This window comes from Amycolatopsis thailandensis, assembly GCF_002234405.1.
In the GTDB taxonomy this organism is placed as follows: domain Bacteria; phylum Actinomycetota; class Actinomycetes; order Mycobacteriales; family Pseudonocardiaceae; genus Amycolatopsis; species Amycolatopsis thailandensis.
Genome location: NZ_NMQT01000102.1, coordinates 1 through 56,320 on the forward strand (window position 1 = coordinate 1; position 56,320 = coordinate 56,320).

Genomic DNA, 56,320 nt, shown 5'->3' on the forward strand with positions numbered 1-56,320 from the left:
TGCGTCTAGCGCAAGCAAGGGGGCCTTCATGTACCTCACAAGGCGCGAAGGTCGAGTTCACTCGGCTCAGCCGAGGGAAGGGGGCCTTCACGCGCAGCTGCCGTAACTACTGATGCGTGCGGTGCGAACGTGGCGATCACCGATTCCGTGAAGGCCTCCTTGAGGGACTCTGAGTCCCTCAAGGAGGCCTTCACGGACCAGACCAGCGACCGACCGCGGCCAGAACCCAGGAAGCCCTCAGAAAAGAAACCACCCGAACCCGCGTTCCCAGTTCATGGGCACGGTTGCGCATCCGTGCATCCCAACGGTCCACTCGTCGTTACGCCAACCGGAAGGAAGACCATGTCGGTCACCGACGAACTCCTGGCCAACAACGCCGACTACGCCGCGCGCTTTTCCGGACCACTCCCCTTGCCGCCCGCCAAACACGTCGCCGTGCTCGCCTGTATGGACGCCCGTATCAACGTCTACGGCGTCCTCGGCCTGCAAGAAGGCGAAGCGCACGTCATCCGCAACGCGGGCGGCGTCGTCACCGAAGACGAGATCCGTTCCCTCGCGATCAGCCAGCGACTGCTCGGCACGCGGGAAATCATCCTCATCCACCACACCGACTGCGGAATGCTGACCTTCACCGACGACGGCTTCAAGGAATCCATCCGGCAGGACGTCGGCGTCAAGCCGCCCTGGGCCGCCGAAGCGTTCAGCGATCTCGACGAGGACGTCCGTCAGTCGATCGAACGCATCAGGAACAGCCCGTTCATCCCCGAGAAGGATTCCGTCCGCGGCTTCGTCTTCGACGTGGCCACCGGGAAACTGAACGAGGTCACTCCCCGATGACCTGCTCCACCTTGCGCTGCAGTTTGTTCATCCCGCCGAGCCAGCGGTCGGTCTGCGTGGCCCGCGCGGCGTAATAGTCCGCCACCTCGGGATGCGGCAGCACCAGGAAGCGTCCGGCGGCGATGGCCTCGAACAACGCGTCGGCGACCTGCTCCGGCTGGATCGCCGACGCGCCCATCAGCAGTTCGCCCGCGGGACCGGTGTTCTCCAGCATCGCCGTCCGCACGCCTTGCGGGCAGATCGCCTGCACGGTGATCCCGCGGTGCCGGTACGTCGCCGACAGCCATTCGGCGAAGGCGAGCGCACCGTGTTTGGTCACCGAGTACGACGCCGAGCCGAGACTGGTCAGCAAGCCCGCCGCCGACACCGTCGAAATGAAGTGCCCGCGACCGCGTTCGAGCCACGCCGGCAGCAACAGCCTCGACGCCCGCACGTGCGCCATCACGTTGACGTCCCAGATCCGCGCCCAGTCCTCCTCCGGCGCGTCCACGCCGCCCATCGGCGCGATCCCGGCGTTGGCGCAGAAGACGTCGATCTCGCCGAGGGTTTCGCGAGCGGCCGCGATCAGCGACGCGACACCCGCTTCGCTCGCGGCGTCACCGGCCACGGCGGTCCCGCCGATCTCCTTCGCGACTTCGGCCGCGGCGTCCCCGTTCAGGTCGCCGACGACCACCCGGGCGCCCTCGGCGGCGAACCGGCGGGCGAGGACGGCACCGATGCCGCCCCCGCCGCCGGTGACGACGACACCGGCCCCGGAGAACGACGCGGTCACAGGCCACCCGCCAGCGTCACGCCGCCGTCGAGGACGACCGTCTGCCCGGTGATCCAGCCCGACTCCTCCGAAAGCAGGAACGACACCGCGCCCGCGATGTCCGCCGGGACGCCGAGCCGCTTCATCGGGTACGACTCCGACACCTCTTCTTCGCGGCCTTCGTACAGCGCGGTCGCGAACTTGGTCTTGACCACGGCCGGCGCGACGGCGTTCACCCGGATCTTCGGGCCCAGCTCGAAGCCGAGTTCCTTGGTGAGCCGGATCAGCGCGGCCTTGCTGACGCCGTACATACCGATCCCGGGCGACGCGCCGAGCCCGGCGATGGACGCGACGTTCACCACCGCGCCGCCGTGCTCCCCCATCCACGCGTCCCGCGCCCGGCGAGTCCACGAAAGCGGCGCGAGCACGTTGACGGCGAAGATCTTCGCGGCGGCACCGGGGTCGATGTCCAGGGTCGGCCCGAACACCGGGTTGATGCCGGTGTTGTTGACCAGCATGTCGAGGCGGCCGAAGGTCTCGATCGTCTTGGCGACGGCCTCGTCCTGGTGCTCGACGTCGTCGGCCTTGCCGGGGACGGCGATCGCGACCGCCTCGCCACCCAGTTCGGCCACGGCCTCGGCCAGCGGCTCCGGCTTGCGCGCGGTGATGCACACCTTCGCCCCGCGCTCGACCAGGTCCTTGGCGATCCAGAGGCCGATACCCCGGCTCGCGCCGGTGACGATCGCGACGCGATCCTTGAACGAGTTCACTCTTCGATCTCCTCTGTGTTCACCAACGAGTGTTCACCCACGAGCGCAGTCACTAAGCGAGCGCTCACTTACAATGGGAAGGTCCGAAGGTGGTGTCAAGCCCACCATCGGCGTACGAGCGTCTGGGAGGATCTGCGGATGACCATGTCGCTGTCGGCCGAACTGTGGCCCGACGTCCAGCCGGAGACGGCACGCCGACTGATGCTGGCCGGGGTCGAGTCGTTCGCTCGGCGCGGCTATCACGCGACCACGACCCGGGACATCGCCTCGGCGGCCGGCATGAGCCCCGCGGCGCTGTACGTGCACTTCCCGTCCAAGGCCGCGCTGCTGTTCGCGATCTCGAAGTACGGCCACGAGCAGACACTCTCCCTGGTCGAGAGCGTCGTGGCACGCGAGACCGACCCGGTCGAGCGGATCCGGCTGCTGGTCGAGGACTTCGTGGCCTGGCACGCGCGGCGGCACACCGTGGCCCGCGTGGTGCAGTACGAACTGCACGCGCTGCCGGACGAGGAGTTCGAGATCGTCGCGAAACTGCGCCGCCGCATCGAGCAGGTCGTGCGCGAGGTCATCACCGAAGGCTCGCGAGTGGGCGTCTTCACCGTCGGCGACCCGCACACCGCCGCCCGCGCCGTACTCTCGCTCGGCGTCGACGTCTCCCGCTGGTACAGCGACCGCGCCCGCCAGACCCCGAAGAAGCTGGGCCAGGAGTACAGCGAGCTGGTGCTGCGCATGCTCGGCACGAAACTCTCCTGACCAGTACTGATCGACCTCCGTCGGCGCTACCGCCACCAGAGTGACATACCAACTGGTCGGTATCGAGAATTACCCGTTGAGACGTTGACCACATACTAAGCGGTTGTTAACTTGCCCGGACCGCACCGCCGCAGCAGCGCCGAGCGAAGGGCACACCGATGGCCGAGAGCGCACCGAACGTCCCCGGAACAGCATCTGAACCGACGATCACCGTGACCCAGCGCCGCAGGGCCGCCACCGCCGCGGCACTCGCGTCATCGGTCGAGTGGTACGACTACTAAATCGGCAAGGCTGTGACCAGGGGCTTTACACACCCGCACCTATTCTGACCTGCTCAAACACGCTCATGGGTACTCAATGAGACTCACTCTGATTCGACCTGCGACGGCCTGGCGACGGCCTGGGCGCCACCGCCTCACGGGATCACCAAGCCGTCCAAGGCTGCAGATTACGCAACCGAATCATGACCTACAGGAACGACCTCACCGTCGACCGCATCCGTCAGGGTCGTGACAGACAGTGTCAGAAGGCTGCACGGGCAGGGCTGTGGCGGTTCGGGGTTCCTGATTCCCGGCGGGCGCAGCTTGAGGTCGATCCGGTCCAGCACCGGCAGCGTCAAACTGACGGTGGCGTCCACAATTTTTGGGAGAGCAGTTCGGTTCGCTCGATCGGCACCAGACCGTCGTCGAGTCCACGCAACCGCCTGTACAGATCGCGCATTTCACCACGATCTGCGATCAGGTTCTGACGAACCGCCAGCTCCAGAACCGTGGTGGTATTCATCAAGATGAGTGAGCCCACCTCGTCGCCGCGATCGCGCATGCGCTGGAGACGGGCTCGTTCGAACTCGGCCGTCTTTGCACCGTTGCCGTCGTCGATGAGGACGCGAACGTCGTCGCCGGATTCAGCTTCCACAACTGCGTGAGCGACCACCATCAGCTCACCCAGGTCTTTACGCTGTCGAAGACGCTGGCTCATCGGCAAACTCGTGATCCGCTGAACTACCTGCTCCAACTGCGGTGTCGGATTATCGGGCAGAACCTCGATCAACTTCTGCGGAAGCTTCCTCCACACAGTCGCAGCCGGGGCAAAACGTTGGTCGCGCGATGCCTTACCCAACACTTCGTCCTGGACGCTCTCCGGCGCAGCGAGCGGACCCACGACCTGAAACAGCAATCGTTCACGACGAACGGAGAAGAAGTTCAGGCTCGGGCCAGCATCAATGATCGGCCGATGGCTCATTCGGCCCCGCGGTTGTCCGACTCATCCAACGCACCGAGGATGGCGTCCAGTTCGGCGTGGTCGACCTCCACGATGGGTAGATCAGCAGGATCAGCCCACGTCACAGGTCTATTTGCAGAAACGACACCAGCGGCCTGCAAATCGTCCTCGACTTCGGCCAGCGGAGCGCCGCGCAACGTGGCGATCGCCTGCGCCGACACCACGGACTCGGCGTAGCCCCTGATTGCGCGAGCAAGTAGGCGCTGCGGCGCCCGTCGATGATTAGCTTCGTCTTGCAAAGCCCGGTACTGATCACTCCACCCGAACCGAGTGGCCAGCTCAGGCGTGGTCACATGTATCCACTCCCGCTTGGTCGCAATATCGATGTGCCCGCCCTCGCACAGCTGGATGGCCGCCAACGCCGGTGAGACGAGGAAGCGCTGTACCACGGCCGACAACGTCGCGTGTGAGATCGGGCCGTGTTCGGCCAGGAAGTCAGCCAAACCTGCAAGCGGGACCAGTAGATGTCGAGCGAACACGTCGGCCCGCCGCTCCACGTCATCTCGAACTCCCCATTTGACGTCTCGGGGTTCCACCCAGTCGCCGAAGATCACATGGCCTAGCTCGTGACCGAGGTTGCTGCGCTGGCGCATCGGACGTTGGCTGCGCGCAACACCGATGAACACGACACCACGCTGCGGGTCGCGCATCGTCAGGCCGTGTTCGTCGGGTCCCGCATCCAACACTGCGACATCGAAGCCTGTCGTCTGCTCTATTAGCGCTACCAGGTCACCTAACGGCTGGACGCCCAGGCGATACGTGGCACGGAACTCCTCGGCCGCGACGCGGCCTTCAGCTTCGGCATCCATCTCGTGTCAGCCAGTCACACGGTCGCCGGAACAGCCTGGTCATCCAGGTAGGCGTCCAGTTCCAGGAAGTGCAGCAGTGCTGTGCGCATCTCCTGCATGTCCGATTCGTTCGTCGATCGTGGGGCGCACTGCACCCGATCAGCCAAGGTCCCCGTGCCGGTCAGCTCAGCGATGGTATGGCCAGTGGCCTGAGCGATCGCTGCTATCTCTGGCAGTTTCGCGTCCCTGTCGCCGGCGACAATCCGCGACAACGTCGGCTGCGAGATACCCGTCGACGCCGCGACGGCGCGCTGGGAGAGATCTGCTTGCTTGAGGGCGCGTTCGATCAGCATGCCGACGTTGGCCATCGCAGCACTCCAATCTGTGAATCAGGACCCGGTTCCGTGATTCAGCATAGTCGTCAACGGCCCTTGAGGCCACCTGAACTGTGGTGGAAGGCACCACAGTTCAGTTACAAACCATGCTCATCTTCACCCCCTGCAACTTCGGCCCAGGAGGGACAGTGACAGTTGTTATACACGCCACACAAAGACCGCATCCGTCGTTGTCGTGCGGTCCGAGCGGGTGGTATCGGTCGCAGAACGCACCCTTTCCAGGGGCCGGCAGGCTGACCTTGTTGGCGGCGAAGCCGCACTGGGGCAGTTGAGCCGCAACAGCTCGCTGCACGACGCCCTCGCTGAGAAATCCGGAGGGAGGCGGGCAGCTCCGGGCCCGGCACGAGGGTGATGTCGACGGTTCTAGTAGCGATCCCAGCGGATGGGCTTGCGCTTCGCTGCGATCAGAGTGGCGCGGTCGAGCATGATTCCGTCACCAGTGGCGTGTTTGGTCAGGCTGCTGATGGCTGTTCCCAGCTCGTGTCGTTTGCCGGGCGCGGTGATGTCCTCGAGGAGTGTTTCGATCGTGGCGGCAAGGGCTCCGGGGCCGGTGCCGCCGTATCCCCAGGCGTGGCCGCTGACGTGTTCAGGGACGGGCATGAGGTAGAGCGTGCCGCTTGTCGTCCGGACCCAGGCGGTTCCTTCGAGGATGACGACGGCGAGGTCGTCGGTGGTGGGCAGACGTTCGGGGATCAGAGTGACCACCCTGGTGACGCCGAGTCCGTAGGCGCTGGTCTGCTCGACTACTGGCGCACCAGTCGCCGGGTCTTCAAGATACCGAAATCGGTCGGTGCTACGCCGATCCTCAATCCGCTGATGTCCCGCTGTGCGGAGACTCGGTTGCAACGTGGCCAGCCACTCGTGGACGACCGAGTGGCCTAGGTCGTCGCGGAAGCGTTGCAGCTCGTCATTGTGAAAACTGGCGATGTGGGTGTAGGGAAAACACCGGCAGCTGTCGAGGACGTAGCCGATGTCGACACATTCCGCTGCGAGTTCGTCGGTGCGGTGAAACAGATCCATCCAAGCCGCTCGGCGATCTTGCTCAGGGACACGACGATCGTCATAGCCGCGGTCGATGACGGTGGCGGGCCGCGCGGCGATGGTGAGACAGTAGTCGACGTCAAGCTTCTCGATCTCGGCGACGGCCGCTTCAGTGTGGCGGATCGAAGCGCCGAGCCGGGCATGACCGAGGTCGATCAAGGTCCGGGCGACCACACTGTTCGGGTCGTTCTCCATGGCCGCGGTAGTGTAAAGCGCGGCGACGTCATGGTCGGGGACCACAGGCAGCGCGACCGCAGAAACCGCACCCGGACGCCATTGCTCGAGTAGATCCCGGCGGCGCAGCAGCGGCGGAAAGAACGGGATGGGCTGACCCAGGAACGATGCCAGCTGACGCCATGTGGTCATCGTGTCGCGGTCCAGCTGCACCGGCGGCATGTCCGGATAGTGCACCTCCAGCGTCGGCAGCTCCTCCTCGACCTGCATATTGACCCATGTCGTGACCTTGACGAGCACATACGGATACGGGAACGGCAGCTCGTCGTCGGTACACACGATGCCCGCGTTGAAATTCTGCCCGGTCCCATACGCGATGACCACGACGCCCGCGCAGGACGACCACGCCAGGTAAGTGAGCGCGCCGTCGCCATGCCGGGCACCGAGATACCGGGCAGCGCTACGAGCCGGCCGCTGATGCTCCAACGGGACCCGGCTGGCGAAGCGGCGACTGCGGGTACCAGCTGCCCACCGGATCACCTCACTGCTCGTCCAGAGTCCGTCGACGGGTTCCGGAAACCCCGGTCTCGCGACAAGTCGGGTTGTCTCACCTGCGGACAGGTCGAACCACGCGGCGACGTCAGCACTGTCCACCCACCTCGTGGTCGCTGTGGCAGTAGCATCAGGCAGGTCGACGTCCGAAATTTGGCCCGTCATGTCGGTTTCGGTACGTGCGGCTGGGCAGGCATCGGCCGATAGTTGCCTGGGCCGATTACCTGGAAAAGGTCGTCACCCACCGGTATGGAATCGGCCGTGACGCGGTCCCTGAAGCCTGGAGGCCACTGGGTAGTCGAGGACCACACAAGCCCTATGAGCGGCGCACTGTCCAAGTCCACGTTCCGCAGGTCCGCGCCGACCACGTTATGAAGCAGCGTGCGTACCGTGTCCAGTCTGGCACTCAGGTAGCCAAGCTCGGTCAGGGTCACCGGCTCGGCGTACACGGGCCGGAGAATATGCAGCAGCGCATCGCTGAGATGGTCAGCGAACTGGCTAACAGGAGCGTTGTCGATCACCGAGACGTCGACGACCATAGGGATAAGACGGGACGCGGCGAACGGGCGGGCGTCGGTCTTCATACGAAGGTGCCTGCTCAACTCGAGCAAATCTCCGATGTCGACGAGATCGGCACGGATCTCCAAGCCACGCCGGATCGCGTGTAACGGCTCAAGGTCGATGTCCGCGGGAAACCCCAGCGTTCGCGCACGAGTGCGTTCGGCCTCCGTCGTTGCAACCAGGTACCGGACTACGATTCGTGCTTCCCTGTCCACGTCACGCGCCAGATCGCGCAAAGACTGGACGACGTCCTCCGCTAGCTCAGAATTCTGGCTCGTCGCCACCTGCTCCAGGCCCATTCCCAGCTTGACTACCGCCATGTAAAGGTTCGCTGCTGCGGCGAGCGTGTCGAGAAGGTCCGCAGGTAGAAAGCGACGGGTCTCCACCCGCTGCCGGGCTGGGAGCCGACGAAGCATCTCAGCCAGTTCGACCAGCGCGTCGGAGACGGCGCCCATCATCGCATCGCCGACGGTGAACGCCTCTACAACCACCTGAGACGTGGGTGACAGCACCTGGTGTTCCTCGTCTGAGCCGGTCTCAGCGGCGGAGCGCGCGACCCGCTCACGACCAGGTCCCCTCATCGACGACCCGCCATCATCCCGGTGCAGCGCGAGTGTGAGCCTCCGGCCGAAAGTGTGAGGTTCCCCAGGGCCGGGCTGGAACGCCGGAGTCCGCCTTGAGATCACCGCGATCACCTGGGCCATCAACGAACCGGGACGCATCAGGACGCCTCCCTGGGCTCCGGAGTGGACGTCACCTCACCAGGAAACGAGCCAAGATCGGATGCCTCCTCGCCGGTCTGGCCAACGGGGGCGGCCCCACCTGCGCCTGCGCCGGTGTTCACAGCCTGAGAGGTGTCCGGCTGATGCGGCAGCGGAACGAAAGCGAACAGATTTCCAGCGACAGCAGGTGCGGCAGCGCCGATGGCCAGAGCAGGCAGCGAATCCGTGATCTGGCCTGAAAGCGCGGCGCCAAGCACGCCACCGACGGCGAGTCGGACTACCTCACCGATGAAATAACCCAGTGGGCCCGCGGCCGTCGTTCCGATGTCGGTTTCGGGTCGCGGGTCAACTTGCCACGGCCACAGGCGATGCCGTCGTAGCACGGCCGCGAACTCCAGCCCCTCTACTACGAACCCGCCCGCCAGCGCCCACAGCGCCGCCTGCCACCACAACACCGCGCCCAAGATAGAGGCGAACACATCAGACGCAAAGACTGCTCATCCAAATGGCCCCTTCCGGAGACTCTCATCAGGAGTAGCTGGTCCATCCACGCCGCCGGCGCTTCCCTAGATCAGGTCATTTCAACCACCGGCCGACGGCTTGATCTGGGATAAATGCTGGCCACATCCAGCAACGTCCGCGCGATCCCCTCCAGTTCGGGGCGATCGGCCTGCTTCACCGACAACGACCACGTCGTGGCCACCGTGGGCCGGTGCTCGTCGGACAACCCGTCGTGCTCGGGCAACTCTGACACCAAGCTCCGCCGGCGATTCGCCCAACGGGCGCGCGGTAATCGGCGCAGGACAACCACGGTCCACCATGTACGCGCCCACGTTGTGCCGACGCCAACGGCACGCACCCCAGCTCCGCCACCAACTCAGCGGCGCCCTCTGTCAAACGCTGCTGTTCGCTCAACGCGGCACAAAGCTACGCCTCGGCCTCTTCCAGAGTGAACACATCCACCTCAATCAGGCAGCTGGCAAGCTCTCGCAACGCGGCGTCACAACGCCGCGTGGTCACCACCCGCCCACTGGCGGTGGACGGCGGCCGCATCAGCAGCCCACTGCTGCTCGGCGTAGTCCAGTGCGACCTGCGGCTTACCCACCCCACCCAAACCCGACGCCACACCGGTATCGATACGCGACGGCCCTGCCGGCACCGAAGCGTCCCCACGCTCCAGGACTTGCCCCATTGCAGTGTCGCCCCTGGCCGGCGCTGAAAGGCCGCCGCCAGCAGCGGCGGGACACCTGAACGGAGCGGCGAAGTCACGACTGGGCGACCCTGGAGGTGGAAGCGGACGCTAGCCTCGCCCGCGATTCCTCGTGGACCCAGTATCCCGGGACCGTCATCACCGGAAGCAATAGTCGACCCAATACTTAGAACAGTGGCTCTATAAGGCACCGAGTACTGGGTGGCGGTGCTGTCGTCAGCACCGCCACCCAGCCGGGTACCCACCCAGCCCAAGGAAGTCTCGGGCGCGGGGATCATCGCATCCAGCACCGACAATCCTGGCAGGTTCGCCGCCACCCCACGCCGGCAGAATCCACGCACCGTGCGTCCGCCACGGACATGGTGTCCGCCAAATTCTTTGTTCATTGCTGGTCAGGTGATGTTCGATGTGGACAGTCAAGAGGCGGGACTGCGCCATTCGGGGGACGATGACGATGGTGATGAAAAGTCACCCGCCAGCTGATCGAGGGGAGGTGCGGGGATGGCGTGTAAGCCACGTCGCGAGAACTCCCTGGCACCTGGTTGGGTAGAGCCGATGCTGGCCAAGCCCGACGGCGGGCGTCTTCGGGAGGGCCCGGATTGGGTGTATGAGTACAAGCTCGACGGCTACCGCACCGCGATGCGGATCGCCCCGGACGGCACGACCCGGCTGACCAGCCGCAATGGCATCGACTTCACCAGCGAGTTCGCCGACCTCACCGGTGTTCTGGCCCCTGCCCTCGAGGGCCGGGCCGCGGTACTGGATGGGGAGATCGTCGTCTACAACCACGCTGGCCAGCCCGACTTCGGGCTCCTGCAGGAGCGCCGCGGCCGGTACCAGACCCATCGCAGCTCGGTTCGCCGTGACGAGCCCTTCGAGGATCTGTCGGTCCGCTTTCTGGCGTTCGACCTGCTGCAGCTCGGCGACGAGTCCCTGTTGCGGGCGCCGTACGACGACCGCCGCCGGCAGCTGGACGGGTTGCCGATGCCGGACCCGTACCGCGTCGCGGTGGTGCGCGCGTTCACGTTCACGGAGCTGGACGCCGATCGCCGGACCGTCGACGATCTGCTGGCCCATGTCGCCGCATCGGGGCACGAGGGCCTGGTCGCGAAGAACCGCCGCGCGCCCTATACCCCCGGCAAACGCACCGACGTCTGGCTCAAACATCCTCTAGTCCAGACGGCCGAAGTGATCATCTGCGGCTATCGGCCCGGCCAGGGACGTCTACGCGGAAGGATGGGCGGGCTGCTGCTCGGCGCCCACGACCCCGACACCGGTGATCTCGTGTACATCGGCGACGTCGGGACTGGGTTCACCGAAGCCGAACGAGCCCGCCTGCAAACCCGGCTCGACTCCCTCGAACGGAAACAGCACCCGTTCGCCGTCGAGCCGCCACGCGCGGACACCGTGCGGGCGCGCTGGGTGGAACCGGTCCTGGTGGGCGAGGTGGTGTTCCGGCAGTTCACCCGCGGCGCCGGCCGTCTACGGCACACCGCCTGGCGCGGACTGCGGGAAGACAAACGACCCAGCGACGTCTCGGCCCCGCGACGACGAGACTCTGCCGCCGCCGAGCCCCGCACCAGGACAGCCTCCCGTGTCCCAGTGCGTACAGGCGACCAAGACCAAGGAACGGCACAGCCCGTAGCAGAAGAACGGACCTCGGCGAGGCCTGTCGGCGGGGCGAAGATCACTGTTCAAGCCGGTGCCCGACGACTCACACTGTCCAATCTGGACAAGCCCTTGTACCCAGATGGGTTCACCAAGGGCGAGGTCATCAACTACTACTCCCGCATCGCACCGGTCTTGCTGCCGCACCTGGCCGGGCGCCCGGTAACGTTCATCCGATACCCCGACGGCGTCGGCGGTGAGCAGTTCTTCGAGAAGAACGTCCCCCGCGGCGCCCCAGAATGGCTGTCGACCGTCCGGATCGCGCGCAGCGGAACACGCGGCTCGACCGAGCCGATCACCTATCCGTTGATCGACGAACTCGCCGCCGTGGTGTGGGCGGCGAACATGGCCGCCCTCGAACTCCACGTTCCACAATGGACCATCGACACAGCTGGAGTCCGGCGGCCACCGGACCGGCTGGTCTTCGACCTCGACCCCGGGCCCGACACATCGATCGTGCACTGCTGCCGCGTCGCCGAACGACTCCACGACGCACTCGCCGACGACGGCTTAACAACGTTGGCGAAGACGTCAGGGGCGAAAGGCATGCAGCTCTACTGCGCCATCACCACCGACGACCCCGCAGCCCCGTCCGCCTACGCCAAGAAACTCGCCCAGCGCCTGGCCCGGGAAACACCAGACCAAGTGACCGCAGTGATGGCCAAAGCCCAGCGGACCGGACGAGTGTTCATCGACTGGTCCCAGAACAACCCCGCCAAAACCACCATCGCCCCCTACTCACTACGCGGCCGCGACCACCCCACCGTCTCCACCCCGATCACCTGGGACGAAGTCCGCACCTGCCGCCGACCAGCACAACTGTCATTCACCGCCGACGACGTCCTCGACCGCGTCAACGACAACGGCGACCTGCTCGCCAACCTGCACACCGCACGAGCGGCTCTCCCCTAGACCAGGCACAAACCTAGCGACCGCACTGATCACCGTCTGGACACCTGCTCACTCGACGACAACCCTGCCGCGGACGGCCACACGGCCCGGAAATTCCCATGCTTGATCATGGCTCTCCCCACCCTGATCAAGCAGCGTGAAACGGATCTTCGTAAGGAGCTGATTGAAGGCCTCGCCTCGCCGCCCCGGCTGGGGACCGTCGTCGAGGTTGCGCGGTCCACACACTCGCGTATGCCGTGCTCGACCGCGACGATACTGAGATCGCGGCGGTTACCGGCAAGCCGACGAGTATCACGGTCACTCGGGCGCGGTCCGGCAGCCTCGTCACGACGACGCCGGCCCTCCGGGGTGCAGCAGGCGTTCAGCGATGTCTTGGACACGGGCCAGGGTGATACCGGCTCGTTGCTCGACGGCCAACGGATGCCCCGTGGGCTCCAGTTCGACGGTGGGACGGGTGCCGATGGCCTGGCTGTGCACCATCGTCTTCAAGTTCAGCGTCGTCGGTTCGTAGAGGGGCAACTCGGTGGACAACCAGCCGAAGTACGACGGCTCGTCCACCCGTCCCGGTTCAGTCCACCATGTGGTCATCCGGTCGAAGCTGGGCTCGCTGAGCGACACCCACACACTCCACTCGAACTCCTCCTCGGCGTCCACTACCGGCAGGAGTAGACGTGCGCGGACGAAGAAGTGTTCCCCGCCGATCACACAGTGCTCGTCACCGAGAACGCTGCCAGGACTGCCCTCGAAGCTCTCCTGCCAGTAGCTCGGCGCCAGCGAGCCATAGGAGAAGGGCAGGCCAGCGTGTCGCTGCCCGCAGCACGAGCACCGAAACCCCAGCTCGACTGACATGGCTGACAGCGTATCCGCACGTGCCTGTCGCTCATCGAGCGAGCCGGGCCGACACTGAGCCACGGCCCCGCACGCGCCGCCACCCGCACAACGGCCTGCATACGACGATGTCAGCTAGGTAGACCAGGACGACGACACGCACCGGGCCACGCCTGTAATCGTGACTACAGTAACCTGTAGTCACGATTACAGTTTTCTGTCGTTGCGAGCGCCAAAGCTGGTGGTGAGGGTGGTGTTGTCGGTGGCTGCGTGGCAGGCCCCGTTGCGTCGCGCTCTAGACGAGATCGAGCACGAGCGGGCCGAGACGTTGCCCCTGCGGCGTGCCGAGGCTGTGGAGCGGGCGGTCGCGATGGCGGGGCGAGGTGGGCGGACGGCGGTCGCGGAGTTCCTCGGCCTCGGCGTCAACACGATCGATAAAATGTTGCACCTGGCCCGCAGTGGCCCTGCGGTCATGGTGCGCTCCCTGCCGCCGGGCACGTTCCGCCGCCTGCTCGCAGCCGAGGTGTCAGAGGTCGCACCCCTGGCGCGATCGCAGTGGGGGGCGCTGGCGTGGCTGATACGTGGGATCGCGTTCGACGAGATGTGGATCGATGCCCCGGGCGTGCTGCTGGCTGAGGAGGTCGAGGACGCGGACCTGGATGCCGGGTTCGCCCCGGCGCGCATCGCGGCGGCCTGCCGGAGCTGGAGCCGGGTACAGGCCCTCGCCGTGATCGACTGCTGCCTGCGGTCCGACCTCGACCCGCTCCCCACCTCGACCGAACCCGGAGCGGCCGGCGCCAACGACTGATCACCTCGGCGAGCGTCGAGACACTTTTCGGCTCCACCACAACGATCCCGCGTCTCGGCGGCCCGCCGCAACGCACGTCGGTCCCACATTCCAAGGAAGGGCATGACCGTACAGTTCTCGCCGTTCAGGCCACCGATCGACCTGTCCGACCTGCCGAACTTCACGCAATCGCGTCAGCGCCCCCGGCGTGCGGTGTTCGTCGGCCGTGTGTCCACTAAGGACAATCAGAACCCGGCGACGTCCATCCCTCGGCAGGTGCTGTATGCCTCCGCGCGGTTGGAGGAGGGCGAGGAGTTCGCCGCCTACTTCTGGGACGTGGAGTCCGGAATGCTCCCTCCACAGTTGCGTGGCTTGGGTTCCCAGGACATGTACGACGCGCTGGATGTGCCCGTCCGCCGCGACGGGGGCCTGCAGGATCTGGTCGAGCGGGCCGAGCCGATGGGGGTGACCCACGTGCTGGCGGAGCGTTCCGACCGGCTCGCCCGTGCCATGCTGACCAGCCTGGTTGTGGAGCACGAGCTCGAGCAACTCGGCGTCGAGGTGGTGTATGCCAACGAGCCGTCGGGAGGGACCGAGTCGGGCAGGCTCCGCACACGCCGATACGGGCAGGTTGAGGCCGAGATCTACCGGACCACCATGCTGGAGATGTCGATGGGCGGTCAGGTCCAGCACGCGGTCAACGGCTGGAATCACGGCTACCCGCCCTACCCCTACATCGCGGTCATCGACGAGACCTCCCCGCGGCAACAGGCCGGCCGGTTCGGCGAGGCACGCCCGAAGAAGAAGCTCGCTCCGCACCCTGACTCTCGCCGGTTCGACGCCGCCCGGGAACTGCATCGCCTGCGACGCGAGGAGCACCTCAAAGCGGCGGACATCATCAAGGTCCTGGCGGCGGACCCCGGCCGCTACCCGATCCCCCGCCGGTGGACGCACAACCTGGTGGAAGGGCTGATCGCGAACCCGAAACTGACCGGCTACCAGGTCTACAACCGCAAAGCCACCCGAACCGGCCGCCCCGGGATGTCCCGGCGCAATCCGCTCTCGGACTGGGTCTGGTCGCCTCGAGTCACCCACGAGCCTGTTATCAGCCTCGATGAGTGGAAAGCCGCCCAGGAAGTCACCGCCAGGCTGAAAGCCGGAGCGGCGGAGTACCTCTCGCTCCAGCACCTGCGGGCCGCGGTCAGCACACTCGGACTCACCGTCACGGTCGTCCGCGCCAGCGGCACGCACACGCTCTACCAGATCGGCGGCCGCCAGCTCGTCCTGCCGAGCCCCATCCCGGAACCGATCATCCAGCAAGTTGCCGACGACCTACGGGCCGCGCCATGAGCACGACCATCGAATGCCATGCCCGCCGACACGACGACATGTGGACAGCCAGCGTTCCCCAGCACAGCGTGTACGGATCGGGACGGACCCTGAAGGCGTTGCACGACGACCTCGTCCACGGGCTGGTGCTCCTGGGAGTGACGGTCCACGTCACGATCACCCCGGTCAGCCCCGAGCTCGACCGCCTGCGGCGCGCCGAGACCGCCTACGACACGGCACTGGCAGAGGCCGTGGCAGCGTTGGCCACCAAGGGCAGCACAGTCCGCGATACCGCCGAGGCGACCGGGGTGCCGATCGCCCGGGTGACAGCCCTCCAGGCCAGGCGGTCGGCTCCATTCACCCGCACCGGCAGGAAGCACACACCGTGAGACGGACAGGCAACTGCATCATCCTTGCGACCAAACGGCCCGTTTCGCTCGGTGGGCCCAAACCAGCCTGTGCACGTCGCGACGGCCACGGTGCGCGGTCTGCGGAATGGCGGCGGCAGTACCCTTGTCCGCATGGTGGCAGCTGACCAGCCGGACGATCCCGCGGGCGAACTCAAGCACCTGTTGGCGGTCCACACTGAACGCTTCGCCACCGAGCAGGCGGTAAAACACCTGCGCGAGGTGATCAAACTCGGCCGCACCGCCGACATCGCCGCCGGCGTGAACACCGCGATCGACGCGGTACAGCACCTCGCCACCCTAACTACCTCCTCCCCCGACGACACCACGTCCGCACGGCTGCAGGCCGTCCTGAACGAGCGCCAGGGCGCCTTCCAACGAGCTCATCAGCAAGGCGACGTCGACGGTGTCATCGGCCGCGGCGAGCTGGTCGGCGACGCGGTCATGAACTACGCGACCTTCCTGATCAACCTCTAGCCAGGCCCCGCAGACCCAGACCCGCACACGCATTACCCGCCACCGCATTCCCTGCCCTGCAGCACAATTCGACCGCGGCCACGAAACCCGCATCGCCATCACTGTGCAGCCAGCACACTGGGCAGTTCACCGCCTGCCAGGAGAGAGCACCCAATGCCAAACGAACAAGGTCCCCTCAACGACCCCGCGGAGTCACCGGACGAGCAGGACACCGACCTCGGCATTCCCGTCATCCTCGACGTCGTCTCCCTGGCCACCCACTTCATCGATCGCGGCGCCGTGTTGACCGGCGATCAACTCGCCATCGCCCTGTACCGGGTCCCTGGCGATGACATGCCGGTCCTGCTCGACGCCCTGCACCGGCACCGGCTCATCAACGACCACAACCTGAGCGGCGTCGTCGGGCTCGCCTGGTCCAACGCCGAACGCCCCGATCTCGCCCTCAGCCGGGACAGCTGGCGAACCCTGTTCACCGCCGCCGGCTACACCGACGACGGACGCCGCGTCCCGCGCCCCACCCAGCCGCTGCGCCTGTACCGGGGATCGGTCGCCGACCGACGCACCGACTGGTCCTGGACCGGCTCCCGCGACATCGCCCGCACCTACGCAGCCGGCGGGTTCGGCGGCCGCCTCCCCGGCGCGATCTGGACAGCCCTCGTTGAACCCGAACGCCTGCTCGCCCGCAACAACGACCGCGACGAAGCCGAATACGTCATCGATACCAGGAGCCTCACAATAGACCCGGTTTCCGGTGATGCCTTACTCGTGGACCACGCCCCCTGAGCCCGTGCCCACGTGCCGATCCAGTAGCGCGGGACCAACTCCATTGCGCGCAGCCGTACTCATCAGCGTCTCCGTAACAGGCCTCGAGGTCGTGGTGATGAGCCGTCGCGCGGGGAAGGTGTAGGTCGCCGCCGCGATGATGCGAGAAGATACCGGCGTGACCAACGCAAACCACAAGCAGGAACTCTTGAACTGGCTACAACGCGTCAGCGGTCTTCTTCCCAAGCCAGAACAGTTCCGGTACCCGAACACCGAGGCCCTGGTGATGGCCCTCGGCCGATGGTTCACCCCTGCTGCACTCCCCGCTGGGCGCTTCCAAGGCCCGCTGCGTGCGTGTTTCACCAACGCGACAAGCCACAGCAAGCGCCACGGCCTCAGCTACGTGGAAGGATTCGCGCTCGCCGACACAGGATTCGTGGCCCCGCACGCCTGGTGCGCGCACCCCGACGGCACCGTCGAGGATCCGACCTGGAACGACGCGGGACGCGCCTACCTCGGAATCGGCTTCACACCGGACTACCTGGCCCAATTTGAAGCCCGCCGCGGGACCGTGACCGTCCTCTTCGACCAGCACCTCGATGACATGCGGCTCCTGCGCGAAGGCCTGCCGGAGACCGCGTTCGCCGACACCGGCGTTCCACACGCCGCCTGATCCACGCCTATCCGCACAAAGACTGGCGTCGATCGGCACGCGGGTTGGCGGTGGCTTGGCGAGCACCCGATTGAGCTAACCTCCGCAGGGCGACCGCGACCACGACGAGCCGCCCAGGCGCGGGTACGAAGTTGCTTCGCGAAGCCGAGGTCACGCCGCGCAGCCAGCACGAAGTCTTTCTGCGCTTCACCGAGCCGGAGCATCCACCGGCTTGTGTACTCGATCTGCGACGCTCGTACTGCTGCCCTCTTCGCGGTGGGCAGTACGTCGAACAGCTCGCCTAGTACGGCGGTGATCTCCTCGGCGGCGGCGCGCGGCTCCGGGTTACCGACCATCCGGATCTCCGACAATGCCACGAGGAACGCCGACATCGCTTTTCGTGCGTCTGCGACTTGGTAGATGGCGGTCGTGGTGTGCCGCCACGCGAACGGCTCCCACCGCTGCATTTCCACCGCGAGTCCGCCGAGATGGCTGTGCCAGGTCAGCAGGTCACCCGTGGCGGCGAGAAGTCTGAGGTAGGCGTCACGGCGCTCCTGCTTGCTCTTCGCGCCCTTGTCCCGACCGGGCGGCATGATCGAGAACACGCTACGTGCTGTCTTCAACCCGGTAGCGATCCCGCCCCCGACCTTCGAGATCTCGTCCAGAGGCATGCCAAACACGTTCATCGGCACATCCAAGCCCACCGTGAAGATCCAGATCGGTAGGCGTGCGTCGCGTGTCGACCCGACCAGCTTGCCGCTACCCGGCCATCCGGCCCGTCCTTCGAAGGACGAACGCGACGAGGGACACGAGCCGGACGAACAAGTAGTCTCTGGTGTCGTCGTCGGGCAGCTGCTCGGCGTCGCGCTCGTGGTGTCGGATGGCGAACCGGTTACCGATCCCTGTCAGGGCGTGGAACTCGACCTCTATTACGTCGCGGAGTTGTGGCGATGACGGCGCCGCGTCGTCCAGCAGTCTCGTTACCGATTCCTTCTTCGTTCCGCCCTCTTCCAGTTCGAGCGTCTTGAGCCGCTCGAACGCATCCCACAGCTTCTCCAGTGCGTCTTGCCGAGCGGCAGGACGCCGAGAGAGAAACCGTGCCAGTGCGTCGGTCAGTTTGTCGTCCAGAATCGGGTCTCCGGTATGCGGCTCGAACTCAGACACCAGGGAGCGCGCTTCGACCGGTGCCAGCCGGGTGACGAACCGGTTGTCGCCGATGGTGAATGCGATGCCGTTCCGGGCGAAGAGAAGATCCACGTCCCTGGCGAACTGTTCCTGACCGGTGTTCGGTGAGGAGTTGCCCGCGTTGATAACCATGGGTTCATCAAAGGCATAGTGCGTGTGGCCGAAGAAGTCGTGCGATGTTCGGCGGGTTGGCTGATCGATGTGGAGCATCATGAAGTCGATGATGTCCAGCACCACGGTCGCGTCCACAGCGGCCGCTGTGGAGAGAGGCAGTACCGGCAGGTCCTGAACGTGCGCATCCAGCGCATCGAAGAACGTCACCTCGTCAGTGCCCGTGATCGAGTCGCCGTCCGGGCAGTCACGCTCAGGGAATGCCCGCGCGAGCGAACCATCGCTCAGCCGCCGGCGGATCAGGGCGACCAGCCCCTTCCACACTTTCAGGGAAATGTCCTCGATCACACGCGGGACAGGCCGTCCAGCACGGTCGGAGTAGAAGGGACTATGAGTCACCGCAGCAGTCTTGCACTCGGCAGGCCGATACGGCATCTGACTTTGCCGACCAGGTAACACCGCGGGGTGGAGTCCCTTCTCGACAGGCGCCGCGCCCATCACGGCCGTCGGCTCCGGAGCCCGCCATGACGGCTCGCCGCGTCGTGATGCGTAGCACCACCGGCGGCGCGACGCGGCGCTAACTCTCGGTGGACAGCCCGGTGGTCCCCAAGGGTGATTGGTGTCGCACCATCTTCCGGTCGCGGCACTAAACCTCACGCGCATGGGAATGGTCGCCACCTGGTTCCAGCTTCCTGGCCACGCTGTCCACGTCCGAACGTGGCGGACGCGGACAGCATCAACCTCACGAGCCCAGGTAGTACTTCAACGCGTCCTCGTTACGCGGCCCGGCGCTCCTCAAGTCTCCTCTGAGAGGCGCTCGGCATGTGCACCAACCGCAGGACAGCGGTGCCGTACCGCAGTTCGGTGTACTCGATCGATCGCTTCACCCGGCAACCGACAATCCCGCAAAGCGGATCTGTCAATGCCTGAATCAAGTCTTCTTCATACGGATAGGCGTTCCATTCCAGGGTCCAGTGATTGTTGGATCCCCAGAGCTTGCGTTGCCTGTCGCTGGACCTGCCAAGCCACGGTGTTCGGCCCAGCGGGTCGTGCCACCATGATCCGATCGCCCAGTCGCCCGCAGGGTCCCGGGCCTCCAGCCGCACAATCAGGCCGGCGAGCAACGCTGTCATATCTGGTGTACGTGGAGGGAGGCTCGCCAGGGCAACGAGTTCGTCCTGCTGGAGCGGCGTTGTGGTGGTGGGCCAGTGATCAGCGCGCCATCCGTGGTCGTGCCGCGTCGCAGCGCATCGAGGTGGCTCGTCGGCGCTGGTGATGGTCATCCGCGCACCCGTCGGCACATGAATCAGGCGGAAGGCGCTCCCCGTGGGCCGGCATTCCAACCGCAGCCCGGGAAGCCCGAAGTCTTCGCTGGTGCGTACGAGCCAGTTGGTGAGGTTGTCGGAGGCGTTCGTGTGGATCACGAGTTCGTCGGAGCGCGGTGACACGGTCATGGAGTAGGCGGTGACGGTGTGAACGTCGCGCCATCCAGGCGGCGCGGCATGCGGTCCCTTGTTGAGGATGTGGAGTGCCAGTAGTGCCCTGAGTTCCCGTTGCGGTCCGGAACAGGCGTCGAGGCCGAGATCCTCGGACGTGATGCCTCTTTCGGCGATGTCGACGTCTTCCCCCAGGTACGCGGCTCGGACCGCGGCGGCGCGCTGTCGTTCCCACGTGCCGGTTGCGGTGTCGCTCGCCGCGAACACGATGCGTTCTGCCTCGCCCGCGAGCCGCTGCGGAAGTGGTTCAACGCCGGGGATCCGGCACACGGGGTGAGCAAGTGCGTCGACGATCTCCAGTCCGTCCCGACCGCCACTCCAGCGGACCTGCAGGTCGTCCCCGCTCAGCCGGGCGTCGCTCCATCCCGCGTCCTTCCATAGCGCGTACCGTCGCAGGACCGCGCTCATTACCGCGTCAAGTCGATCCCTCCGTGCGTGGAGTACCGCCTTCTCCGTTGGGTGCCAGCGCCCCCGGACATCGCGCCAGATCCTCACGTCCGGATTCTGGTGGTCGCTCAGATAGGCGTTCACCTCGTTCCAGCGTTTGCGCGTAACACCGTGCAGTCGCACGGACGCCACGGGCCGCGTCCCCAGAACATGCAGGTCGAGATGATTCCTGCCAGGCGAGGGCCTCAACCCTGGCACGCCCTCGACATCGTCGTTCCACAGATTCGGCAGGACAGCCGCGAGGAACCCTTTCAGCGCGCCGTCAGCGATCGTCACGGTGATCCCGTCCGGAAACGGGCGGACCTTGTCGATCACGACAGCGGGCTCGTCCACGTGGTCTTGATCGAAGGGAAGCCATTCCGCGGCGCTACCGATAGCGAGGAGCAACCTGGCTTCCAACCTCCGCTGCTGCGGTGTGGCAGCTGCGGGGAAGTGTCCCCATTCCGGGCGGAAGTCGCCTGTGATCTCGCGAAGCCATTCACCCGTACAGCACCTGCGAGCATGCATCCATTGCGGGTAGCGTGAATTGTTCTGTGGCATGTGACATCCTCCGTCGGCGTTCCCCGGTCAACGCTGATGTGAGGGTCGTCCACTAACACCGAACTCACAAGCTGATGAATCCGCGGTGACACCCGGTGGGTGACTCGGGAAGGCACGCACTCCAAACCGGGATGAGGAGGCACCTTGCAGGCTGCCGCGACAGCCACACGCAGATTACCAAGCACCGGCGCGACGGCCTTCTGGGCCCTTCCTCTGTCGATTTGAGGGGAACATCGGCTGCCGGAAGCAGGGCGGCACGATAAGGACCTGACGTCATCGACGCCGGAACCCACGATCGGCTCGCTGTCCGGATTGGACGACCTCGCTTGGCCGGCTCTGGACTGCAACGGGCACCCGGTGACGCCACGGCCCTGCCGTCGCTTCTGAGGACGGCGGCCTACGGCAGCGGGGAGGAGTCTGACACCGCGTTCGTGCGACTCACGGACGCGGTGCTGCATCAGGGTGGCGTCTACCCGGCCAGCGCGGCGCTGCTGCCATTCCTGGTACGCATCGCCGCCGACCCCGGCGCGACCCGCCGCGACGATTTTCTGTCTCTGGCGGCGTTCTGCGGTCACGGCGTCAACGCGATGCTCGATCAGGTCGTCGACGATTCGGTCCCCAAGGAGACGGAGCGCGGCTCGGTTCCCTGGTTCAGGTGGCCGCAAGATGGCCGAGCCACCCTGGAATCACTGCTGCCACAGGCACAGGACGTGACGACCAGCGCCGAGCCAGAACTGCGCATCCACGCGGCGCATCTGCTGGCCGCGCTGACCGGGCGCGCGGACAAGGCAACACCCATCCTGCGGCATGCCGCGACCACCGACAGCGACCTGGACGTCCGCCTGGCCGCTACATGCGCGGCCGCGCTGCTCGCCGGGAACCGCCCCCGGACGCCACTCGCGAAAACGCTTCATCGCCCTGTACTACCTCGGACAGATCGGCAACCCGGCCAACCCGATCCTGCCGGTCATCGACGACCTCGCCCAGGACCGCCGGATCCTCTCCGGTATCGGCAGCCGCACCAGCCACGAACTCGCCGACGACCTGCACTGCCAGACCATCGCGCTCAGTGCCCGCAGCCGGATCGCCCCACCTTTGCACTAAGCCGGACCGTCCTGGCCGTCGTGCCGTCGCGGGCGGGTGCGAAGAAATTCGAGACCCAGGCGGGAGCACCGCAGGCCAGCACAGCATGAGCCTTTCCCTGCCCTGACGGGTTGCGTCAGGGCGCGGGTCTGAATGGACGCAACCTCACCGATAAGCTCCAGAACATGCCCCAGCAGGTCCCGCGCGTTGTCAAAGAGCAGCACGCCAAGTTCGACGACATTGTTGACACCGCGGTCGCATACGCCACCGAAACAATGCGCAAGGTTCCCCCTGAAATGGCGTGGGGTGCGACCACCGGACTTCTTCAGGACAGCACGAACGGGATGGACCCCAACACAGCCCTCATGCATGCTTTGGCCACTGCGGCGGCTGCCTGTGTCAGGCTGGCCAAGCTGCAAGACGACACGAGACCGGAACCGGTTCCGTAGCTGACTACGGCCGGTTCCCTACCTCCGAGCCAACGTCTGGCAGAAGGAGATCCGGAGCCGAGGAGCTGGCAGTCCGGCGCTCAGCAGAACTGCCTGCTCGGCGCCGGAATCGGGACGTGGCCACATCCCAGTGACCGCGCGATCTCATTCAGGACGGGCCGTCGTTCACAGATGCCGGAGCACGGTAGCGGCGTGCTGGTGAAGGGGTCGCGCGAGGTCGAGGTGGTCGCCGTCTTCGACCCGGCACAGCAGTTTGGTGATGGCGGCGAGCTGGGCGATCCGCCCGCTGTAGGTGTCCAACCGGTCGGCGAAGCGCTCGTGTACCTGCTCGGCGGTATCTGGTTGCAGAAGGCTGGCGCAGTACAGGACCGCGGCGTCGTAGCCGCTCGGCGCCCATCCCCAATGCTCCCAATCCAGCATCCACGGGGTCGGCGCGGTCAGGTTGCCCCAATGCAGGTCGCCATGAGCACACGACCAGTCGAGTCTGCCTGTGTCGATGTCGACGCCGAACGCGGCAAGCAGGCGATGGCGGAGGACGTCATCGCCGATGATCACCCGTTTTGTGTCTCGCACCCGCGTGACCGCGGCCAGGCCCTGGGCCAGCGCGGTCCACCATTCGTGTGACAGGTCGACCGGGCGGCGGAGAACCATGTCCTCGGCGATCGCGGGGTCGGATACATAGTCCATCAGCTCGGCGCGGACACGATGCTCACCGACCGGCCACTCCCGTACCTCGATCAGAGCGGGCTTCGGCACGCACGCGAACGCCGCCCCCGTGGCGTCACTGGTGCCGGTCCAGCTGTCCGCGCCTGCCCACCGGTGGTGTTCGCTGGTGACCCGTAGCCAGCGTGGGCCGTCGGTGGTGTCGATCCGGGCCCCGAGGGTGCGGTCGTGCCAGCCGAAGACTTGCTGCCCCGTCACGGTGCCGTTGACGTGCCGGGCGGCGGCCAGCAGCTGGCTGGTGAGCCACTCGCGCTGGCTGGCAGGTTCGTCACTCATCGTCATGGCGAAATCCGTCGGGTGCAAGGGCGGTAGAGCGGCTTGTGACCGCTGTCCGCGCCCCAGTGTAGGGGCGGGCCTAGGCTGGGGGTCATGCTGATCGACCACATCGAGGTGGCCAGCGGTCTCACTGAGGGTGATGACTCGGTCTGGCCGCTCACGGTCCCGGCGATCCGTGACGTGGCGAAGAACGGGTTGCGGTTCACCAGCGACCTGGTGGTGCTGGTCGGCGCCAACGGCAGCGGTAAGTCCACCCTGCTGGAAGGGATCGCCGAGGCCTACGGGCTCGATGTCCGCGGCGGTCACGGCGGCCGCCGCTACGCCAGCCCGCTGGACAAAGGCCCGCTCGGTGACGCTCTCCGCCTGCACCGCACGGCCGAAGGCAGCAGGTTCACCCGGCGCAACGCCACCGGGTTCTTCCTCCGCGCCGAAACCGCCCACGGCATGCTGGCCTACATGACCGACATGGGCGTCACCGGCTACGGCGACCGCCTGTCGTGGGAGGTCAGCCACGGCGAGTCCTACCTGCAGGCCATCACCGGCCGCTTCGACGGCCCCGGGCTCTACCTGCTCGACGAGGCCGAAGGCCCGCTGTCGTTCCACTCCACCCTGCTGCTGTTACACCACCTGCGGGACCTGGTGACCCGCCACACCGCGCAGGTCATCTACTCCACCCACTCTCCCCTGGTCGCCGCGCTGCCCGGCGCGCAGATCCTGGAACTGTCCGAGGACGGCATCCACGAACAGAACTGGGAAGACCTCGACACCGTGCGACTGTGGCAGGCGTTCCTCCGTCACCCGCGACGAATGTTCGACGACGGCTAGCGGGTCGGGCGGCACTGCATCGGCCGGCACGGGCTGTCGGTCCGCGGTGAACACCGGCGGCTCGGGCCGGGATAGTTCGGAGAACAGAACTGATCCGCCGGCGCGCACTGCCGGGGATTACAGGGCGACGTCATCGGCTCGCACCGCGGTCCACAACTGATGGGATTGCAGGTCGGGCTGCAGCCCGGATTGCACGCCTGTACACCGTGTGTCAGGTCACGACGGCCGAAAGCACGCTCCAGATTCGCGGTGACCTGGCGGGCGTCCGGGCCGGTGAGGATCTCGGCGAGCCCGGTGTCGAGAACGTTCCCGATCGGAAGCCACCGGCTGAACACACACGGCCAGACGTCACCGTCCGGGGAGATCGCCGCCACCCCGTCCCCACAACGACCGCACAACTGCTCCACGCTCGCCCGCCCACCACGCACGCCCCTCCCGACCTGGCGAACCCTGTCGTAGCCGACCGACGGCACACCCAGATCCACAAGCTCGGCTTGCGCTTGGCCTGCGCGCTGCCCGGCGCCGAGATCGATCACACCGGCTCGCACCGGAATATCGCGACGGACAGCCTCGGCGATGTTGGCTCGCGTGCGGGCATGGCTGGGGCGCCTGGTGATCGCCGCGTGCTGGGCAGGATCGTCGGAGTAATAGCTGGTCGCCAGCGACACCCCTGGCAGGGCGAACACCTTCCAGAGCTCATCGCTGACGTGCACAAGGTTCGTGTACACCTCGACTGCGAGATCAGACGCCAGCGCATGCGCCACGAGGCCCGGCAAGCCAGGATGCAACGTCGGCTCACCACCAATGAACTGCACCACCTCCACGCCCATCGCGGCAGCCTGGTCAAGCACATGCAGCCAATCGGCATCGCTCATCGGCCCGTGCGTACCGTCCGGCCCCGACTCGGCATAGCACTGCACACATTCCAGCTGACATTTCCCGGTGATCTCCAACCACAGAAACGACGTCCGCCCCACCGACGACCTCCACCCTCGCAACGCCATCCAGGCCAGTGTGGGCCACATCGCCGACACGATCACGCCTCCTGACCCGACCGGATCAACGCACCTAGTCCTGATCGCGGTCGGCGAATGCGCCCCGGACGGTGCGTAGCGGGTGATGGCCGCTGCTCCGACCGGCCCTGCGCGATCCCGTGGCCAAGTGGGTGATTGCCCGCTGGATCTCGCCCAGCGCGCAGGCGTTCATGGCCGTGCGGGTCACGACCGCCGCCGCGGCCCGGCACGGGTTTGGTCACTCGTCTTCGTCTTCGTCTTCGTTGCGGTCGGCTGCGGCCTGGGCCCGCTCATCGAACCCGCTGGTCGCGGTGGGCGACGACGGGTCACGATCCGCGGCCGCCGAGATCCGGGCGGCGGACTCGTGGTCCATCGGGGTGTCCTTGCTCATCACGATTCACCTCCTCCTGGAAGCTGGGCGCACGAGGGCGCGGCTGGGTGCCGTGCGGATGTGCACGGGCATGCTTCAGCGAGAGACGGGAACGAGCGTCGGGAGCGCCCGGCAGACGCGGGACCGTCCTCCCACACCAGCGCCCACCCTGATCACGGGCGCGGTGTGCGCCACCCGCGGAACACATCGGCGGGTGCGCCCGCGTGCCCGGCTCTGCATGCCGGGCACGCGGCCTCCATCGTCATAAGCCCCGATCGAGGACTCCCGCCCCGTCACCGGCGGGCCTGTCCTTTCCGCACGGACACCAGACTGCCAACGAGCGGGCTCATCCCCGTCAGCACCATGCACGCCCTAACTCGGGTCGCCCCGGCATCCTCCGCTCGCCGACACCAGTCCGTCCACCGCTGAACCGGGTGACGTGCCTCAGCACCGCCCAGACACATCGAGGCGAACGGGCGGATTCCGGTTCACGAGGCCACGCGACCACTCGTCTCCAGAAGGCGGTCTGCGACGGTGTGACGTCACGAAAGAAAAGGGCGAGCGGGGCAATCAGCCGCCGCCGGCTAGCTCCTGCCGAAAGCCTCCGTCGAATCAAGCGAGGAGCCGGGGATCGGGCTTGCCCGCTGTTCGACCGGTATCTCCGACACCGTGGCATCCGGCCGAGATATGGCAACCCGGCACAGTGGAGCTGACAGCTTCAGCGACCGGCGCATCGCATGTCTACGTCGAAGGCTGATTCCCGGTATCGGACCCTCGCAGCTTCGCTCGGATTCCTTTTAGGAGCTCCGGCGTGGCCCACTGGGGAAATTGGGTCGGTCCAGAGCGCGAGGGGTGAACAGTCTTTCCGTTACTGCCGTGCAGATCTGATGGTGAGCGCCACGCGCAGCGGGTCGTGAGGGTCAGGAGGTGTGGTCGCCCGCTCTTCGCCCCTGCCCTCTGCGAGGTAGGGCTCGACGCAGTGCCCCTGATCGCCGAACCGTGGTTCGCCCCTGCCTGGCCATTCCAGTATCCCGGCCAACCACGCAGAGGTCACGTGGGGCCCCTCCACAAGCGCTCCCACCCCCTGACGCGAGAAGGTGAAACGTCGCCCCGGACAGCGGGCCGGTTTCGTCGAGAGGTCCAGCACAGTCCACTACGGACTCGGAGCGCACCAGGTCGCGTGCTCATCCCGGACAACCGGACTTGCCCGCGACTGGTGTCACGCCTGATCGACCTTTCGTCTGGAAACCAGTCTGGTCGGTTCCCAGCCGAAAGGTCGATCACGGCACCCACGGGCTACTTCTTCTTGTGGTATGCCTCAACGACTTCGGACGGGATCCGTCCACGATCGGACACGTCGAACCCGTTCTTCCGGGCCCAGGCACGGATAGCCTGGTTCTGCTCACGATCCACCGGCGTTGCCGCCCTCGCCGTCCGGGAGCCCGCGACCGGCGGCGGGCCGATTTTGGCGGTGCGCTTGCGGCCACCTGCGCGGCGACCGTGCTCGACGTACTGAGCGAGAGCGTCACGGAGCTCTTCGGCGTTCACGTCGGACAGGTCGATCTGGTAGGTCACGCCGTCAAGACCGAACTCGACGGTCTCTTCCGCTTCCGTGCCGTCAATGTCATCGACAAGACTGACCGACACCTGCTGTGCCACGCTATGCCCTCCGGAGATAGAGATACTGAATCACCGAATAGTACTTGCTCGCAATCGAACCTACACCACCACACCACGAAAATTCCGAGTATTTGGTGTTCGAACTCGCTTTTGCACACAGTACCTACCCTGGCGGCTGATTGATTACCCGGCGCACGCAGGCACTCGGGCTCCCAATCCCCTGGTGTTCCGGACGGGCGTGGGCTCCAACAGTGATGACGCGGCTAACACTCGCTTCGTCACGTACTTCGGGTGCAACCGTGCTGCGAAGCGCGACAGGTACTGTTGCTGGCCGCGACGGCCACTTCCATGCCCGGACCAAACGACTCGCGTGTCGACGGCGGATACCGGCGGCACTGCGTGGCGTCGACGATCCGTTGCCACCGTTCAACTCTGGCCGCAGTAGGCGCCGTGGTGTTGTCTGATGAACTGGGCCAGTAGCGCGTCCCTGTAGATGGCGGCGGCTACGCCTGCCGCCTTTTGTCTAGCCTGTGGCGCCGTCGGCGTCGAGCCTGGCGAACCACGTCGCGATCGAGCGTTTGTACCCGTCGGGCATGACCAAGTGCGGGATCTCGTCGGCGGTGAATTCGCCGACGCGTTTGTGTTCGTGGCTGACGACAGGTGGGGCGTCGGTGGTGGCGCGGCAGCCGTAGGTCACGATGAACACGTCCTTGTTCGCCACCTCGATGTGGTACATCCACGAATCGAGGACATTCACGACATCGACGCCGATCCGTGTTTCCTCGTAGATTTCGCGGGCGACGCATTCCTTGGGAGTCTCACCTAGTTCGAGGCGGCCACCGGGCAGTTCCCATTCGTCACGTTCGTTGTACATCAGCACGACACGGCGCGCGCGTACGACAACGCCTTTGATGGAGACGGGATACTGGGGCAACGTCGGCAGATCTCCCTGCAACGGGGGCGGACGAGGTGATCAGCACCTTAGCAGCCGCACCGGAGGACCGGACCACCGACGACCTGTCAGCCACGCCTCCTGCGGAGGCCGCAGGACTTACCCTGGCCCGGCGCGAGATCGGCGAAGCGTCCGACAACGCCGACATGGCGGCGGCCGAAGAACCGGCCGTCGGCGAGGCTCCGGCGAGGAGCAGCAAGCATGATCCCGGCCCGGTGCATCGCTCCGGTGTCTCGTGGCCCGCGATGGACGCCTCAGTGTTCCCCAGCGAGCAACGTGAGCAGCGCGTGCTGGTAGACCGCGTGCACGGTCGGGATGGTGTCGATGCGGCAGCGTTCGTCGGTGGCGTGCAGGCTGACGTAGTCGACCCCGAACCCCGCCGTGGCGGGGATGCCGAGGCCCGCGAGGTAGTTCCCGATAGCGAAGCAGAGCAGATCCCGCGCCGGGATACCGCGCCGAGCGATCAATCGGGCGGTACCTCGTCGGGTCCGAGGCTTGCCCACGACCAGGTCGTGTCGAGGTCGGTGTGGCGGGCCTGGCTGGGGACGACGGGCGCCGGTGCGCCGTCGTCGGTGTCGTAGGTGATTCGCAGGGAGCTGGACGGCCAGTCCAGATCGCAGCGCATCCGCAGGTCACCGGACACCGCGGTGGCGAGGTCGTCGTCGGGCAGCCTGCCGGATCCGGTGCTGATCCCGCTGTGGCGCAGCTGCACGGGCTTTCCTACCTCCTTGATCTCCAGGTCGACGTCCAGGCGGGGCGCGTGTCCGGGGTCGTCGAGAATCCGCCACGCACGCAACACTCCGCTCCAGTCCGGCCCGCCGGCGCCCACCGTCCCGGCGACTTCCAGCTCATCGGCGTGTTCGGCCTGCAGCGTCGGCCAGTCCACGCGGTCCCTGACGCGGGGCGAACTGCAGCGTCGGGGATTCAGGCGGGCTCAGCAGGCCGTCGGTCGCTTCCCTGAGCCAGCCTGGTACCGGTGCGTCGGCGGAGAGCCGGTAGCGCCGCGCCGGGCCGCCGACCGGCTGCATGCAGTCCATGATTCGCTGGTGCCAGGCGTGTGCCGCCGGGACCACTGGCACCAATACACACTGTCGATCATCCGCTCCCCCTCCGAGATCACAGAGCCCGGCGCGCATCGCGTCACGAGATCAGGTGATCCCGTGCCCTTGTAGGCCCCTGCGATGCGTCCAGTACTACAGCAAGGCCGCGATCGGGCCCGTCGCCAGCAGCTGGGTTGATGGGGTATCGCGCCATTTTGTCGGTGCTGGTCCGTAGGCTGAGCGGGTGTTCGATGCTGATCTCAAATGCGCGGGGCGTGTGGCACGTCCAGGGAGTGCCACGGAGACGCCTGCGACCCGGCCGCTCTGAAGCGCGTCGCGGCGCTGGAAGAGCGGCTGGATCGCGAGCTGGGTTACCTGATCGCGGCCGTCAGCGCGGCCTGAACGCGGAAGCCGGTGCTCGGGCGGACGCTGGTCGCGGTGAGCCTGCCGGATGTGGCAGGGGTCCAGCGCCGCTCGCGGCGTCCGGGACTCTCGGAATGCCGCTTTAGGCCATGTCGGCCAGGAGCCGTGCCAGGCTGCCCAGCGGCAGCGCTGTTCCGTCCCGCCGGGTGATCGACTTCGCGAGCCGTTGGATCTCCGCGGCCCTGCCCGCGCCGAGTTCTTGCCCGGGGTTGGCGGCGGCGTCGAGACGGGCGAGCCGGACCGCTCGGCGGAGCCGCGTGACCTGCGCGGGGTCACCGGTGCGTGCCGCGAGCGCGACGGCGCCGTAGACGGCGGGGTCGAGCAGGAGCGCGGTGTCCGCGGTGACCGCCGGATCGATCTCCAGCACGCTGCGTTCCCACAACGCGCCGAGCGCGCGTTGCCGCCGTCGCACAGTCTCCCGACGTCTCTCCAACGGGCTTGCCTTCTGGCGGGAGCCGGGTCTCTGGTCCGGCCTGGCATCGCCCGGCGAGGGCTGCGCCGGTGTACGGCGCTCCGCGTCACCGTGGACGAGCCGCATGCGTTCGGCCCAGGCCTGGAAGGTCGTTCCCGCGAGCGGAGGGTCCGGCACGGTCGCGGGAGGACGGGTGATGTCGCGTGTGTCGTCCTGCTGGGTGGGGTCGGCGGGGATCCAGGCGTGCAGCCGCCGGGTGAGATGAACCGTCAGCGGCCCGACGGTCGGGGTGTCGCGATCGACGAACCACGGCGGCTGCCGGGTTCCGTCGGGGCTGGAGTCCAGCATCCGTATGATCGCGTCGTTGCACCAGCCCGCCCGGTACAGCAGGGTGAACAACGCGATCAAGTCCCGTGCCTGATCCCGGGGCCAGCGAGCGTGCCCGATGAGTGTCAGGACCGCGGCGGTGATCTGCCGGTCGGTGCCCGGGATGACCTTGCCCGGCCAGGACCGGATCTGCCCCGCCCAGCCCCACGACCGGCCGTCGGCACCGTCGCGCGCAGTGGTCTGCAACTCGGCGGCGATGATGCCCGGGACCGGGTTGGGTTCGGCGGCTGGCTGACTCATCGGGACGGCACGGTCCTCCTGGCAGGCGGTCAGGGTTACCTGATGGTGCCATCGCACTCTCCAAGAGGACTGTCGACACGCGTGAGACGTCGTTTCCCGGCCACACCGGGCTGGCGGGGACATCGCACACCGCCACGGGCAGCGACGTTCCCACGCTGAGTGCGGAACCTTTCTACGCTGGTCCGATGGGGAGGAAACGCACCGGCAACGAATATGGAAGCGCGATCTCCGGTGTGGCTACGAGATCTCGCGGGGTTCGGCCCTTCGCTCGCGAGCCCTGACCGCCAGGCGGATCAGGCTGGCGAGCACCCTGAGCACGAACAACGTGAATACCGCGAACGTGAGATGCGGCAGCAGGGGGCGCAGCCCGCTGAACACGTCACGTACTTCGTCGCGGGCACCGCCGCTGAGGAGGAACAACTCGATGGCCAGCCACGTGCCGAGTCCGGGCAGGGCGAGCACGATGCCGCCCGTGCCGAGGGCCAGACCGAGGTCACGCAACGGTCCCCGCTCCCGCATCTGGCGCAGAATAGGGGAAATCGGGCCCCGGCGTTCGTCGATCGCCTGCAGTATGAGACCGACCATCGCGGCCACCATCCCCAGCAGGGTCGCGAACTCGATGCTGATGAACGGGTAACTCACGCGCCCGGACCCCATGACCAGGCCGTGGCCGAAGGCGACACTACGGCCACTGCGGTACCGACGCCGAACTCTCCTCGTGATCTCCCCATGCTCTCATCCTAGCTCCACACAGCCTGACCAGCCAGTATTGCCGTCGGCCCAGGTCGTTCGGTGATCGCGAGACCTTGCCGGTGTGTCACACCCTTGACGGTGGACCAGATGCCCGCCGCCCCGGAACCGAAGCGGGTCCCGGGGCGGCGCTGTCCTGGCACGCCGTGCGGTCCTCGGTCCCCCCGCCCGCACCGATGGCGACAGTCCATTGTGGCCTGTCAGTGGATTTCGTCCTCGTTCAGACTGTCGATCGCGAGGCCCGATGTGTCCACAATGTACTCTTTTTCGTCGCGGCCGGTGTTGCGGGCGAGCAGCATGGCCGGGTCGACCAGCGCGGTCCAGATCGTCCCCCGGGGCCGCCCCCGGATGCCGCTGAGCGCGTAGTCTCGGGCGACGTCGAGCGAGTCGGTCCAGGACCAGTCGGTGCGGCGTCGTTCCACCGATCCCCGGTACAAGCGCAGCGTGGTGTCCGGGCGGGACTCGGGGCGGCCGTCGGCGGCGTACCCGGCCTTGGCGAACAGCTCACGCCACCGCGCATGCCCGAGTGCGCGATCGGGGTACTCGGCCATCGACCAGACCCGGCCGAGCACGGCGGTCAGCTGCGTGTCGGTGATCAGCGACCTCACCTGCAGACCCGAGACCAGAACGGGCCCGTCCACGCGCCCCACCCTGCCGAGCGCGAGATCGAGTTCCTCATCGGACAGGACGGTGGCGCGCGCGGCCAGATAGTCGACCAGGGCGACGACGTCGGTCAGGACCGGGAGCATCACCACATCCTGCCGGGCGGCCCGCCCGCGATCACGCGAGCCCCGGCGGCCGGACACCGGGTACCCGTCATCCGCCGCACGGCGTCGCCTGATCGGGCGACACCGCGGGCATGTCACCGCACACCGCGGTTTTCCGGTCAGTGCAGGGAAAACAGCGCGATTCAAGACCTGTGACGCGCCCGGACGGCGTGGTTGCGGGCGTCGGCGGCCCCGTGGCAGGTTCGCGGCGCTGACCGGCCACCGGTACGACCACCCCGCACGACAGCGCCCCCGGTCCCCTCCCGGCAGGCCGGGAAAGAGACGTCGACCGCGGGACGGTCTTCTCCCCCGCCTGCCACGCCCACCTCACCGGGAGCACCATGACCGGCCGACCGGCCCACCGCGGCACCGGGCCGCGCGCGACCGGGCGCCGCCTGCGGCCCTACCAGGAAACGGCGGTCGCGAACGTCGAGACCGGGCTCGCCGGCGGCGGACTCGGCCAGATTCACCTCGCCTGCGGGACCGGGAAGACCATGGTGTGCCTGCGCGGCACCGAAACGCTCCTCACCGGCGGCGGCCTGGCGGTGGTCCTGGCCCCCACCCTCGCCCTGGTCGCGCAACTGCTCCACGAATGGCGTGCCCACGCCATCACACCGTTCACCGCGCTGGCGGTGTGCAGCGACGACACCGTCACCGACGCCCCGGTCCACCTCGGCGACCTGGGCACCCAGAGCACCACCGATTCCGACACCGTCACCGCCTGGCTGACCACGACCTCCGGCCGCCGGCGCTACGTGTTCGGGACCTACGCCTCCGCCCACGCCGTCGCCACCGCGCTGCGGTCGCTGTCGCTGCGCGCGGATCTGCTGGTGTGCGACGAGGCGCACCACCTCACCGGACGGCCCGGCGCCGCGATACGCCGCGTGCTCGACCACGAGTTCCTCCCGGCCCACCGGCGGCTGTTCGCGACCGCGACCCCGCGCGATGACCTGCGCCGCGACGCGACTGCGCCGCTGTACGGAATGGACGACGAAACACTCTTCGGGCCGCGGCTGGCCTACTACCCGCTCCACGAGGCGATCGCCGACGGCTGGCTCAAGGACTACCGGGTCGCGATCATCGGGGTGACCGAGGACCAGGCCCGCGCGCTGCTGACCGACGACGAGGTCGACTACCTCGACCCGGCCGACTCGATGTCCCTGCGCACGCTCGCGACCCAGATCGCGCTGGCGACCGCGTGCCGCCGCCACGGCATCCGGCGCGCGATCTCCTTCCACCACACCGTGTCCGACGCGCAGGACTTCGCCCGGTCCCTGCCCCGCACCCTCGCCCGGATGCCCGCCCGGCAGCGGCCACCCGGCCCCGGCGAGTTCGTCGCCGTCCACGCCGGACACACCACGCTGCAGCGGTCGATGCTGCTCGACCACCTGCGCCACCCGCCCGAGGACGGGTGGACGGTCGTGTCCAACGCCCGCGTGCTCGGCGAAGGCGTCGACATCCCGGCCGTGGACGCCGTCGCGTTCGCGCACCCCCGGAAAAGTCCCGTGAGCATCATCCAGGCCATCGGGCGCGCCCTGCGCGGCACCGCCGAACCCGGCACGATCGCCACCATCGTCGTACCGATCATCGTGCCGGCGACCGCAGACGAGACCGCCGTCGCCGATCTGGACCCCCGCGACTACGCCGCGCTGTGGAACATCCTGCGCGCGCTGCGGGCACACGACGACCGCCTCGCCGCCGACCTCGACCACGCCCGGGAGAACGCGGACCCCCGCGACTACCGGCTGCCCGACCGGATCTCGGTCACCCTGCCACCCGGCGCCGCCGACCACGTCCTCGCGCAGCTCACCCTGCTCACCGTGCACCAGACCACCTCCCCCTGGACCGAAGGCCTCGGCGCGGCGCGGCGCTACCACGCCAAGTTCGGCGACCTGCTCGTCCCGCAGGACTTCGTCGACGTCCACGGTTTCCGGCTCGGACGGTGGATCCACGCGCAGCGCCACAGCGTGTTGACCACCGGGCAGACAGCGGCGCTCGACGCCCTCGGCATGGTGTGGAACGTGTTCGACGCCCGCTGGGAGCGGATGTTCACACTCGCCGCGGCCTTCCACCACGCGCACGGGCACCTGCGACTGGGCTCCACCGAGGTCGTCGACGGCGAGAACCTGGGCGCGTGGCTGGTCGCGCAACGCAAAGCCGACAGAAGAGGCACTCTTGACCCCGGCCGCCGGGAAAGGCTGACCGCGATCGGCATGTGGTGGGGCGCCTTCGCGACCGGGCTGGACGCCTGCGACCGGTACCTCGCGACACATGGCGATCTCGACGTCCCCGCCGGGTTCGTCGACGGGGAGGGCTATCCACTCGGCCGATGGCTCGCCGCCCAGAAGAGCCGGAACAACGGAACCGGACACCCTCTCGACCCCGGCGAGCGTGCAGCTCTCGACTCCCGCGGCATCCTCTGGAGCAAACGCGGACGACCACTCACCACACCGGAAACCATGTCACTGCGCCACATCCGCGACCAGGGCACCTCAGCCGAGCTGAACACCGCAATCGCGTCGCTCGTCGCCGCCGGGGTCACCCAGCGCTCCATCGCCCGAACCCTGAACCTCTCCCCGACCGCGGTCCGCAAGCGCCTGCACGCCACACCGCGCTCACCACCATCCGCGACACCGACCGCGACCGCGGCGGACCAGCAGAGCCGGGACCAACCCGGAAAGCAGACCGTGTGAACGAATCCTGGCGGATCCGTTCACACCGGGTCCGGGCTTCCGAGGACTCCGCCCCCGTGCGCCGGGTACCCAGCCGAGATCGTCTGGTCGACTCGGCGAGAGGCCTCACTGCCGCCGACCTCGCACACAGCCGCGACCGCGTGATTCCGTCAACCGATCCGGACGTGCTTGTCCCCGGCCGGACACGATCTGCCGATCCCGGGGTACGCGGCGGGATCGCCCGTTCGTGTCGACCCGTGCGCGGCTACGTTCCTCCCCATGACGCGGAATCCCCCCGTCCAACCGCGACGGACCGGGATCCGCAGGCACGGGACGAGGGGCGGACGTGGGCAAGGGCCGTCGGCGGCGCGACAAGACGCGGGCACGCCTCGGTGCGGCGGCGGTGAAGACAGCCCCGGAACCGTTGGTGTCACACTACTTTCAGCAGTTCCCGATCATGGTGTTGCATCGCGCGCTGCTGGATCGCGGCTGGATCTGGGGCTTGCCGCGAGGCGAGTTCCCGCCGCCGGGCTTCCGTCCTCAGGACGAGTGGACGCGCTACATCCCGGACGAATGCGTCTGGCGGTATCCCGGCTCGGTGGAGGGCCCGGACGAGCTCGATCACGCGGCGATTCAGTGGATCTCCGAAGCGGAAGTGAGCTGGTTCGCCTTCGAGGATCCCGGTGCCGAGATCAGCGTCCACACCGCGTACGTCGACTGCTGCGCATATCACGAGCGGCACACCTACAGCGGTACCGTTTACCCGGTGACCCGTGACGGCGTCCGATCGCTGCTGGCCGACCTGCACCGGGTGGAACAGCACCTGCTTCGGCCCGCGATGTTCGAGGATTGCCCGGGAGCGCACGTCGCGTCCCGGCCAGCCGGCGTCCCGGCCGCGACACCGGCTCCAGCGCGCCCGGGATCCGGGGCAGGCGCGGACATCCGCGTCCGGCGCGCCCCTGAGGCTTTGATGCATCCGGACGTGGTCGGCATTCCGAACTCGGACTGGCAGAACCTGCTGATGGATCTCGCCGAGGCGCGCCGGAGCGCCGTCGCCGAGCGTGGCCGGGATGGTCGAGGGCCGAAGCCGAAGATGTCGCTGGCCGACACCGTTGTCGCGGCCGTGTTGTCAGCCCGGTTCGGCACCTACACCGCGGCGATCGCCGAGTTGTACGGAGTGAGTTACGTGACCGTCACCCGCGCACTGGCTGCGGCGAGACCGTGGCTCGACGCCGCGGCACCGAGAACAGTGTTCGCGTCCGCCGGGTTCGAACTCCGCACCGCTGCTGCCCTCCGCGCGTATTTCGGGCTCGACAGCCCGATCGGCACAACCCCGGCGGCCATACTCACCGGGGAACTCGCCCTGGCTGCAGACGCGACGACACCGGCCACACCACGGCGGGAACCAGCACGGGAAGACCGAAAAGCCAGTGCGCGTCTGTGAGCCGAATCCGGTCCTGAACCGCCGGTCTCGATCGTGACGTCAAGAATGTGCGTCGTGACTGCACTGAGCCTGGCCGAGCCGTCCAGCAACAGCGCTCGGGGACACGACGCTTGGTGTGATCGGTTGCGGAGGCCGGTTCCAGCCTTGCACGCCGTCGATCATTCGGTCGTCGGCGAACCGGGCATAGTCGAGGACCTCCGCCGACACGGTCAGAGCCCAATGACGACGGTCATCCGCTGGAGCTTCCACCGTGTCCCACATCCGGGCTTTCGGTGGGAACCCGCTGGGCGGCGATGTTCGGTTCCCCGTACTGCTTCACCAACTCCCGTCTGACCTCGACGGCGTCCTGGCGGGCGTCGCAGAGCCGGGCGAGCCAGGAGTCCCAGATCAGGCCGTCGGTGGCGAGCTTCTTGAGGCGAAGCCGGAACTGACTGGTGAAACCGATGAAGACCGGTGTCCCTCCCCCACGGAACAGGACGAACGCGACGTCCATCCCGCGCTGCGGGCAGCTCTTGGAGTCCAGGCCGTCGAACCCGGTGTTCCCGGTCCACGTCATACCATCGGGCCCCTGCGGCATCGCTCCGGCGTAGCGGGTCAGAGCGCTGCGGTCGTACTGGATATGGGCTTCCCAGCGATCCCGGAACGTGCCCAGCCCGTTGTCCTTGCTCCAGGCCCGAAACTGCTCGTAGGCACTGATCAGGCCCTTCCAGTCCACTTGCCCGGCCTGGTGAGCTGCCGCGATCCTGCGCAGGTAGTCGTCTTCGGCGGCAATGATGCGGTCGCGCAGATTCGCATGCTCGCGGTGCAGCGTCACCACCGAGGCCAGGACGTCGCCCAGGCCGGGCACGTCGGCCAGGAGCGCGGGAACACGATCCGTCATGACACGCAGCATTCCAGCCTGGCCTTCCCCTCGAATAGGTGATGCCTGCCCGGTCCTCGCCCTGACGTCAGCTCAGATGCTCGAAGTTGCGGTGCACGAGCCGAGCGAACTCTTCCCCGGCGAGGAAGGCTTCTGCGGTCGCGTGTCCGTCGTCCCGGCCCGCTGCGCGGAAACCCATCAGCGCATGGCCACCAGAGCCGCGCGAGCGTCGGGAGCCAGGGCGTAGAGGTTGCCATCATGGAAGGTCAGTACAGCCGTCATCAGATCCTCCTCGTCGTCGGGTGAACCTGAAGCACTTCTGTTTGAGGCGGAACCCTGCCCACGACGCCCTTACTGTCGTTAAGGGACGGGTGAGCCCAGAACGCGTGCCCCACGACAACACGGGCATTCTCGGCGGCGATCGCCCACCGGGGTTCCGGGCCGGATGAGGACTCGGGTCACGCGACGACAGCTGGGCGGCAGCGTCCCCTGCCAGACCCAGAAAGCCTGCTCGGCGGTGTAGACGCTGCGGTCGGGGCGGCGTTCCCTTCGTGCCGCCTCGCTCACGGGTTGAGCCGCGGCGGGAAAGTCCGTCGGCGTAACCACAAGCCTGGCTACCGGCGGGCCTGGGTGAGGTAGCACGGGGTAATGAACGACAGGCTGATCACGCGGTCGAATCGTGTCAGGTTTCCCTCGATGCGGGCTCCGTCAGGTGCGGTCCATTCGAATCCTGACGGTTGGGGGTCGTTCTGCCCGGTCCGCCGATGGCCTGGCAGGCCGGTGAAGCCGTACCGTCCGGCCACCTCGCGAAGAGCGGCGTCGAGCGCGCTCCACTGTGTCTCGGAGATCGCGGTGTCGCCAGGCAGCGACGCGGCGCCCGCGCCGTAGTAGCCGCGGCCGTCGGGGGTGTCCGAGGCACACAGGCTGATGCGCGCGTCGAGCAGGGAGTCGCTCGGCGGCCACCGCAACCCCGGCACCGTGGCGGCCGCGGTCTCGGCGAGTTCCTGGTGCAGCTTCTGAAAACGGGCTTTGACGGTCTCGAAGTCCGGTCGTGCTCGCATCGCCGCGATCCGCTGTTCCCGATCGGCGGCGGACTTCGCCTCCTGTGCCACGGTGTCCGGGGCGGCGCCGAGGACGGAGCAGGAGTATCCACAGCCCGCGAGAACCAGCAGCCATGCGGCCAGGACCCACGGCGCCGTCCGGCGCCGGCGGCGCAGCGCGATCCAGCCGCCGACAGCGCCGCACACCACGGCCACGACTGTCGCCACCATCGGCATGGCGCCGACCAGATCCTGTTTCCCGCAGATCGCCTCGAAGTTCTCGCACGGGAAGGGCACCACCGCCACCGCCAGACTCGTGAGCAGCGTGGCACCCAGGCCGAAGCACACCAGCGCGGCCAGCCCGCACCCCAGCGACCATCCACGGCGGCGAGTTCGCGGCTGCTCGGCTGTGCCGCTTTCGCTCTCCCTGTCCACGCCTCCGACAGTAAGATCATCGACCAGGGCGCCCAAGCGGGAAACTACTCAACCCGCTCGATCGAACCGACGATCATTTCGCGCGATGTCGACGAGATCCAGTCCTGGTTCGACGCCCCGGCCTGGCACCTGCGTTCGCCGGGACTGACCACTGTTCCACGGTGTTCCGGCTACCGGAAGCAGGGGGCGTCCCGCTGGGAATCGGCGCCGACAGATACGCCGGTACCATCCGCAGAACCCCGACGATCATCGGCTTCCCGGACAACTACGTCGAACCACGGCCGCCAAGCCAGCCGTGATGGTCACGATCGGGCACGATGTCCGGGTGACTGTAGCCATCGACACGCGAGCGGGCACGAACGTCGAGTTGCTCTACTTGACAGTTGATCTCGGCGAGCGACCGTTGTTGAACACTGTCAGCGCGAACGCGGCAGCCCTCTCGACCTTGGCCGCCTACGCGTCCAACCTGACTTCTTCGGCTTTGCCCGAGCGCTGGTCGCATGAATCCGGCCTGCGTATAGTGCGCACTTCCTTGGCAAGCCCTTGGGTGACGGTGATTTCCGACCTTGCGGCGAACTCGCGCCCGCTCGGATACGGGGTGGCTGGGCTATACGGCCTGCATCGGCTCCTTCAGATCGTGATGAACTGGCAAAATCACCGAGCGGACCTTGCCGAACGCCATCTGCACCTTGAGGCTCTACGCGACGCCATGCTCAGGGAAAGTGTCCTGAAGCGCCCCGAATCCTTCGGCTCAGAGTCCAGGAGCACAGGTGAGCAGTCCGCGGTCAGCTTTACCCACGCTGGCCCCGTTACTGGGGAGCCCGAACCAGGTCAGCCTTACGACTCCCAAGCAGACGAAGCGCAGCAGCATTTAGACTCCGCGACGGCCGCTGGGCAGGAACTAGGGCAGATCACAGCAGTGGAGATGATCGCTCCTGACGATCCACGGGCGACCGGAACGTAAATCCAGCAGGCTCACGAAGACACGCAATCCGGTGGCCGCAGGCCTGCCTCATTCCCGAACGCGAAACCGCAGCGCATCCAGCGATCACACACAGTTATCCTCGCGAAGCCGAATAAGCGACCCATCAGCTGGCGAGCCCTAGGCCAGAGCATCCACAAAGACTGAGACAGCCGGGGAGACCGGCATCGCCCTTAAAACGGGTAGCCACAGTTCAGAGCTACGGCCGGTGCTCTGGACCGCCCAGTTCCACTGAGGACCGACAGCACCGCTCTGAGCACGATATTCAGGCGGAACATCGGACACGTTCTGTTACATACGCGGGTTCGGTGACGACACAGCTGGGTGGGAGGTGCTGGAGGAATGCGCGGTGAGCGTGCGGTCCAGATGCGCTAGGAGCCCCGGACGGCCGTCGTCGACGACCTCGACGGCCGGACGCACTCGCTGAGATATCCCGGAATCGCGATCGCCCGCCGCCACGACGGGCGCCTGATCGGCGAGGCCTGGCTGCCGGTCGGCGCCGAGGAGGCCACCGACGCCGACGACGAGGCCCTGATCGCGGCGCTGCGTGCCGCGTGGCTGTGGCGCCGGTCAGCCGCCTGACGCCCCTGCGGCGGGGGTCGCAATTTTTGTGCTACCTGCCGCACGAAGAGTGCGCCCTCCGTAGACTCCCGTGGATCACCCGTTCGCGAAGGAGGCTGGCTCATGGCGATGGCGCTGTCGGTGCGGTTCGAGCTGAAGGACGAGGCCGCGGCGGCCGGGTTCGACGAGCTGGTCGCGAGGACCGTGCCGCTCATCATCTCCGAGGAACCGGGGACGCTGGAGTACCGCGTGCATACGGTCGACGATGCGCCGCTGTCCCGGTTCTTCTACGAGCTCTACGCCAGCCCCGAGGCCTTCGAGGACCACGAGCGGCAGCCGCACGTCCAGGCGTTCCTGACAGAACGCGAGCTGTACGTGGCGAGCTACCGGGTCGAACGTCTCATCCCCACCGGCGGCAAGGACTTGATCTCAGGTGACTGAGGACCAGCGCAAAGTCGGGGCCGCGATCGTCGCCAAGCGACATGAGCTGGGACTGTCGCAGAAGGCGTTCGGCGAGCTGATCGGGAAGTCGGAATCCTGGGTAAGCCAGGTCGAGCGGGGCACCCACACCCTCGACCGCCTGTCCGAGCTGCTCAGGATCTCCGAGGCACTCGAGATCCCCATCTCCGACCTCACGCCGTCGTTCGTGACCGCCGCGCCGAACAAGCCCTTGGCGGTCAGCGAGCTGGCGATGGCGCTCATCCTCAGCAGCGGCCTCCGGTTCGGGTTGCGCCGCCCCGGGGACCCCAAGCCGCGGACCCGTCAGGATCCGGCGGCGCTGATCGACCAAGCGGCGCAGGCCTGGGAGCTGGTACACGGCTCCTCCTACGAAGCACTCGCCGAACGGCTGCTCGACCTGCTCCCCGACCTGGAGACCGCAGTCCGCGCCGACGACCGCGCACCGACGCAGGCGTTGCACGAAGCGCTGGCCACCGCGTATCACGCGGCCGCCGCCGTGCTGTCGAAACTGGACGAGTCCGCTGCCGCGTGGGTGGCGGCGGATCGGGCCCTCGGCGCGGCCGAACGCGCCGGCGACCCGATGCTGGTGGCCGCGGGCGCGTTCCGGCTGACCCTCGCCTTCCAGTCGGCGCGCTCACTGGACCTCGCGCAGGCGACCGCGCAGAGCGCCGACGACGCGCTGACGGGCTTCGACGCCGCCGATCCCGTCGTGGTGTCCCTGCGCGGTGCGCTGAACCTGCAACTGGCGGTTATCGCGAGCCGCCGCGACGACGCCGAGCGGGCCTACGGTCACCTCGATCTGGCACGCGGGCTGGCCGAGCGGAACGGGACGGACCGCAACGACCACGGCACCGAGTTCGGGCCGGCGAACGTCGGTGTGCACGAGGTGTCGATCGCGCTGGCGCTCGGCGACGCCGGACGCGCGCGACGCGTCGGCGACGCCCTCGACGCCACCAGCCTCTCGCCGGAGCGGCGGGCACGGCTGCTGATCGACCTGGCCCGCGCGCACGCGCAGGCCCGGACGCTGGCGAAAGTCGTCGCCGCGCTGACCGAGGCCGATGACCTGGCGCCGCAGCAGGTTCGTGCCCACCCGGCTGTGCGCGCCCTCCTGCGCGACCTGGGCGAGACCGCGGCCGCGACCGAGGACGAGGGATTCGCCGAGCTCAAACGGCGCCTCTCCACTACTCCCATCGAGTGAACGCAATTTTTCTACTAGACCCGCAAAATAGTTGCTAGTAGCGTCGCCTTCCGGAAACGGGAGGTGACGCTACGTGCTGACGCTGTCGCTCACGCGCCCCCAGACAGGCGCCGCGAACGTCCGGATCGCCGACACGGTGCCGCACCGGGCAGGGCATCCGGCGGTGTCCTCCCCAGGCACCCGGCGCGCGCCACGAGATCTCGCGCTAATCCAGGCGGGCGCGGCGGGCGAGGTCGCACAGGAACGGCGGCGCGTCCACACGTGCGCTCCTCGAAGTGGCCGCCGCGGTGCAGGCGCCCGGAGGCACCGGTCATGACCCTCGCTGCCGCCGTCCCGTCGTCCTGCGCGGTGACACCGCAGAACGACGGCGCGCCAAGGACAACACCGCACGCGGAGGACCTGCCGCGCGGCCTGACACATCCCTTTGAGGCCCGGGTCCGGACCGCGCTGTTCCTGCACGGCTACACCTTCACCTGGACCCTCGGCGACACCTGGATCGCCGTTCAGGAAGGCCGGGTCGCGAACGCGAATAGGCGCGACGTGATCGTCACCGACCCGCTGCCCCACATCCCGATGCAACTCGGCCGCCACAACGTGATCGGCAAGATCCCAGCCCCCGACGGGGACTGGGACAACTTTCCCGCCGCTGCCGCCGAGAAACTCCACGCCGCCGCCACGAACTGGGTGTCCCGCCACGGCGCCCGCTGAGACCGCTCGCGCACGCCGACAGTTCGACGAGGAGAACGGATTCCATGGCCGACAACGCAACCACGGTCGTTCACGGTGACGGCGTGGCCGCGCGCGTCTTCGAACACCAGCGGATCTGGCGCCTGACTCAGGAGGCCTTCACCACCGCCGCCGCGCTGATCGCCGCCCACGAACCCGCGCCCGAGGTCGTGGTCGGCATCGCGCGCGGCGGACTCCCGTTCGCCCGGGCACTCGCCGAGGCCTACCGGGTGCCGATGGCCGCGGTGGCCGCCCGGCACAACCACAGCGACGAGGTCCACCTGCCCGCCACCGGCCAGGTCGAGCTGCCCGGCGAACCCGGCGCCGACCTGCTCGCGTATCGCGGCGCCCGATTCCTTTTGGTCGACGACATCTGCGGCACCGGAGCCACCTACCGCGCCGTCCTGCCCTGGCTGGCCAACCATCTCGACCCGGCCGGGGTACGCACCGCCGCGCTCTGCCGCAGCGAAGCCTCGACCTTCACCCCGGACGCCTGGGTCTGGGACACCCTGGACTGGGTCGTCTTTCCCTGGAACACCCAGACCTCCACCACCGAGGACCTGACCCCTCCGGCCCGTCCCCGCATCGCCCGCCCGCACTGACCGACCCGCGCCGAGCGGGACGAGACCCGATCAGCGCCCGCACCGTCGAATTCCCCACCCCGGGCGTGCCTGGCCGCCGTCCGCTTCGCCGATCCGATGGGAGAACCACGATGACCACAGCGCCGCTGCCCGAGCAGTACCGCACCCGCCCGGGAACACCGATGGTCGGCCCCTACAGCGCGAACCAGATGGACGACTTCTACCTGGCCCTCAGTCAAGGGGAGGCGAAGTCCTCAGGGCTGATGAACCTCATGCAGCACCTGATCTTCGCCGAGAACTGCGGGCAGGGCGCGCGGGTGCTGGACGTGTGCTGCGGGCGGGGACTCGCGCTGCCGCTGCTGTGCAAGTACGCACCCGGCATCGCGGCCTACGTCGGCCTGGATATCAGCACCGCCAACATCGACGAGGCCCGCGAGCGCATCGACGCCCTGCACGGGATCTACGGTGACCGGTTTCCCATCGAGCTGCTGGAAACCGATGTGGCCGAACCGTGGCCCGAGCTGGCCCCGTTCGACCTCGCGCTCTACACCTCCGCCCTGGAACACCTGCCCTTCGAACTCGGGGTGCAGAGCCTGCGCCACACCGCCGACGCGCTCGCGCCGGGCGGGGTGCTGTACCTGTCGACCCCGGCCGCGGTCGGTCCCCCGCCGCGGCCGTTGCAGTACCGGGTCCACGTCTACGAATGGTCCCGCGAGGAAATCGAGAAAACCCTCACCGACGTCGGCCTCGTCGTCGAGGACGTGATGGGGCTGCTGCCGCCCGAACCCGACGTCGTCGCGAGCGCGCTCGCCGCTCGCTACGGCGACCCCGCCGCCGCCTGGTACCGGGACCTGGCCGCCCGCGTCCCGACGGCGGTGCTGAACACTGTGTCGTCCGTCGCCGTCCCGGACGTGGCCACCGAAGTGTTCTACGTCTGCCGGAAGCCGGCATGACCGGCGCATCCACGTCCGGCGCGGGGCCGGTGTGGATCAGCGTGGAGGGCGTCAACGGGATCGGGAAGACCACCGCCGCGCGAGCGATCGCTCGCCGGGTAGGCGCGCGGTGCTTGCTGCTGGACGAGCTCACCGACCACTCCGACGGCGGCGGCTTCGCCCGCAACGTGATCGCCGCGCTGAGCGCCCGGCACGATCCGTTCCTGCGGACCGGGCACCCGGCCGCGGAAACCCTCGCCCTGCTGGCCTTACAGCTGCGCAAAACCGAGCGGCTCACCGCGACCGGCACCGCCGGCGCCGAGATCGTGCTCGAAGACCGCGGGGTCGACTCCGTCGCGGCCTACCAGGCCGCGATCCTCGCCCAGCAGCATCCCGGTGTCTCCCTGATCGAGCTGGCACAGCACCTGCTGGGAAGCACCCGGCCCTGGCGGCGCCATCCGGACGTGACCATCCTGCTCACCGGCGACACGGCGGTGTGCGCGCGGCGCTTCGCCGACCGGATCGGGCGGCCCCTGACCGCTGGGGATCTCGCGCTGCTGACGCAGATCGACGCCGTGTACCGGCGGATGGCCGACGATGAACCCGCGCGCTACACCGTTCTGGACACCACCGGCTGGGGACCCCATGAGGTCACCGACGCGGTCGGCGAGGTCGTGGTCTCCGTGCTGGATCGGCGGTCCGCCGGTGTCTCGTGACGTCACCTTGCTGTGGGCACTACGGTCCCCGTGCGCGTTCGCGTGCCCGCACTGCTATTTCGGCACCATCGAGGAGCACAAGACCGCTCCGCCTGATCGGGCCGGAGTCCTCTCCCACCTGGCGCGCACCGACCTGTCGCTCGCCGCGCTGACGGCGTTCGCCCGGACCCTGCCCGGGTCCGATGTGCAGCGGGTGGTCATCGCCGGGGGCGAACCGCTGGACTGGCCCGGCGCGCTGGAGGTCGTCGCGCTGATCAAGGACGCGGGCTGCGAGGTCGTGATCGCGACCAACGGCATCCCGCTCACCCGGCCGCAGGTGACCGAGCGGCTCGTGGATCTCGGCGTCGACGGCGTGTCGGTGTCGCTCGACCACGCCGACCCCGAGGTCAACGACCGGATGCGGCCCTCCCGGTCGGGCCGGTTTGGCTACCACGACGTTCTCGCCGGTATCGGTGCCCTGCGGCGGGCGCGCGGGTCGCGGCGCGCGCCGAGGATCGGGATCTACACCGTCGTCACCCGCGAACACCCGCAGGCGATCACCGAGATGGCGGCGCTGGCCGCCGAGTCCGGTGTGGACTACTACGTGCCGCAGCCGATCTCGCTGCCACCGGATCACGCACTCGCCGCGCGCATGTGCCACACCCCCGGCGATGTCGCCGCCGTCGGCGCGCACCTCGACCGGCTCTACCGGCATCCCCAGGGGCTCGCGCTGCCCGATTCCTCGTACGTGCACAGGTTTCTCGCCTCCATTTCCACTCAGGACAGCGGGAAGGTCCCCGGCTGCTTCGGCGGAGCGCGGCTGTTCTTCATCCAGCCCGACGGGTCGCTGTGGGACTGCCCGTCCGACCGGAGGATCGCCGCGACCCCGCCCGAGCGCCGGCGCAGCATCCGCGGCGCGGACGCCCGTGACCTGTTCGCCGACCGGCCGCCGTGCACCGACTGCATGTTGTTCAGCCGCGACTGCGTGAACATGTGGCCGCTCATGGGCATGCCTCGCCTGCTCGACGTGGAGGTGGCCCGGTGACGCTTCCCGTGATTCCCGACCGGCCGCTGCCCTTGGCGGAGACGCTCGGTGCGGTGGTCAGGCTGATGCCGGACCCGAGCGGCGGGGACGCCGTCGAACGGCTGGAACGCGACCTGGCCGTAGCCTTCGATGTTCCGCACGCGGTGGCGGTCTCGTCCGGCACCGCGGCCCTGCACGCCGCGCTCGCCGCGTGTGGCGTCGGGCCGGGCGACGAGGTGCTCGTGCCCGCGCTGACGGTGGTCATGACCGTGGCGCCGCTGCACATGCTCGGCGCGACACCGGTGTTCGTCGACAGCGACCCCGCCACCCTGGACCTGGACTACACCGACGCCGCACGCAAGATGACCGCCCGGACCCGCGCGATCCTGCCGGTCCATCTCTGGGGCCGGATGGGCGATCCCGCCGCCCTCACCTGGTTTGCCGCCGAGCACAAGCTCACGATCGTGGAGGACGCCGCGCAGGCCGCCGGAACCGTCCACAGTGGAATCCGGGCGGGCACGGCCGGAGAGGTCGGCTGCTTCAGCACCAAGGACGGGAAGATCCTCTGGAGCGGCGAAGGCGGCTTCCTGCTCACCAGAAACCGCACCATCGCCGCCTACGCGACCGCGTTCCGCAACCACTGGGCCACGGCCCCGCCGGGAGAAGCGCCGCTGAGCCGGTTCGCGACCAACTCCCGGCTCGCCGCGCCGCTAGCCGCGTTCGCCCAGGCCAACACCCGCCGCCTCGACGCCCTCGTGCGCCGGCGCCAGGCCCAGACCCGCTACCTGCTCGACGCGCTCTCCGGCGTCCCCGGACTCGTTCCTCACGCTCCCGGCCCGCACGAGCACTGGAACGGGTACGCGCCCCTGCTGCGCATCGACCTGCCGCGCCCGCGCGCGTTCGCCGAGCACCTCGCCCAGCGCGGAGTGCCGAACTCCACGGGCTCCTTCCGGCTGATCCCGTGCGACACCCGGCCGCTGTTCCGGCCGCCGCGGCGGCCGTGCCGCGGCGCCGCCGAGATCCTCGATCACACCCTCGCGGTCACGCTCACCGAGCACGACACCGAGCCCGTTCTCGACCAGTACGCCGCCGTCATCGCCCGGGAGGCCAGCGCATGGACCACCTGACCGGCACCTCGCCCCCCGCGACTGTCCCCGCCCCGCCGACGGCGCTGCTCGAAAGCCGCGACGCCCCGGCCGCGACCACGGTGCGCTGCGGTCGGGGAGCGCTGATCGCGATCGACGGCGTCACCGGGGTCGGCAAGACCTACCTGACCGGCCACGCCCTGGACGGCCTCCCCGATCCGCCGCTCACACTCGCCGGGTTCTCCCAGCCTGCGCGCACCGCCCCCGGGCTGGGGACAGGGCTGCTGCGCGCACTTCGTGACGCCAGCGGCGGGGATCCGTTCCTGCGCGGCGGCACCCCGCTGGCCGAAACACTGACCCTGCTCGCCATCAAACGGCACGACTTCGACCTCGTCCTCCCGCGCCTCGCGCTCGGCCGCGCCGTCCTCGAAGGCCGCAGCGTCGACACCACCGCCGTGTGCCAGGCCCTGCTGCTGCACCCCGGCGATCCCGGCGCCGCCCTCGACACCGCGACCGCCCTGCTGAGCCTCGCGAGCTTCTACCGTCCCCCGCCGGACCTGACGATCCTGATCACCGACGACCCCTGCCACGCCATCACCCGCACCCAGCACCGCGACCACTACGTCCTCACCCGCGACCAGGCGGCCTACCTGCGGGACGCGAGCACGCTCTACGAACAGCTCGCCGCCACCGACCCGGCCCGCTACCGGGTGCTGGACCGGCGGGTCACCGGCGCCCGGGAGGCGGCCGAGCAGATCCGCACCTGGATCACCGACGCCGCCACCGGCCTGCCCTGCCTGCGGGAACCCTGGACCGGCCCGGCCGCCCCCTGCCTCTGCTGCGGTCACGCCAGCCCGGCGGATCCGGCATGACGACGCCGACCCCGGCCCCGGCGGGCGCCGCGCCCAGCGCCGCGTGCGGGTGCGCCCCGGCGATCCCCGACGATGCCGACGCGGTGATCTTCGACTTCGACGGCACCCTCGCCGACACCACCGCCCGCTACGAGCACGCCCTGCGGACCGCGCTGAACGAATTCGGGGTCGAGCTCGACCCCGCCTGGTACCGCCGTCACCTCGGGCTGTCCATCCACGACCTGCTCGCCCAGCACCCCGGCACCGGCGGCCTGCCGCACGAGGAGATCGTCCGCCTCTCCCGCGCCCGGCTGCTGGCCACCGTCCGCACGCTCACGCCGAACCCGTGTGTGCTGGCGCTGCTGCGCGCGGCCCGCCAGACAGGACTCGCGTGCGCCGTGGCCTCCGGTGCCGTCCGGGTCCTGCTCGAACCCGGGATCGCCGCGCTCGGCCTCACCCGCGAACTGCCGGTTGTCGTGGCCCGCGACGATGTCGCCTGCGGCAAGCCCGCCCCCGATCTGTACCTCACCGCCGCCCGGAAGCTCGGTATCCCGCCGCGGCGGTGCCTGGCCGTCGACGACGCCCCCGACGGCATCGCCGCCGCCCGCACAGCCGGAATGCGCGTTATCGAGGTCCGCGACGGCCACCTGTCCCCCACCGACACCGGTGCTGTTCCTTCCCGGCCACGACAGCAGGGAGCCTGATGTCCGTCCTGCATTCGACCAAGGACCTGCGGATCGTCCGGCCACCCACGCCGGAGAAGACCGGGGTCGGGATCTTCGACTACACCGACCACTACACGGTCTTCCACTACGGCCGGATGCCCGACACCATTCCCGGCAAGGGCGAGGCGACCTGCCGGATGGCCGCCGCCACCTTCGCGATGCTGGAGGCCGCCGGGGTCCGCACCCACTTCCGCCGCGTCCTGCCACCGACCCGGATCGAGTTCGACCTCGCCCGCGACCCCGCTACGACCGGCGGGCCCCCGACCGCGCGCGACCGCGCCCATCTGCTGCCCATCCAGGTCATCGTCCGTACCCAGCTGCCGCAAGGAAGTTCCGTCCATCGGCGCCTGGCCACCGGCGCCACCACCCTCGCCCAGCTCGGTCTCACCACGCTTCCCGCGCCGGGAGAACCGCTGCGGGAACCGATCGTCGAGTACGCCACCACCCGCGACCCGGTCAACCGGTTCCTCGACCCCGCCGACGCCCAGCGGCTGACCGGCCTGGACACCGCGCGCTTCAGTCTCCTGCGCCGCACCGCGCTGACGGTCACCCGGCTGCTGACCCGGCACGCCCGCGACCGCGGCATCACCTACGCCGACGGGACATTCGAGTTCCTCATCGACCATCACGGCAGCCCGGTGCTCGCCGACAGCCCCGGCACTCCGGACGAAAGCCGCCTGCTCGCCGCCGGCGTGCACTGCGGCAAACAGCTGCTGCGCAACTGGTACACCCGCAACCACCTCGCCATCCCGGTCACCCAGCTCATCGCCGACCGTGTCCCCCGCGACCAGTGGCCCCGGCCCGCCCGGCTCCCACCCGAGTTCCTGCCGGTGATGAGCGACCTCTACCAGGCACTCGCCGACACCTGGACCGACCAGCCTCGCGGCGACGCGCCGGACCTGCCCGCCGCCGCACGTCGCGCCGCCGGCCTCATCGACACCCACCGGCCCAGCGCGACACCGGGAGCGGCGACATGATCACCCCGGCACACCGGACACCGTCCGGCACGGAGCACGCGGCAACGGAGGACGGCATGGGCGGCCTGACCACGGATCCGGCGTTCCTCGACACCACCTACGTGGTGATCGACTTCGAGTCCGCGACACCGCGCGGGTATCCGGCCCAGCCCATCGAGGTCGCCGTCCGCGCGCTCCGCTACGAGAACCGCGCGTGGATCACGGCCGGCCGATTCCACTCGCTGATCAGGCCGCCCGCGTTCGCGCCCGTCACCTCCGCCACCGTGCCACCCGGTGTCACCGCCGACGAGGTCCGCGCCGCGCCCGAGCCGCCGGAGGCGATGGGCGCCCTCGACCGGCGCTTCACCGCAGACCGCCGCTACCTGCTGGTGGCCCAGCACGCGGCCACCGAAGCGAACCTCATCCACCAGCAACGCGACCACTGCCCGGCCCTGGCCCGGATCGACCTGCTCGACACCATCCCGCTGGCCAAACACCTCCTGCCCGGCCTCCCGGCCTACAACCTCGACACCCTCCTGCGGCACTTCGCCATCCTCTATCCCGCCGACCGGCACCGCGCCACGGCCGACGTCGACGTCACCACCGACGTCTTCACCCGCCTCATCACCCTCGCCGACGAGTCCGCGCGCATCACCGATCTCGCCGCGCTGCTGAAGATCGCCGGACGCACAGCCACCCTGAACCAGCCCGAACACCACGGACTGTTCGACCTCTAGTCCACTTCGGACAGTCCGCACACGACCCACCGGAAGGACAACGCTCATGCCGACGAGCGCGCCACAGCACGAGCCGGAACAGGTCCCGTTCTGGTTCGATCCCGTGTGCCCGTGGGCGTGGATCACCTCCCGCTGGCTGCTGGAGGCCGAACAGGTCCGGCCGGTGCGCGCCGACTGGCGGCTCATGTCCTTGGCCTACCTCAACCTCGTCCAGCGCGACGCCAACCAGCTCGACGAGGGCTACCGGGACTTCATGGGCACCGCCTGGGGACCGATCCGGGTGTGCGCGGCCGCCGCCCACCACCACGGGCCCGGGATCCTCGGGCCGCTCTACACCGCCATCGGCACCCGCCTGCACACCCAGCGCCGCCGCGAGGACCCCGCTGTCATCCCCGACGCCCTCACCGCCACCGGCCTTCCCGCATCCCTCGCCGAGGCCGCCGCGACCACCGAGTTCGACCAGGCCATCATCACCTCCCACCACGAGGCGTTCGACGAGGTCGGACTCGACGTCGGCACACCCGTGCTGCGCATCCGCGGCACCGCGCTCTTCGGACCCGTCGTCACCCCCGCACCCCGCGGTGAGGCCGCCGGACGACTCTGGGACGGCCTCACCGCGATCGCCGCCACCGAAGGCTTCTTCGAACTCAAACGCACCCGCACCCGCAAACCCAGCTTCGACTGACCCGCCGCCTGCACAGCCCGGCGCACGCGCGCGGTCTTCCAGCCGCCGTATCCCCTTGACCAGTAAGGAAACACACCGTGGACACCGCGACAGCCCAGTTGCCGGACGGCAAGTTCGAGATCGGCAAGACCTTCACCTTCGAGGCAGGACACCGGCTTACCGGCCTGCCGCCCGAGCACAAGTGCTCACGCCAGCACGGCCACAGCTACACCGTCGAAATCATCCTCACCGCCACCACGTTGCAGGCCCCCGGCTTCGTCACCGACTTCGCCGACCTCGACCCGGTCAAACAGTTCCTCGACCGCACCCTCGACCACCACAACCTTCCCGACGTCCTGCCCATCGAACCCACCTCCGAACTGCTCGCCCAGTACCTCGCCGGCTGGTTCCTCCAGCACGTCGAACCCACCATCCACGGGGAGCTGATCGCCGTCCGGGTCCGCGAAACCGGCCGCAGCTGGGCCCAGTTCACCGTGGACCGCCCATGACCACACCCCGCACGCTCCCCCTCGCGCCCGCACACCCAGGCGATCGCGCCCGGCTGATCGTCGCGGAATGCTTCGGGATCCAGACCCCGACCTTCCAGGGCGAAGGCCCCAGCTGCGGGCAACCGGCCCTGTTCATCCGGCTGTCCCGCTGCAACCTCACCTGCGCCCGCTGCGACACCAAGTACACCTGGGACTGGACGACCTACGACCCCCGCGCAGAATCGACCCGGCGCAGCGGCGCCGACCTCGCCGACTGGGCCACGACGTCGCCGGTCGATCTCGTCGTCATCACCGGCGGCGAACCGCTCATCCAGCAACGCGGGCTCATCCCCGTCGTCCACCGCCTGCTGGAGTCCGGCAAACGCATCGAGGTCGAGACCAACGGCACCCTGCCGCCCGACCCCGCGCTGCTCGTCGAGGGCGTCACGTTCAACGTCTCCCCCAAACTCGCCAGCTTCGGCGTCGACGAACGCCGCAGCATCATCCCCCACGCCCTGGACGCCTTCGCCGCCTCAGGCCGGGCCGTCTTCAAGTTCGTCGCCTCCACGCGTCCCGACCTCGACCGCATCGCCGACCTCGCCGACACCCACCACCTGGCCCCGATCTGGGTCATGCCCGAAGGCGCCAGCGACACCGAGATCGCCGCCCGGACCCGCGACCTCGCCGGCGCCGTCGCCGCCCGCCGCTGGAACTTCACCACCCGCCTGCACATTCACGCCTTCGACGGCGCCCGCGGCCGCTAACGACACATTCACTCACGCGGGCCCCTGTTTCAGGCGCCCCGCCTGCGCGACGCGTGGCGCCATCGTCCCGCGCGCCGGCGACTAGTACAGTGCGCGGACCTTCCCTTGCACCCAAGTCGCTGATCACGGGATGCGGGTCGTGCTCGTCGTAGCCCACGACAGGCAAACGAAGCCGCCGCCCGCGACGCGAACCCCGAACAGCCGAAAGCGTCCCGTGCCGATCACCGACACCGACATCCGCGCCGCCGTCACCACCCACCTCGACCATCATCCAGGCGACGCAGCGGCCCTGACCGAACCGCTCACCCTGCTCGGCCAAGGCACCGATTTCGCCTCACGCCGGACTTTTCCCATGCACGTCACCGTCGGCGCGCTCCTGGTCCGCCGCAACACCCACATCCTGCTCATCGACCACCGCGCGTACGGGATCAAGCTCCAACCCGGCGGGCACCTCGAACCGACCGACACCAGCCTCACCGACGCGGCGCTACGCGAACTCATCGAAGAAACCGGCGTCGACCGCCACAAGATCACGCTGGCGTCGACGATCCCCGCCTACGTCGAATACGGCGCGGTCCCCGCCAGGCCGAGTAAAGACGAGCCGCCCCACTTCCATCTCGACATCGGCTACACCTTCACCACCATCGATGGTGAGATCGGGCGCTTGCAAGACGTCGAGGTAACCGGCGCCTCCTGGCACACCCTCGCCGACGCCGAACAACAACTAGGGCGCCGCATCACCCGAGCCATCGGCGCTCCCGCGCGTTCCGGCTGACCCCAGCACGACACTTACATGACCTTCAGCAGGGAAGGCCGATCGTCTCGGCAGGTTGCGCTGCACGCGGGGATTCGGTCCGTGGTCCGCGCTCGGGGCCCGCCGCGCCGCGACGGTCATCGGTCCATCTCCGGCACGTCTGCATAGGCCACAGTGGGCTGTCACAGTCGCGGCGACAGCGCGAACGGGCGAGCGGGGAGAACGCACGATGGAGCAGAAGAGCGGCATGACCGCGCCTTCCAGACTGGCGGTTGAGCTGAGCGGGGCACTGATGGTGACACTGATCCTGACCGCATGCACACCAGGACCAGCAGACACTCCACTTCCGGGGCCCACGGCGACCCGGACGATCGGGCTAACGACAACAAAGCCGCCGTACGCGGGCGCGCCCGCGGTGCGTGACCCGCTTCCGGCCACAGTGGTCGCCGGTGATCCGTGCACGACGGCTCTTACCCCTGAGCAGGTGAAGCAGGTACTGGATACCGGGGTCACCGGGAAACGTGACCCCGGGGAATGGCCAGGGCCGACCTGCCTGTGGGAGAACCCGGTGACGGCGCGGACGATCAGGGTCGCCTACGCGACGAAGCGCCGCGACGGCCTGAGCGCGGTGTATCCCTCGACAAGCCCGGACGAAGGAGGGGTCTGGCGGGAGCTGATCGTCGCCGGATTCCCGGCGGTGGCCACCACGCGCGATCCGCAATGGCACTGCACGGTCACACTCGGCCTGGCCGACGACGTCTCGGCGGAGGTTTCGCTTATCGGGCGCACCGACAACCGTGGTGACTGGTGCAAGGACGCCGAGAAGACAGCCGAGCTGGTCGTCCGCACACTGAAGGACCGAGCCGGACGATGACGGCACCATCGTCCCGCCCGCCGCCCGACTGCACTGGATAAGGATTCGTCCGGCACGGCTCGTGCTAACGCAGTCACAAGGTGGCCCGGTAGGACGCGCGGCATGATTGTGCCCATGGCAGCCGTAGCACCGACGATCGTGGCGACCTCGATGGGACTCAACCGCGCTCGCGCGCCGTGGCAACCCGGACCGGCTTTCGCTCACGCCGCCGATCTGGCCCGCCCGGACGGCACACCACGGCTGTGCGTGCTGACCACCGCCGGACCGGACGCGGAGCAGCCCGCCCTCCGCGCCCGTTTCCGGGCGGCCTTCGCCGACGACCGCTACGGGCTGTCCGTGCTCGGCTCGCTCGACGACCCCGGCGTCGACGACATCGGCGCCCACCTCGCCGCCCAGGACGTCATCTGGGTCGACCGCGGCAACCTCGCGACAGCGCTCAAGGCGTGGCGGGACCACGGCGTCGACGCGATCCTCCGGGACTGCTGGCGCGCGGGTGTCGTGCTGGCAGGCGAGAGCGCGGGCAGCCTCTGCTGGTTCGCCAACGGAATCACCGACTCCTCCGGCACACTCGGCCCGTACTCGAACGGTCTCGGATTCCTCCCGTACGCCAACTGCGTGCACTACGCGGACCGCCGCGACGAGTTCCACCGGATGTTCGCCAACGGGGACGCCAGCACCGGGTACGCCACCGACACGGGCGCGGGCCTGGTGTTCCAGGGCGAGAAGATCGTCGCGATCAGTGACCGCAAGAACGCCGGCGCCTACCGGATCCAGCGCGCCGAAGACGGCACCGTCACCGAGACCGCCTTGACAGTGGAGAGGCTCAAGCGGGTCTAGCACCGCCGGCCCCGACCCCGGTGCACCTGGTGGGACGTGCGACGGGTACAAGAAAGGTGCGGACTCCCCATAGACGGCAAAGTCGGACCACAGACCTGGCGATGCTTGCGCCGGGGCGGCGAAGTCTGATCAGCGTACGGAGTCCACGACGGGCGCCCGCTCCCGTCGTGGACATCCATCCGAGGAAGACACCCCACCTCATCGCCAGCGCGGTGATCCAGTCGAGGTACCTGCCTGCAGGATCGCGCAGGGTTGCACCACGCGATGGTTTCGTCTTGCGTCGTGATCAGGTCGGCGCCGCCGACCGCCTCCAGCAGCCACGGCATGGCCCACGACTCGGCTACACACCTCCCCTCGCCCACACCGGCTTCCCCTCCGCTCAACGCGGAACCGTTCCCGTTCACGGCCGCGTACCCGACCAGATCTGCTCCCTGGTCGCCGTGGCCTCAGAGATCGAGGCCGCTGTCGGCGACGACGCCCAGATCCGGGAACAGGCTGATCTCCGCGACGATCGTTTCGATCACTGTCTGGCCGGACACGACACTGCTCTCCGTCGACGCCCGTCAGTTCCCGCAGTCGCGCATCCACGTGCAACTCGACGAGGGTCTCGAAGTGGACGATCTCGCCATCGCGAACAACGACGACGGCTAACGGCTAGGCCTATTGGCCGTCAAGTCACCGCCCCGCCAGGGCGTTTCGCCGAGCGTAGACCGAGCACACAGGCTGACGACGTCGCCCCCGATGAGGTGCGATGACCGACCAGAACAGTGTCCCCCGCGGAATGCGCAACCCGGCCGGCCGGGATCGTGGGCGCCAGAAACTGTCGGATGGAGCCACTAGCGTGGCGCGTGTGCCCGCCCACACCATCATCAAGCCACCCTTGCCACGTCGCCACCCCGTCCTGGACCACGAGGGCCCTGAGAATCTCTGGCCAGGACTGATCCGATGGGCCCGCGACGAGAAGGTCGCTGCTGACCTCACCAAGGGCAGCAGCGACCACCGATGACCGCCGCCTATTGGGATCGCTACGCCACCCGCACAGCCGCCCCCGACCATGACGACCACTCCGTTCCGGCGCTGGGGTGGACGCAGTATCCCGGCCACGGGCCAGGGGCCGAACTCCTCGGCGACCCGCACTCCACTCTCGAGCTGGGATGCGGCCGCGGTGACGCGGTCGCATCCCTGGCCGGACAAGGGGTCGACGCCACCGG

Annotated in this window: 61 protein-coding genes (1 of these 61 cut by a window edge); 37 read left to right on the top strand and 24 right to left on the bottom strand. The window is 68.2% G+C overall.

Annotated elements, in window-relative coordinates:
• Window positions 1–342 precede the first annotated feature (342 nt).
• Window positions 343–837 carry a beta-class carbonic anhydrase gene (locus tag CFP71_RS27770; RefSeq protein WP_093936894.1) on the top strand — a complete coding sequence of 165 codons (495 nt, stop codon included), beginning with the start codon at window positions 343–345 and terminating at the stop codon, window positions 835–837.
• Here the strand turns inward: CFP71_RS27770 and CFP71_RS27775 are convergent.
• Entirely contained in the window at window positions 824–1,609 is a 786-nt protein-coding gene (locus tag CFP71_RS27775) for an SDR family oxidoreductase (RefSeq protein ID WP_093936895.1), read from the bottom strand. The genes CFP71_RS27770 and CFP71_RS27775 overlap by 14 nt on opposite strands.
• Window positions 1,606–2,358, bottom strand: a complete 753-nt coding sequence (locus CFP71_RS27780; RefSeq protein WP_093936896.1) for an SDR family oxidoreductase — start codon at window positions 2,356–2,358, stop codon at window positions 1,606–1,608. The genes CFP71_RS27775 and CFP71_RS27780 overlap by 4 nt, the downstream gene beginning before the upstream one ends.
• Window positions 2,359–2,496: 138 nt before the next feature.
• Between CFP71_RS27780 and CFP71_RS27785 the strand changes: the two genes are divergently transcribed.
• Window positions 2,497–3,111 carry a TetR/AcrR family transcriptional regulator gene (locus CFP71_RS27785; RefSeq protein ID WP_093936897.1) on the top strand — a complete coding sequence of 205 codons (615 nt, stop codon included), beginning with the start codon at window positions 2,497–2,499 and terminating at the stop codon, window positions 3,109–3,111.
• Window positions 3,112–3,726: 615 nt separating this feature from the next.
• Here the strand turns inward: CFP71_RS27785 and CFP71_RS27790 are convergent.
• The 7 genes from CFP71_RS27790 to CFP71_RS44305 form a co-directional block, all read right to left on the bottom strand.
• Window positions 3,727–4,353: a PIN domain-containing protein gene (locus CFP71_RS27790; RefSeq protein ID WP_093936898.1), complete on the bottom strand. Its 627-nt coding sequence runs from the start codon at window positions 4,351–4,353 to the stop codon at window positions 3,727–3,729.
• The gene (locus tag CFP71_RS27795; protein ID WP_093936899.1) at window positions 4,350–5,201 is read right to left on the bottom strand and encodes an ImmA/IrrE family metallo-endopeptidase; all 852 of its coding nucleotides are present in this window, start codon (window positions 5,199–5,201) and stop codon (window positions 4,350–4,352) included. Before CFP71_RS27795 ends, CFP71_RS27790 begins: the two co-directional genes overlap by 4 nt.
• Before the next feature lie 14 nt (window positions 5,202–5,215).
• A complete protein-coding gene (locus tag CFP71_RS27800) occupies window positions 5,216–5,548 on the bottom strand; it encodes a helix-turn-helix domain-containing protein (protein WP_093936900.1) in 333 nt (110 codons plus the stop codon).
• A gap of 390 nt (window positions 5,549–5,938) precedes the next feature.
• Window positions 5,939–7,276 carry a hypothetical protein gene (locus tag CFP71_RS27805; protein ID WP_143267174.1) on the bottom strand — a complete coding sequence of 446 codons (1,338 nt, stop codon included), beginning with the start codon at window positions 7,274–7,276 and terminating at the stop codon, window positions 5,939–5,941.
• Window positions 7,277–7,503: 227 nt separating this feature from the next.
• Entirely contained in the window at window positions 7,504–8,415 is a 912-nt protein-coding gene (locus CFP71_RS27810) for a hypothetical protein (RefSeq protein WP_143267175.1), read from the bottom strand.
• A 209-nt stretch (window positions 8,416–8,624) separates the two neighbouring features.
• Window positions 8,625–9,080 carry a hypothetical protein gene (locus tag CFP71_RS27815; RefSeq protein ID WP_143267176.1) on the bottom strand — a complete coding sequence of 152 codons (456 nt, stop codon included), beginning with the start codon at window positions 9,078–9,080 and terminating at the stop codon, window positions 8,625–8,627.
• A gap of 116 nt (window positions 9,081–9,196) precedes the next feature.
• On the bottom strand, window positions 9,197–9,370 hold the full coding sequence (locus CFP71_RS44305; protein WP_167406301.1) for a hypothetical protein: 174 nt from the start codon (window positions 9,368–9,370) through the stop codon (window positions 9,197–9,199).
• Window positions 9,371–10,390: 1,020 nt separating this feature from the next.
• Here CFP71_RS44305 and ligD point away from each other — a divergent pair.
• Window positions 10,391–12,415, top strand: a complete 2,025-nt coding sequence (gene ligD / locus CFP71_RS27830) for a DNA ligase D (RefSeq protein ID WP_244199856.1) — start codon at window positions 10,391–10,393, stop codon at window positions 12,413–12,415.
• A gap of 324 nt (window positions 12,416–12,739) precedes the next feature.
• Here the strand turns inward: ligD and CFP71_RS27835 are convergent, their stop codons facing one another.
• Window positions 12,740–13,264 carry a DUF2199 domain-containing protein gene (locus CFP71_RS27835; RefSeq protein ID WP_093936907.1) on the bottom strand — a complete coding sequence of 175 codons (525 nt, stop codon included), beginning with the start codon at window positions 13,262–13,264 and terminating at the stop codon, window positions 12,740–12,742.
• A gap of 262 nt (window positions 13,265–13,526) precedes the next feature.
• Between CFP71_RS27835 and CFP71_RS27840 the strand changes: the two genes are divergently transcribed.
• The 6 genes from CFP71_RS27840 (at window position 13,527) to CFP71_RS27865 (ending at window position 17,678) form a co-directional block, all read left to right on the top strand.
• Window positions 13,527–14,051, top strand: coding sequence for a hypothetical protein (locus CFP71_RS27840; protein WP_143267177.1), 525 nt, complete (start codon window positions 13,527–13,529; stop codon window positions 14,049–14,051).
• Between the two features lie 102 nt (window positions 14,052–14,153).
• The gene (locus CFP71_RS27845; protein ID WP_093936909.1) at window positions 14,154–15,380 is read left to right on the top strand and encodes a recombinase family protein; all 1,227 of its coding nucleotides are present in this window, start codon (window positions 14,154–14,156) and stop codon (window positions 15,378–15,380) included.
• Window positions 15,377–15,748 carry a hypothetical protein gene (locus CFP71_RS27850; protein ID WP_093936910.1) on the top strand — a complete coding sequence of 124 codons (372 nt, stop codon included), beginning with the start codon at window positions 15,377–15,379 and terminating at the stop codon, window positions 15,746–15,748. Before CFP71_RS27845 ends, CFP71_RS27850 begins: the two co-directional genes overlap by 4 nt.
• Before the next feature lie 132 nt (window positions 15,749–15,880).
• Window positions 15,881–16,243 (top strand): hypothetical protein, encoded by a 363-nt coding sequence (locus tag CFP71_RS27855; RefSeq protein WP_093936911.1) that lies wholly within the window; start codon window positions 15,881–15,883, stop codon window positions 16,241–16,243.
• A gap of 153 nt (window positions 16,244–16,396) precedes the next feature.
• Window positions 16,397–17,026 (top strand): hypothetical protein, encoded by a 630-nt coding sequence (locus CFP71_RS27860; RefSeq protein WP_093936912.1) that lies wholly within the window; start codon window positions 16,397–16,399, stop codon window positions 17,024–17,026.
• A 157-nt stretch (window positions 17,027–17,183) separates the two neighbouring features.
• Window positions 17,184–17,678: a hypothetical protein gene (locus tag CFP71_RS27865; protein ID WP_093936913.1), complete on the top strand. Its 495-nt coding sequence runs from the start codon at window positions 17,184–17,186 to the stop codon at window positions 17,676–17,678.
• 738 nt (window positions 17,679–18,416) lie between these two features.
• Here CFP71_RS27865 and CFP71_RS27870 read toward each other — a convergent pair.
• A complete protein-coding gene (locus CFP71_RS27870) occupies window positions 18,417–19,301 on the bottom strand; it encodes a hypothetical protein (RefSeq protein WP_093936914.1) in 885 nt (294 codons plus the stop codon).
• A gap of 428 nt (window positions 19,302–19,729) precedes the next feature.
• Complete coding sequence (locus tag CFP71_RS27875; RefSeq protein WP_143267178.1) at window positions 19,730–21,436, bottom strand: hypothetical protein; 1,707 nt, start codon at window positions 21,434–21,436, stop codon at window positions 19,730–19,732.
• 807 nt (window positions 21,437–22,243) lie between these two features.
• Here CFP71_RS27875 and CFP71_RS27880 point away from each other — a divergent pair.
• Together CFP71_RS27880 and CFP71_RS27885 are read left to right on the top strand one after the other, a co-directional pair.
• Window positions 22,244–22,540: a hypothetical protein gene (locus CFP71_RS27880; protein ID WP_093936916.1), complete on the top strand. Its 297-nt coding sequence runs from the start codon at window positions 22,244–22,246 to the stop codon at window positions 22,538–22,540.
• A gap of 164 nt (window positions 22,541–22,704) precedes the next feature.
• Complete coding sequence (locus CFP71_RS27885; RefSeq protein ID WP_093936917.1) at window positions 22,705–22,968, top strand: hypothetical protein; 264 nt, start codon at window positions 22,705–22,707, stop codon at window positions 22,966–22,968.
• 165 nt (window positions 22,969–23,133) lie between these two features.
• Here CFP71_RS27885 and CFP71_RS27890 read toward each other — a convergent pair whose 3' ends face one another.
• The gene (locus CFP71_RS27890) at window positions 23,134–23,973 is read right to left on the bottom strand and encodes a hypothetical protein (RefSeq protein ID WP_093936918.1); all 840 of its coding nucleotides are present in this window, start codon (window positions 23,971–23,973) and stop codon (window positions 23,134–23,136) included.
• An 87-nt stretch (window positions 23,974–24,060) separates the two neighbouring features.
• On the opposite strand from CFP71_RS27890, the gene CFP71_RS27895 reads away from it, so the two are divergent.
• On the top strand, window positions 24,061–24,792 hold the full coding sequence (locus tag CFP71_RS27895) for an AAA family ATPase (protein ID WP_093936919.1): 732 nt from the start codon (window positions 24,061–24,063) through the stop codon (window positions 24,790–24,792).
• Here the strand turns inward: CFP71_RS27895 and CFP71_RS27900 are convergent.
• The 6 genes from CFP71_RS27900 to CFP71_RS27920 all read right to left on the bottom strand — a co-directional run bounded on the left by CFP71_RS27900 (window position 24,789) and on the right by CFP71_RS27920 (window position 29,633).
• Window positions 24,789–25,817, bottom strand: a complete 1,029-nt coding sequence (locus CFP71_RS27900) for a radical SAM/SPASM domain-containing protein (RefSeq protein ID WP_341866904.1) — start codon at window positions 25,815–25,817, stop codon at window positions 24,789–24,791. The two genes, CFP71_RS27895 and CFP71_RS27900, sit on opposite strands and share 4 nt — an antisense overlap.
• 226 nt (window positions 25,818–26,043) lie before the next feature.
• Complete coding sequence (locus CFP71_RS43755) at window positions 26,044–26,196, bottom strand: hypothetical protein (protein WP_143267179.1); 153 nt, start codon at window positions 26,194–26,196, stop codon at window positions 26,044–26,046.
• Between the two features lie 1,275 nt (window positions 26,197–27,471).
• Complete coding sequence (locus tag CFP71_RS27905) at window positions 27,472–27,834, bottom strand: histone-like nucleoid-structuring protein Lsr2 (RefSeq protein ID WP_093936920.1); 363 nt, start codon at window positions 27,832–27,834, stop codon at window positions 27,472–27,474.
• 484 nt (window positions 27,835–28,318) lie between these two features.
• Window positions 28,319–28,729, bottom strand: coding sequence for an NUDIX hydrolase (locus CFP71_RS27910; RefSeq protein ID WP_093936921.1), 411 nt, complete (start codon window positions 28,727–28,729; stop codon window positions 28,319–28,321).
• A 272-nt stretch (window positions 28,730–29,001) separates the two neighbouring features.
• A complete protein-coding gene (locus CFP71_RS27915) occupies window positions 29,002–29,214 on the bottom strand; it encodes a hypothetical protein (protein ID WP_093936922.1) in 213 nt (70 codons plus the stop codon).
• A complete protein-coding gene (locus tag CFP71_RS27920) occupies window positions 29,211–29,633 on the bottom strand; it encodes a hypothetical protein (RefSeq protein ID WP_093936923.1) in 423 nt (140 codons plus the stop codon). Before CFP71_RS27920 ends, CFP71_RS27915 begins: the two co-directional genes overlap by 4 nt.
• 418 nt (window positions 29,634–30,051) lie before the next feature.
• On the opposite strand from CFP71_RS27920, the gene CFP71_RS44310 reads away from it, so the two are divergent.
• On the top strand, window positions 30,052–30,189 hold the full coding sequence (locus tag CFP71_RS44310; protein WP_167406300.1) for a hypothetical protein: 138 nt from the start codon (window positions 30,052–30,054) through the stop codon (window positions 30,187–30,189).
• 103 nt (window positions 30,190–30,292) lie between these two features.
• Here CFP71_RS44310 and CFP71_RS27925 read toward each other — a convergent pair whose 3' ends face one another.
• From CFP71_RS27925 to CFP71_RS27935, 3 genes are all read right to left on the bottom strand, one after another.
• A complete protein-coding gene (locus CFP71_RS27925) occupies window positions 30,293–31,249 on the bottom strand; it encodes a hypothetical protein (protein WP_093936924.1) in 957 nt (318 codons plus the stop codon).
• Window positions 31,250–31,486: 237 nt separating this feature from the next.
• Window positions 31,487–31,891, bottom strand: a complete 405-nt coding sequence (locus CFP71_RS27930) for a hypothetical protein (RefSeq protein ID WP_143267180.1) — start codon at window positions 31,889–31,891, stop codon at window positions 31,487–31,489.
• A gap of 308 nt (window positions 31,892–32,199) precedes the next feature.
• Window positions 32,200–32,748: a hypothetical protein gene (locus tag CFP71_RS27935; RefSeq protein WP_093936926.1), complete on the bottom strand. Its 549-nt coding sequence runs from the start codon at window positions 32,746–32,748 to the stop codon at window positions 32,200–32,202.
• 359 nt (window positions 32,749–33,107) lie between these two features.
• Here CFP71_RS27935 and CFP71_RS27940 point away from each other — a divergent pair, with 359 nt between their 5' ends.
• Window positions 33,108–35,459, top strand: coding sequence for a DEAD/DEAH box helicase (locus CFP71_RS27940; RefSeq protein ID WP_093936927.1), 2,352 nt, complete (start codon window positions 33,108–33,110; stop codon window positions 35,457–35,459).
• A gap of 325 nt (window positions 35,460–35,784) precedes the next feature.
• Entirely contained in the window at window positions 35,785–36,882 is a 1,098-nt protein-coding gene (locus CFP71_RS27945; protein WP_093936928.1) for a hypothetical protein, read from the top strand.
• A gap of 229 nt (window positions 36,883–37,111) precedes the next feature.
• Here the strand turns inward: CFP71_RS27945 and CFP71_RS27950 are convergent, their stop codons facing one another.
• A complete protein-coding gene (locus tag CFP71_RS27950; RefSeq protein ID WP_143267181.1) occupies window positions 37,112–37,762 on the bottom strand; it encodes a hypothetical protein in 651 nt (216 codons plus the stop codon).
• Between the two features lie 76 nt (window positions 37,763–37,838).
• Here CFP71_RS27950 and CFP71_RS44315 point away from each other — a divergent pair, with 76 nt between their 5' ends.
• Window positions 37,839–37,988, top strand: a complete 150-nt coding sequence (locus CFP71_RS44315; RefSeq protein ID WP_167406303.1) for a hypothetical protein — start codon at window positions 37,839–37,841, stop codon at window positions 37,986–37,988.
• A gap of 367 nt (window positions 37,989–38,355) precedes the next feature.
• On the opposite strand, the gene CFP71_RS27955 is transcribed toward CFP71_RS44315, so the two are convergent.
• Window positions 38,356–39,216, bottom strand: coding sequence for an LppA family lipoprotein (locus tag CFP71_RS27955; protein ID WP_143267182.1), 861 nt, complete (start codon window positions 39,214–39,216; stop codon window positions 38,356–38,358).
• A gap of 325 nt (window positions 39,217–39,541) precedes the next feature.
• Between CFP71_RS27955 and CFP71_RS27960 the strand changes: the two genes are divergently transcribed.
• From CFP71_RS27960 to CFP71_RS28065, 21 genes are all read left to right on the top strand, one after another.
• Window positions 39,542–40,180 (top strand): hypothetical protein, encoded by a 639-nt coding sequence (locus CFP71_RS27960; RefSeq protein WP_143267183.1) that lies wholly within the window; start codon window positions 39,542–39,544, stop codon window positions 40,178–40,180.
• 702 nt (window positions 40,181–40,882) lie between these two features.
• Window positions 40,883–41,200 carry a putative quinol monooxygenase gene (locus CFP71_RS27965; protein ID WP_244199857.1) on the top strand — a complete coding sequence of 106 codons (318 nt, stop codon included), beginning with the start codon at window positions 40,883–40,885 and terminating at the stop codon, window positions 41,198–41,200.
• Window positions 41,193–42,416, top strand: a complete 1,224-nt coding sequence (locus tag CFP71_RS27970; protein ID WP_093936932.1) for a helix-turn-helix domain-containing protein — start codon at window positions 41,193–41,195, stop codon at window positions 42,414–42,416. Before CFP71_RS27965 ends, CFP71_RS27970 begins: the two co-directional genes overlap by 8 nt.
• 312 nt (window positions 42,417–42,728) lie before the next feature.
• On the top strand, window positions 42,729–43,124 hold the full coding sequence (locus tag CFP71_RS27975; protein WP_093936933.1) for a hypothetical protein: 396 nt from the start codon (window positions 42,729–42,731) through the stop codon (window positions 43,122–43,124).
• 44 nt (window positions 43,125–43,168) lie between these two features.
• Window positions 43,169–43,744 carry a phosphoribosyltransferase gene (locus tag CFP71_RS27980; RefSeq protein WP_093936934.1) on the top strand — a complete coding sequence of 192 codons (576 nt, stop codon included), beginning with the start codon at window positions 43,169–43,171 and terminating at the stop codon, window positions 43,742–43,744.
• Window positions 43,745–43,854: 110 nt separating this feature from the next.
• Window positions 43,855–44,676, top strand: coding sequence for a class I SAM-dependent methyltransferase (locus CFP71_RS27985; protein ID WP_093936935.1), 822 nt, complete (start codon window positions 43,855–43,857; stop codon window positions 44,674–44,676).
• Window positions 44,673–45,371: a dTMP kinase gene (locus tag CFP71_RS27990; RefSeq protein ID WP_208636050.1), complete on the top strand. Its 699-nt coding sequence runs from the start codon at window positions 44,673–44,675 to the stop codon at window positions 45,369–45,371. The genes CFP71_RS27985 and CFP71_RS27990 overlap by 4 nt, the downstream gene beginning before the upstream one ends.
• Window positions 45,361–46,395, top strand: coding sequence for a radical SAM protein (locus CFP71_RS27995; RefSeq protein WP_093936936.1), 1,035 nt, complete (start codon window positions 45,361–45,363; stop codon window positions 46,393–46,395). The genes CFP71_RS27990 and CFP71_RS27995 overlap by 11 nt, the downstream gene beginning before the upstream one ends.
• Window positions 46,392–47,501: a DegT/DnrJ/EryC1/StrS family aminotransferase gene (locus tag CFP71_RS28000; RefSeq protein ID WP_208636051.1), complete on the top strand. Its 1,110-nt coding sequence runs from the start codon at window positions 46,392–46,394 to the stop codon at window positions 47,499–47,501. Before CFP71_RS27995 ends, CFP71_RS28000 begins: the two co-directional genes overlap by 4 nt.
• The gene (locus tag CFP71_RS28005; protein ID WP_208636052.1) at window positions 47,489–48,331 is read left to right on the top strand and encodes a nucleoside/nucleotide kinase family protein; all 843 of its coding nucleotides are present in this window, start codon (window positions 47,489–47,491) and stop codon (window positions 48,329–48,331) included. Before CFP71_RS28000 ends, CFP71_RS28005 begins: the two co-directional genes overlap by 13 nt.
• Window positions 48,328–49,014, top strand: a complete 687-nt coding sequence (locus CFP71_RS28010) for an HAD family hydrolase (protein ID WP_093936937.1) — start codon at window positions 48,328–48,330, stop codon at window positions 49,012–49,014. The genes CFP71_RS28005 and CFP71_RS28010 overlap by 4 nt, the downstream gene beginning before the upstream one ends.
• On the top strand, window positions 49,014–50,012 hold the full coding sequence (locus tag CFP71_RS28015; RefSeq protein WP_093936938.1) for a phosphoribosylaminoimidazolesuccinocarboxamide synthase: 999 nt from the start codon (window positions 49,014–49,016) through the stop codon (window positions 50,010–50,012). The genes CFP71_RS28010 and CFP71_RS28015 overlap by 1 nt, the downstream gene beginning before the upstream one ends.
• Complete coding sequence (locus CFP71_RS28020) at window positions 50,009–50,728, top strand: 3'-5' exonuclease (RefSeq protein ID WP_208636053.1); 720 nt, start codon at window positions 50,009–50,011, stop codon at window positions 50,726–50,728. Before CFP71_RS28015 ends, CFP71_RS28020 begins: the two co-directional genes overlap by 4 nt.
• A 46-nt stretch (window positions 50,729–50,774) precedes the next feature.
• Window positions 50,775–51,413: a mycothiol-dependent nitroreductase Rv2466c family protein gene (locus tag CFP71_RS28025; protein ID WP_093936940.1), complete on the top strand. Its 639-nt coding sequence runs from the start codon at window positions 50,775–50,777 to the stop codon at window positions 51,411–51,413.
• A 77-nt stretch (window positions 51,414–51,490) separates the two neighbouring features.
• Window positions 51,491–51,901, top strand: a complete 411-nt coding sequence (locus CFP71_RS28030) for a 6-pyruvoyl trahydropterin synthase family protein (RefSeq protein ID WP_093936941.1) — start codon at window positions 51,491–51,493, stop codon at window positions 51,899–51,901.
• Entirely contained in the window at window positions 51,898–52,644 is a 747-nt protein-coding gene (locus CFP71_RS28035; protein WP_093936942.1) for a 7-carboxy-7-deazaguanine synthase QueE, read from the top strand. Before CFP71_RS28030 ends, CFP71_RS28035 begins: the two co-directional genes overlap by 4 nt.
• A gap of 139 nt (window positions 52,645–52,783) precedes the next feature.
• The gene (locus CFP71_RS28040; RefSeq protein WP_244199858.1) at window positions 52,784–53,419 is read left to right on the top strand and encodes an NUDIX hydrolase; all 636 of its coding nucleotides are present in this window, start codon (window positions 52,784–52,786) and stop codon (window positions 53,417–53,419) included.
• A gap of 271 nt (window positions 53,420–53,690) precedes the next feature.
• On the top strand, window positions 53,691–54,272 hold the full coding sequence (locus CFP71_RS28045) for a DUF3558 domain-containing protein (protein WP_244199864.1): 582 nt from the start codon (window positions 53,691–53,693) through the stop codon (window positions 54,270–54,272).
• Between the two features lie 114 nt (window positions 54,273–54,386).
• Window positions 54,387–55,109 (top strand): Type 1 glutamine amidotransferase-like domain-containing protein, encoded by a 723-nt coding sequence (locus tag CFP71_RS28050; protein ID WP_093936945.1) that lies wholly within the window; start codon window positions 54,387–54,389, stop codon window positions 55,107–55,109.
• Window positions 55,110–55,145: 36 nt separating this feature from the next.
• Window positions 55,146–55,238: a peptidoglycan-binding domain-containing protein gene (locus tag CFP71_RS45650; protein WP_093936946.1), complete on the top strand. Its 93-nt coding sequence runs from the start codon at window positions 55,146–55,148 to the stop codon at window positions 55,236–55,238.
• Window positions 55,239–56,111: 873 nt separating this feature from the next.
• On the top strand, window positions 56,112–56,320 hold the start of the coding sequence (locus CFP71_RS28065; RefSeq protein ID WP_093936948.1) for a class I SAM-dependent methyltransferase. The gene runs 445 nt beyond the window's last position; 209 of the gene's 654 nt are visible here — the first part of the coding sequence; it begins with the start codon at window positions 56,112–56,114; its stop codon lies beyond the right edge, outside the window.

Coding starts and splice junctions, on each gene's coding strand:
- CFP71_RS27770 (WP_093936894.1), top strand. CDS start 343: ATGTCGGTCACCGACGAACTCCTGGCCAACAACGCCGACTACGCCGCG.
- CFP71_RS27785 (WP_093936897.1), top strand. CDS start 2,497: ATGACCATGTCGCTGTCGGCCGAACTGTGGCCCGACGTCCAGCCGGAG.
- CFP71_RS27790 (WP_093936898.1), bottom strand. CDS start 4,353: ATGAGCCATCGGCCGATCATTGATGCTGGCCCGAGCCTGAACTTCTTC.
- CFP71_RS27795 (WP_093936899.1), bottom strand. CDS start 5,201: ATGGATGCCGAAGCTGAAGGCCGCGTCGCGGCCGAGGAGTTCCGTGCC.
- CFP71_RS27800 (WP_093936900.1), bottom strand. CDS start 5,548: ATGGCCAACGTCGGCATGCTGATCGAACGCGCCCTCAAGCAAGCAGAT.
- ligD (WP_244199856.1), top strand. CDS start 10,391: ATGCTGGCCAAGCCCGACGGCGGGCGTCTTCGGGAGGGCCCGGATTGG.
- CFP71_RS27835 (WP_093936907.1), bottom strand. CDS start 13,264: ATGTCAGTCGAGCTGGGGTTTCGGTGCTCGTGCTGCGGGCAGCGACAC.
- CFP71_RS27845 (WP_093936909.1), top strand. CDS start 14,154: ATGACCGTACAGTTCTCGCCGTTCAGGCCACCGATCGACCTGTCCGAC.
- CFP71_RS27850 (WP_093936910.1), top strand. CDS start 15,377: ATGAGCACGACCATCGAATGCCATGCCCGCCGACACGACGACATGTGG.
- CFP71_RS27855 (WP_093936911.1), top strand. CDS start 15,881: ATGGTGGCAGCTGACCAGCCGGACGATCCCGCGGGCGAACTCAAGCAC.
- CFP71_RS27860 (WP_093936912.1), top strand. CDS start 16,397: ATGCCAAACGAACAAGGTCCCCTCAACGACCCCGCGGAGTCACCGGAC.
- CFP71_RS27875 (WP_143267178.1), bottom strand. CDS start 21,436: ATGCCACAGAACAATTCACGCTACCCGCAATGGATGCATGCTCGCAGG.
- CFP71_RS27880 (WP_093936916.1), top strand. CDS start 22,244: ATGCCGCGACCACCGACAGCGACCTGGACGTCCGCCTGGCCGCTACAT.
- CFP71_RS27885 (WP_093936917.1), top strand. CDS start 22,705: ATGCCCCAGCAGGTCCCGCGCGTTGTCAAAGAGCAGCACGCCAAGTTC.
- CFP71_RS27890 (WP_093936918.1), bottom strand. CDS start 23,973: ATGACGATGAGTGACGAACCTGCCAGCCAGCGCGAGTGGCTCACCAGC.
- CFP71_RS27895 (WP_093936919.1), top strand. CDS start 24,061: ATGCTGATCGACCACATCGAGGTGGCCAGCGGTCTCACTGAGGGTGAT.
- CFP71_RS27900 (WP_341866904.1), bottom strand. CDS start 25,817: ATGTGGCCCACACTGGCCTGGATGGCGTTGCGAGGGTGGAGGTCGTCG.
- CFP71_RS43755 (WP_143267179.1), bottom strand. CDS start 26,196: ATGAGCAAGGACACCCCGATGGACCACGAGTCCGCCGCCCGGATCTCG.
- CFP71_RS44310 (WP_167406300.1), top strand. CDS start 30,052: ATGCGCGGGGCGTGTGGCACGTCCAGGGAGTGCCACGGAGACGCCTGC.
- CFP71_RS27925 (WP_093936924.1), bottom strand. CDS start 31,249: ATGAGTCAGCCAGCCGCCGAACCCAACCCGGTCCCGGGCATCATCGCC.
- CFP71_RS27935 (WP_093936926.1), bottom strand. CDS start 32,748: ATGCTCCCGGTCCTGACCGACGTCGTCGCCCTGGTCGACTATCTGGCC.
- CFP71_RS27940 (WP_093936927.1), top strand. CDS start 33,108: ATGACCGGCCGACCGGCCCACCGCGGCACCGGGCCGCGCGCGACCGGG.
- CFP71_RS27950 (WP_143267181.1), bottom strand. CDS start 37,762: ATGACGGATCGTGTTCCCGCGCTCCTGGCCGACGTGCCCGGCCTGGGC.
- CFP71_RS44315 (WP_167406303.1), top strand. CDS start 37,839: ATGCTCGAAGTTGCGGTGCACGAGCCGAGCGAACTCTTCCCCGGCGAG.
- CFP71_RS27965 (WP_244199857.1), top strand. CDS start 40,883: ATGGCGATGGCGCTGTCGGTGCGGTTCGAGCTGAAGGACGAGGCCGCG.
- CFP71_RS27975 (WP_093936933.1), top strand. CDS start 42,729: ATGACCCTCGCTGCCGCCGTCCCGTCGTCCTGCGCGGTGACACCGCAG.
- CFP71_RS27980 (WP_093936934.1), top strand. CDS start 43,169: ATGGCCGACAACGCAACCACGGTCGTTCACGGTGACGGCGTGGCCGCG.
- CFP71_RS27985 (WP_093936935.1), top strand. CDS start 43,855: ATGACCACAGCGCCGCTGCCCGAGCAGTACCGCACCCGCCCGGGAACA.
- CFP71_RS27990 (WP_208636050.1), top strand. CDS start 44,673: ATGACCGGCGCATCCACGTCCGGCGCGGGGCCGGTGTGGATCAGCGTG.
- CFP71_RS28005 (WP_208636052.1), top strand. CDS start 47,489: ATGGACCACCTGACCGGCACCTCGCCCCCCGCGACTGTCCCCGCCCCG.
- CFP71_RS28010 (WP_093936937.1), top strand. CDS start 48,328: ATGACGACGCCGACCCCGGCCCCGGCGGGCGCCGCGCCCAGCGCCGCG.
- CFP71_RS28015 (WP_093936938.1), top strand. CDS start 49,014: ATGTCCGTCCTGCATTCGACCAAGGACCTGCGGATCGTCCGGCCACCC.
- CFP71_RS28020 (WP_208636053.1), top strand. CDS start 50,009: ATGATCACCCCGGCACACCGGACACCGTCCGGCACGGAGCACGCGGCA.
- CFP71_RS28025 (WP_093936940.1), top strand. CDS start 50,775: ATGCCGACGAGCGCGCCACAGCACGAGCCGGAACAGGTCCCGTTCTGG.
- CFP71_RS28035 (WP_093936942.1), top strand. CDS start 51,898: ATGACCACACCCCGCACGCTCCCCCTCGCGCCCGCACACCCAGGCGAT.
- CFP71_RS28045 (WP_244199864.1), top strand. CDS start 53,691: ATGGTGACACTGATCCTGACCGCATGCACACCAGGACCAGCAGACACT.
- CFP71_RS28050 (WP_093936945.1), top strand. CDS start 54,387: ATGGCAGCCGTAGCACCGACGATCGTGGCGACCTCGATGGGACTCAAC.